We start from the raw sequence: 46,508 nt of genomic DNA, 5'->3' as shown, positions 1-46,508 counted from the left end.
AACGTTGCTCACGATCGCCTGAAATCGCTGCTCACGATCCTCTGAAATCGTTGCTCACGATGCGCTGAAATCCGTGCTCACGATGCCGCGAAACGCGCATGCCTCCTCGGCGGAGCCGTGCTGCAGTCGAACGCGATCCGATTGCAGAGCCTTGAACTGGCCCTTCTCAAGGAAGCCCTTCGGATGCTCGCTTTCGTCGACCATCATGCGGCGGAGGCCGTAGCCAACGGGAGCGCCGACGCGATATCCCAGGCACGCCAGCGAGCATCCGTCCCGCTGGGCGGCGGTGACATCGATTGCTGCCAAGATCGGCTGCACACCGCAGACGCTGCATGACTGGGTCAAGAAGGCCGAGGTCGATAGCGGGCAGCGGGCCGGCGTTCCGACCGACACGGCCGAGAAGCTGAAGGCGCTCGAACGGGAGAACCGCGAGCTTAGGCAAGCCAACGAGATCCTGCGCAAGGCAAGCGCCTATTTTGCGATGGCGGAGCTCGACCGCCGGTCCAAGCCATGATCGCCTTCATCGACGATCATCGTGGGGCGCATGGGGTCGAGCCGATCTGCAAGGTGTTGCCGATCGCCCCCTCGACCTACCACGCCCATGTGGCCAAGCGGCGCGATCCCGCCAAGCTGTCGGCGCGCGCTAGGCAGGACGCCGCGCTGAAGATCGAGGTTCGGCGCGTCTTCGATCAAAACTTCTCCGTGTACGGCGTGCGCAAGGTCTGGCGCCAGCTCAAGCGCGAAGGCTTCGATGTCGCCCGTTGCACGGTGTCGCGACTGATGCGGGACATGGGTTTGCAAGGGGTTATCCGCGGCAAACCGGTCAAGACCACGATCAGCGACAAGGCCGCGCCATGCCCGCTGGATCACGTCAATCGCCAGTTCAAGGCACCAAGGCCGAACGTTCTCTGGCTCTCCGACTTCACATATGTCGCGACCTGGACGGGCTTTGTCTACGTCGCCTTTGTGATCGACGCCTATGCCCGCAGGATCGTGGGCTGGCGAGCCTCGCGCACGGCGCACGCAGGCTTCGTGCTCGATGCGCTGGAGCAGGCACTGCATGATCGACGGCCGGCCGATCGTGGCGGGCTCGTGCACCACAGCGACAGAGGCCGCCCAATACGTCTCCATTAAGTACACCGAGCGCTTGGCTGAAGCTGGTGTCGAGCCTTCTGTCGGCAGCGTCGGAGATTCCTATGACAACGCTCTCGCCGAAACCATCAACGGCCTTTACAAGGCCGAAGTGATCCATCGGCGCGGACCATGGCGCAGCTTCGAAGCCGTCGAGTTCGCGACGCTGGAATGGGTGGACTGGTTCAACAACCGAAGGCTCCTCGAGCCCATCGGCAACATACCGCCGGCCGAAGCCGAGCAACGCTACTACGCCATGCTGGAACAACCCGCCATGGCGGCATAACTTAAACCAAATGGCCTCCGGCAAACCCGGGGCGGTTCACCTCAACCGCGGTGGGCATAACATCACGAGAGATTTCGCCCGGATGGTCAGATTGCCAAGCCCAGAAGACCTTCATGTCTCGATCAGCTTTCCAAAAATGCCCGGTACCACCTGACCTGGCTCTCACTAACCTGAAAGCGTCCGTCCATCATTTGAGCCTTATCGCGGTCAGCACCAACGATTACGCGGCCCAACTCCTGAATGCGGTCGAACAGGTCAAGGACTTCGTTTGAGCGCTCTAGAATGCCTTCGCTGGAGATCGGTTCACCCTTGTATGTGTACTGGTTAGCAAGTTCATCCAGCAACCTTTTGTAGTCTGTGAGGATCGGCCGCATGTAGATCATCGCGACATCCTCGACTTCGGGAGGAACGTCTTTATCGCCGAACAGGAGCTTGGCGAGCTGCAGAGCTGGCGCCCACGTCCAGCTTTCGCTCCCCTGCACCAGCCGTTCCTTCATCAGATCGACAAAGTCGAGCTTGCCATACTGAAACGGCGCATGGGGCCACCCGTCCTGGATATAGAAGTCGTACATGCCGTGAGGAAACAGTGCTCGGACGGTCTGGTCGCTGGTGATCTTATTGATCTCGACCGGACGGGCCGCTGATAACTTGTTGCTCAGGTAAGCAAACATGATCTCGGCAATCTGGCGCACCGAATAAACGCCTTGGGATGCTTCGCCCAGAAGGGCCGAGATCATAGGCAGTTCGGTCTTGGTGGCGAACTTCTCCAACCATTCCGTTGAGGCGCGCCGCAACCGCACATCAATGGGGTGGGGAGGCTGCGTGAGCTTTCGGGCGTTTTCGAGGGCTACCCTGTAGCGGTGTATCCAATACTTCGTCCGGCTTGGCGGCTCCAGGAACACATCGCCATAGGCAACCTCCAACTCCCGCGCCAGCCACTCCTCCTGCTGGCGTTTGAACACTCCCGTCCGGGCATCGTGCAACATCCCCCCGAGGTCCTTCAGGACCGGGTGGGTTCGCGCCCGGGTGCCGAAGATTTCCTCTAACTTTGCTTTCTCGGCATCGCCTTCAACAATGTACGGGGCCTGGTCTACCCAAAAGATGATGGGCGCAGGATCTCCAATCCGGAAAAGCCGTTGCCGGTAGGTGTCCGGAATCAGCCCGGTCAACTCGTACCCGTCGGCGTTATCGAAGTGCAAGAAGGCACTGATGTTGAAGTCAGCATCCATCTCGGGAAGATACATCGAGTTCCCGGCCCAAAAGATCGGCACGCCGATTGAGTCGACCGGCGACAGTCGAATTGCAGCGGAGACTGCCAGGGCGTCAGGCGTCAAAGGTTGATCCCTGCCCGCTTGTAGACCTGCTCCACGCACTCATAAATCAGTCCGCAGTGTTGGCTGACATTCAGTGGCAGCAACCGATAGGTTTCGATTACGTTTGTCAGTTCCTTCAGGGCCTCAGTGACACCAGGCGTCCGCTGGAATTCTTCTGGGACGACGACGCCCAGCAAGTTCTCTTTCTTCAGCGGGATATCCGCTTCCACCTGAAGTTCGATCACCGCGGCGCGATCGTCACAATCCTTAGTCGACCCCTCCTTGTACAGCTTAGAAACCGCGAGCACCCTGGAATGGCTCATGTTGAGAAGATGCTCCTCCTTGAGCTTCTTCTGATCGTTCGCGTCCCGATCGACGTACCGGCGCGGTGTTTCGAAATACAGGGAGATAAGCCGGCCGATCTGGTCTTGATCGGTGCCGACGTTGAAGTCCTCCAGTTTGAAGGTCGTCAGGTAATCCGGCATCCTTCCCCGCTCGAAGGCGCCCGTATCGAAGGGATGTATCCGCTTCAAGGGTGGCGGATTGCTGAAGCGCATCACGAACACGGTCGGCAGCTGCCACGGTTCCGGGTTCAGCGCATCCTTGCCCTTATAGGCAGCACGACCGACGAACAGATAGCAGAGCTTTTCGCCCTGGAAGACGTTGCACTTCACCGCGAGAAGCTTCTCTTCATTCAAGATCGGAATCAGGTTGCTCGAAGCGGTGCTGTGTATCCACGGCGGACTCTTCGGTACGGCCAGGTTGCTGTTCTTCAAAAACTCGCGGAGCTTCACCTCTGTGGGCTTGACCATCGGATATCCATGGGGTGCAGCAAATCACCGGGACGCCAATCTATCAAAACCGGTTGCGGCAGGTAGGTTCTCACAACCGTAATCCCCACTACTCAACCGAAATGTCTGACGATGCCATTGGTAAGAAAAAGAAGCGTACAGAGGGAGACCAAGACGCCAGCCAGGACCGCGAGCAGCATGAGGACAAACCCCCGCTCCCGGCCAAAGGCTCGAACAACGGTCTCGGACTGAGATAGGATTCCGCCCATCCCTACGGCGATCCTCGCCAGGTTCGGTTCTCGCTTTTGCGTGGCTTTAGCCATGCCCGTCTCCGAAAGTGAGCCTCCGGGATGCTTCCCGGCTCGTACCGTACGACCATCCCCGAGGCGTCAACCGCCAACAACGCACCACGACTATCCCCATCGGGTTTGCAGTTTGGAAAAACCTCTTTGACGCTTCATCCAACACCAATGGTTATTTCATCAAACCGCAACGCACCAGTAACGAAGCGGCTCGGGAAGCGCCATTTTCAATAGTTCTTCCAATGTGTTATCCGCTCCGCAGGAACAGGCCTGCGGAGACTATCAAAAGCGCCGTCCAAAATTTGGAGAAGTCGTCCAGAACTACGGATTCGCCGGGTACGGATGACCAGCCTGGGCGTCAAACGCCCGGCCTGTGAATCGGGGCCGAACTGAACCACTTGAACTAACGCCAGCAATTCCTTTTGGCGAACAAAGGAATCTGCGTCGGGATGGGGTCACGATCGGCGCCGATGCTGACCCCATTTCCACTGGCTTTTCTTAATTCCTTCACAGCGTTACTGCCGATATCTGCAACAGCCTGACCCCTGCGCCGATTCACATCCCCATAGTCCTATCGTAAGCGTAGCTCCCCTTTTTGATTGGTGCTTGACGCCTATTTTGAGCGCGTGACGCGGCGCCGCGGCTTCCAAATTTCGGACAAAGCGTTGACGGCGGCCTCGAGGGCCTTGCTGTCGATGACGTTGGGATCGAAGTGTTCGGGCCCCCAGAGGCGCATGTGTTCGTGCTCCGGATGGGTGGGGTCGCTGATGGCGTCGAGGTATTCGGCAGAGGCTGGCGCACCGCCGACGTCCTCCGGAGGACAACGACCGGCGGCCTCGAGCAGGAGGAGAAGTCCCTCTATCGTCGTGTTGTCGAACCATTTTTCGAGTTTGATCACATGGATCCAGCTGTCGCCGAAGTCATAGAGATAATGGATCGCCTTGGCGCCTGTCTCTGAACGATATCGGAGAGGCGAGCAGAAGCTGGCGCAGACGATGCCACAAGGGCTTCAATTCCTGGGCGGCATAGCCGACCCAGAAGGCGAGCGTCGAACGGTCGATGGCGATACCGTGCGTCGCCAGCATCTGCGCCTGGCGGTAAAGCGGCAAATGCCAATGATACTTGGCGTCGATCACTTGCGCGACGAGCCGCTCGGTGGGCAGTCCTCCCCTGATCAGTCGCTCGGGAGCAGCGTGCTGGAGGACGACGCCATGACAGGCGCGGCAGGCCAGTTTGGGTCGGCGGGTCACAATCACCCGGTATTGCACCGGAACGACGTCGAGCCTCTGACTCTCATCGCGACCAATCTCAAAGAGATCGCCTTTGCAAGACGGGCAACAGGTTTCAGCCGGCATCAGGGTTTCGACGATGCGCGGCAAATGCTCCGGAAGCTGACCACGGTTGGCTCTGCGCTCGGTATTTCTCTTCTCGCAGGCTCTGGGATTGGAGCGATCCTCGGCTGCTTCGAGAGCCGCGACGGTCTCTTCGATGTCCTCCAGAACAAGCTGTAGCTGATCAGCGTCCAGCTTTTCCGACGATCGACCGAACTGCGCATCTTTCGCAAGCTTGAGCAACCGTTCGAGCCTGGCGCAGCGATCCAGCAGAGCCGCGGCAAAGGCACGCAACTCGGCTGGATCGCTCGGCAGCTCATCAGGCAAATCACTCATTGGCCCGAGTCTGCCATGCTTCGCGCCTTGATGCAGCGAAGATTTTATTCCCTACGCAAGTGCTTTCGGTTGCGGGATTTGAGGTGCGTGCATGCGCGTCCAATCCATGCCGGCCAGAAGCGCAGACAACTGCGCGGCAATCATCCGCATCATGCCGGCCACGGTGGGAGGCCATTTGAAGCCGCTGCTATCGAGCCGCTTCCAGTACATCACCAGGCCGGTACCATCCCAGACGACAGTCTTCACGCGATCGGCGCGCTTCGCACGGAAGACCATCGCCACACCCTTCATCGGGTCTTGGCCAAGCGTCTCCTTCGCCAAGAGCGGCAAGCCATCCGCACCCTTTCTGAAGTCCACAGGTTGGGTCGCAACATAAATCGTGAGGCCCGTGGATGGCGTCAGCATGAACGTGTCCGTCGCAGAGCCGTGACCAGGTCACTTAGTACCGCAAGGCCAGGCGTCCCGCGTACCTCTATCCGTGCCCCCTGGAACTCGACCATAACAACAGCTGCTTCCGCCGATATAGAGGGCTCCGCAGCCGCCGGTAGCGTCGATTCCGACACCAAAGGCACAAACGATAAGTTATCAGCCGAAGCCGGCAGCACCAACTGGCCCAAACGCGCTCGACGCCGCCAGTCATTCACCTGCTGGGGCCGGCAGCCATGGCGGCGGGCGACATCTGTGACAATCGTGCCCGGCTCGAAGCTTTCCGCGGCAATCCGTGCCTTCAGATCGTCTGGCCAGCGCTTTCGACCTGCGCCAGCATACACTTCGATACGCGGGGATGGTCGTCTTATGTCGTCCGAATGGTCGTCCATTGTGAGCACCCTTGCAGAAGATGCCCCTTCTAGCGGCGCTCACAAGACTGCGCACAAACAATCTGAAGGGCCTCAGCACCACGCTCACGTCCTATCTCCGGCGTAAACGAGTACGTCTTGTAGTGGACGGACGGCGCGCTGGTCGCATTGTCCATCATGTTGGTTGGTTCATTGGCTTTCCTGGCAGTCTCTTGCCTCATGCAACCGACGGCGCCCGGATATGAACTTTAGGACAGTCGTCAGCCAAGCAGGATTGCAGCGCGCTGCTGGTCCTCGAAGCTCAGGACTCGGTGAGCAAACGCCTTGTTCTCCGCGATCGATCCATCGAGCAATTGCTTGAGCAGACCGAGGTTTGTCTTCTGCTGGTTGCTCAGGTTCTCGCGTATGCTGCAGAGCTGATCCCGGTCGGTCACTTGAACCAGAGCAAAGAACTTGCCCAACAACCCGGCAATGACATCAGACGCCTGCACGCCCGGCTCGTCATGGGATACGACAAAACGGAAATTTTCGAGTCGCCGATCGCCGTCCATGAACACTTCCGCGCCGAGATACTCCTCGATCACCTTTTCCACATCCAGGATGTGGTGCGAATTCTTGAACAAGCAGATCCGCCCAACATAGAAAGGACCGAAACTCTCGACCAGCACGTTGGCCTGCTCGTCCTCAAGGTACGGGAGCGCATCCAGCTTCTCGGCGATCTGAAGAACGCCCTTGAGCATCATGTATTCGAAATGACCGAGCAGCGGCTCGCGCTCTTCTAGACGCCCGCGAAGCTCGGAAATAAAGTCGTTTCGGCGTTGGCTTCCGACATCAGGATAGGAATATCGCCGAAACAGATCAACCGTGTCCGCCAGGTTGAAGCGCAGAATCGTATAAAGCGCGTCCTTGAGCTGACCATGAAATGGAAGGAGTTGATGCTTCTCATACTCCGTCAAAATTGAATCGATAATATCGATGGTGGACCAGTAGAGCGGGTCCATCACGGAGTAATGAACAGCGAAGCCCTTCTCGATGACCCATCGCAGGAAAGACTCCAGCTTCTGAGCGGCCAACAGCTGCAAGAAGTCGCCCTTGGCTATGTGTTCAAGCTTAATATCCTTCGTGGTTTTTTGGATGCGACAACGCTGTCGCAAGTCATCGATATTCAACTCGCGCGGCGGCCCGCGATAGGCGATGCCGGCGATCACGAAGTATTTTGGCTCCCTCACATTGAGTCCATCCGCACGGGTGTGCAGGCGGCGAATATTGTTCGTCTCGTCGTAATACATCGTGTAGGTCGCGTCGGCTCCAGTCAGTTCATTCAGTGCAATGTCGAACTTGCGGAGCTCATTCACTTCTATCATGTTCGTACTTGCTTGGAGGCAAAATCGGGATTTAGATTTTGTAATGCTGGCCGGTGTTTACCGTCGCGCGACTGGGTGACCGCACTTTCCTGCGCGACAGCTAGCTGCACGTTCGTGCGTGACCTTACTTCCGACGCAAAACATGGCGGTATGGCTGGGCTGCATCCACCGATGCGCACGTTGGTTCAAATAACCTTGTTCGCCCATTTCTCGAGGTCCGCGCACCGACGCATCAGTTCATCAAATGTCTCGGGCTCGTCGAGCAAGAGTCCGTCCGCGATCATGTGCTTGTAATCTCGTTCCAAGACGACTCGCGATTGTCCCTCTGGGACGAGCTTTAAGGCGCCACCGACGGCCGAGTTGTATTCGATGACCGCCCCGGCAGAATCCTTTTCTGAGAAGAACCACGACTTGTGCTCCGCAACGGTTACAGCAAGTTTTCGGTCCTTCATTGCCGATTCCGCAATCCCTGCATCGTCCAATCTCACAAGGTCATACCAGTGGCGAGCGAAGCGTTCGCCTTTCAGTTTCCCTTGAACGCAAAAGACATGGATCGCAGTCGCCTTCTCCCAGAAGGTTCGCTCCGCTTTCATGGTCTTGGGCTTAGCGGTCGGGAATTCGAGAGTTTCAAGGTACTGGGCAGCGTCGCAAACGACGTCATGAAGTTCGCTCGGCTCCCCTGTCGATCGTGCGCCGAATTCGAGCATCACGGCGGGGCTCACATAGCCGCTACCAGTCTCCAAGGGATCGTACGTGACGAAAATCTTGTCGTCCTTGGCTTCAGCCTTGGCGCTCAGCTTGTCATGTTGCAAGCGCTTATTGATTACGGGCAACGCCTTTTCCTTGACCCAGACTGGGAGGCGTTCTCGTGCCTTGTCGCTCCACTTTTTGCTTTGACTGCGGCTCTGAGGGACCGGATTGTCCTCACTTGCGCTCACCAGGTCCGGAGCTATCGCGCGGATGTCGTAGGTGAGATCGACGTCTTCCGAGAAACGGCGGATTGCGCCGTAAGCCTTCGAAAGGGACGTTCCGCCCTTGAAGACCAGATGGTCGCCCATTGGCGAGGAAAAAAGCGCATTCAGGCACCAAACGACCCAAACATCCTTCTCGAGAAGATGTGCAGGTAGTCCTGAGTTTGAAGCAGCAACGCCGAGCGCCTCTCGGCGATCGGCATTCGATAGATTTAGAAATTTATCCAACGCGCAGTTCGCTTACCGGCTTGGCAAGCCAAGTCGGCAATGAAGGTGCGGCAGACCTCAGTTCGTTCGCTTCAATCGGAGTCAGTTTTTGACTGACCGATTGCAAGGCTTGTCTTGCAGTCTCTGGACCGACCCAGGCAAGCGCGCGCACGACCTCACCTGCTCGACGGTTGGCCAGGATAAGCTGCCAACGCGGTGCATGCTTGAATTCCACAACTTGCTTGCCAAGATGGAGCTGGCGGGAAGGACCGGAGGTCAGAAAGACCTGCCGAACAGGTACCTGCGTCGTCAAACCGAGGTGGTTGGCCGCCGCAGCGCCGCTGGAAACGATAATTTCACCGCTGCGCGCCTTGGTCTCCTCAATGACTTTTTCGACCGACGGAGCTCTAGTCCCGAAGCGGCTTTCGACCGGACGTAGATATACCCCTCGCCTCGCGCGCAAGAGCTTTCCTCGCTCGGCAAGACGCGAAAGGGCCTGATCGACGGCAGCACGCTTTCCAAGTTGCAAAAGTGCCTTGGCAGCGATGGGCGCGCCTTCGGGCAGTTCTTTTGTGACTTCCAAAATCCGGGTGCTCAGGGTGGTCATGGCACTCACTCCACTGTCAGAAACATAGGAGAACTTCTGACACCCTACAAGTGTCGCCGTGAGAAAAGGTTTCCCTTGGAAAATCAATTACTTGTCAAAACATAGGGCCGATCCGGCCATTTCAAGAGTTCCACAATCAGGTTTTCAGGCCCAATCCCAGTCCTCACGAGCTGCACAAGCCGACGAGGTAAGCCGACCATTCCCACTCCTAATTCCCTCCGAGTAGACGAACACCTCCAGCTCGCGAGAAAACAAGCAAACTGATCGACGGGGCGGCGGCGAGATATTCGACGTCGCCCTTTCGCGAGCGCCCCCGCGAGAGATTGGGGCTCGCAGCCAAAGACGGCCTGGCACCATCCCTCCTGGCCATCCATCAAGCGCACAGTGGTAGCAGGCCTGTCCCGGCACCACACACTGTCGGGTCCGGCCGGTTGATCGCGATCTCAGCGCAGATGGCGGCGCTCCGCCGCGAAACCTCCGGGGTCCGCCTTTAAGGTCCGAGCTTGCACCGGCACTGCAGGTGGGCAGCCAAGTCGCACCGGGGCGTTAGCTGTCGGGCCCGGCAAGATCGGCTTGCTCCGCGGCCGTTGGCCCCGGCTTGCCGAGCCTCGCCGCGATGAATGCGTGGAAGGCGGCCATGGTGTACACCTCGTAGGGACGCCGCGTCGTCATGGTCAGCAGCCATCGGGCCAAGTTCCATCGGCACACTCTGCCAAGCGCCCGCGCGGGGCTACGGTAGAGAGACATTTAGCAAATTCCGGAAGATGGCTTTCATCGCTTTAACCTAAGCTTGCCGCCTTCCCTTCAGTTCGGCACCTTTCCCATGATGACAGTAGCAAGCAACCTGTCCTTTCTTCGGCATCATGATCGGGCTGGTCTCCGTTGCCTTTCCACTCCGCTTCCTGTACATCCGCGACCGCCGAATGGCGGCAATCGTGCTGACAGTCTCGGTGGTTACGTTCCTGCCGGTGACCGCCATCGATGGCGCAAAGGAACAGGCCTTGGCGCGTCAAGAGCACGCCATCGCCCCTACGTCGAAGTCGCCCGCCGAACTGGCTGAAGAGGTTTGCCAGGCGCCCGGCGCGATCCGGGATTGCGAGGCAGTCCTGACCAAGCAGATAGCCGAGGAAGGGGGACATCCGAAGAAGCCGGAGCCGGTGCCGGCCGCCGACTCGCGGAACGGCTCCTGCAACTCCGACTGGCGCCAGTGCTCCGATAACGCTGACCTTATGAACAATTTCAAGGACAGCAGCCGCAGTTCGTTGTCGTGCCAGTATGCGGCAAAGAAGCTCGCGAAGTACGGCGCCCCGTCGTTCCCCTTCTTTTCGTTCAGCAACTTCAACAGCGGCAACGACTTCGTGAGGACCGGACAGGCGACGTTGGTCGAGCCCGACGCGGAGTTCCAGAACGCATCCGGCACAATCGTGCACATCGTGGTTACCTGCAAATACGATCTGAATAGCCAGCGGGTAGTAGACGTGAGCCTCGATTGACCGCGCCTTGTTCAGGACAGGCGCTATCCAGGGCACCCCTTTTCGTCCAGCACGGCCCCGATGGGCCCCTTTCGCCGAGCAACCAGGGCCACAGCCGAAGACCGCGCGCGATATCGGCGCGCTCGCCAATTCCTATTGATTGTACGACCGGCCTCATCGCTCCCCTGGTCAGGGAGCACAATAGTTCAGGCAACAATAGGTCTATCAGCAACGTCGGTACATGCGACAAGACGCGGTGGCACAGTTAGGTTCGAGGGCTAGCATGTTCGCTTCTCTCCGCTTGACCGTCGGGACTCATCAAAATCCAGTGCGACTATTGGTCGGGCACGGCTGAATGAGGATCGTCGGCCCGCACGGACGTCTGCAGCTGCGCCGGGTCTACTTTCTTGCGTTGTGCCCATTCGACAAGATTGGTCGGACGATACCCGGGATCGGCGCGCCAGCGCCCAAACACGCTGCCGTCGATCGTCTCGTTTATGTTGATGTGCCTCCCGTCGTCGCGGACATCCGGCTCTTGGCCAATCGACCGGTAGAGCGGTCGCGTGAACCTGGCGTACATCCCGTAGCCGAAGAGCTTGTAGGAATCGGTGATCGGCGCCACCACCGAATTTCCCTCCAAGTCGACCTCTGATCGAAACGAAAGTCCCTGCGATTCTGCCTTTTTCATCATCCAGCGCAGTGGTGCCTGGGCGAGAAGGTCGGTCTCGTAGCCGCCACCTACGTTGGCGTGGGCGCCCACAAACCAGCGTTGCTCGACGCCGGAGAGCGGTCGCGGCTGCGCGATGATGGCCTTCGGATCTTTTGGATGGTGGACATCCCAGAGGGTGGGAACAAAGTCGTTCCGATGCTCATCGATAGCCAGCGCGTGATATCCGTTCAGGATGGGAAGACGCAGTCCGGTCTGAAGATAATCGAAAGACGAACGGCTGATGCCGGGGATATTCCCTGCCGCCAAGCCGACAGACCCGACGGTGTCCCAGACGCCAATCACCTTGATTTTCGTGGGTTGGGCATACTTGAGTAGCCATCTCTCCTGCTCGGTCAGCTTGGCGACGTCGCCAGCCGCTTCCTTATCCTTCAAAGTCCAAATACTTTCCTCGTCACCTTTCCTATAGCGCTCGAAGAGCTCGCTGACGCCTATGGGCGACCCAGCCTTGAGGATGCCGTCGATGGCGATCAATCCAGCCAAGGCTCTTGCGGTGTATGCGCCGCGGCTGAAGCCGAAAATGTAGATCTCGTCGCCGTCGTTGTAATTTTCTATGAGCCACTCGTAGGCGAGCCGGATGTTCTCATCGAGCCCTTGTCCGAACACCCCACCGAGAAAACCGTTCACTCCGACCGAGTAGTAGACGAGCTGCGGCTTTCCGTCTCTCCCTTTCGAGGCGCACAGGGCCCGCATCCGCCAGACATTCGTGTTGCTATCGACACTATTCCACGTCCCATCGAGAAAGACCGCCAGACGCTTCTGTTGCTGCTCAGCACCGGCGAAGTTCGGCTGGTTGCCGCTTTTCTCCGCAGGGTGGCCGATAATCACACCGATCGCGACGATTGCGACAATACCCAAGAGAAGGGCCACCCAGTGCGCGAGCCGTTCAAAAATTCGCCAAATCTTCATAAGCAGCTCCACGCTTGCTGATCAATTCTATGACCTTCTCCGCGACTCGATCGCGGGTCAGGGGATCTGATTGAACCCTGTAGGTACGAGCCCAGGTGGGTGGCACAGATCCTTCGCGCTCACTGAGGTCTCAGCGCGTTCGCGACCGCGCTGCCGATCAGAGCCGCGTTGTGCGCATCGACGGCCGCTTGCGATGGGCCGTTCACGATCCTCCCGACCACCTTCCCTCGCTTATCGGTGACCGCTTGGAAAGACGAGGCTCCGGGCGCCAGCGTCATAAGGAGCTCGTGCGTCCTGGTGCGGCTAGCATCGAGCAAGGGACTGGACGGCGTCGACAGCCGAACAAGACTCCATGTCGCGGCCATACTCGCATCCGTCGTGATGATGAACTTGTTGTCGTATTGCGACGAATCCGACTGTGTGCCGGCAACCCCAAGCGGCGGCCCCTCACCATTCGCGGTCGCGCGTGACGACCGATGGAAATCGATCACCTGGACCGCGTCAACGAGCCACTCCCGGATACCGAGGTTTGAGGCATCCACGAACGGCGAGCTGGTCGACCGAGGCCCGAGAGGGAAGCCTGGAGCGCAGCTGCTGCCTATCATCGGCTCAGCCAGATCATTTGCGGAGTAGTAGAAATTATACTTATGCGAGTGCAGATTTTCGGACGAAAGCTGTCCACCCAAACCGAAGGTGAAAGTCTGCGAATTGGCGAGCGGCATCTTGTACGACGCGCCTGGTGTCACCGAACTCTTCTCGTCTGCCTGCAGCGTAAGTTGAATGAGGACGCCCCAGGAGCCCGGCATGTAGGCGTCCTCCGCGGTGGAGACCTGCTTCCCGTTAACTAACCGTACGGGTACCGGAAGTCTGCGGATTTCGTCCCGGCCGAACTTCAGTTCGCAGTAGATGGCGTTCTTGACCTGGCGTTCCATATCCCGCGTAGCGTTGGGGTCTCCCGCCTGATCCCACACTTCTGGTAGCCGCGAATAGGAGAGTCCGCAGCCTGTCAGCGTACAGCCCAGCGCGACAAGAATAAACGATCGCTCCAACATGGTCGCCCCCACAATCGGAACTTTATTCGTTGCCTACGATCGGTTTGGCCCGCAAACGGCGCAGCAGTGCACTGGCCTTGGGTGAAGCGACCTCTATAGTCGGTCCCGATGGGCTGTCGGCGATGATGAGACCTCGAGCGCAGTAGTCGCTCGCCAATGTCAGGTCGTGAACGCATAGGCCCCCTGGGCATTTCGGCGCTCCTGGCTCACCGCAACGCCAGGCAAACGCCTCGCCTGAAACGAAGGTCACGAAGATTATGGACAAGCAAAACGCGCGCATGAAGTCCCCCCACCATCAGCCCGAAAACCGGCCGCCAACAAACAGTTGATATTATAAATTAAACGACCTTACATTGCGGTTGAATATTTCGCAAGATGGGCATCCACTGATGAGCAACAGCCAACGCGCATCGTCGCGTGGTTACTGCCCGTGCCAACGAATGCGGCGTTCTGATCCCGAAGCTTTCGCAGCTCGCCGCTAGATTGGCCGGCGGCTTGCCGCCTTTAAAGCGAGTACGGTATTTACAAAACGCACACCATAATTCCTTGCCGCTATTGCGCTGAGGACAAATTGCGCGAGGAGCGCGGCCGCAAATACGAGCGCAGTCTTATATGTCTGCATGGTCACTACGCCGATTCCGCCAAAGACCATCAGCAGCATGAACGCAATGCCGGCATAGTCGCGCGTCAGCAGGAACATGCGATGGACCTGCAGCACGCGCGGATCGTCCTCTACCGACTTGTAGAGCTTATACCAAAGAGCATTTTGCTCGCTCGACGTGGTGGGAAACGGCCCCACGTTAGTCTTGAGTGTCCCGATATCGATTCTCGCATCGCGATGAAGATAGTAAGAAAACGCCCGACATCCAGGCAGGGGATCGTGCCAACGCCAAAACACCAATCTGGCCTTGGTTTGGATATCAAGCAAACCGTTAATCACTCCGATGAGCACGGCCCCCAATCCAGCAGGTATAAGCGCCTGCCAATGCTTCAGCATCTCCTGATAATCGGCTGCAACAAGCTGATCAGTCTTAAGCGCAATCGCGAAAATAGCGATGTTGACGACCAGGATGGTGATTAAGGAAGTAGTGTTCTGATCCTTGAGAGATCTCTCTTTCGAGCCCTTCTTAGTCATTGTTCTTGCCTATCTGGGGGCTCGCACCGCGGCAAAGAGCGAGAGAACCGGCTCGCTATCCTTCGGCCAACACGAACGCCATTCGACAAAAAGATGGATCGCCGGGACACCCTGAGATGCGAACGCAAGTCTCAGTCTTCCTGTCTGTCGGGATATGGCAAGCATTCGGCGAGGCTGTAGTCATCGCGTTCCGGAGCGTCTTTGGCAGTTCGCTTGTCTGACCCTTCGGTTGAGATGACATGCGCCCCACGATGGTGCATAGCTCGAACAACGGATTTGCGCGGATGATTCTCATCGGCTTTAGCCGAGCTAATTACCGCGGTGAAGGTTGTCTTACCGCCCTGGGCCGCCTTCCTTTCACCCAAGAGTTGATCCAGCAGTTCGGTCGAAACGTTGTGGCGCCCGCCGTGGTGAGGAACCTGGAATCGATCAATGCCGGGCAACGTCAATCCGATCAAAGGTGCATAGTCGATGACTTCTTTGAGCCCAGTGCGTCCAGTATCGCCGGTAAGCAAGATTTTGCAACCATTGAGATAGGCATACTGAACCACGCTCATCTCGTTTTCGTTGCTCGTCTCGCCCGCGGGAAAATATTCGTCACCCCAAGCTGCCTTGACGAGCGCGGCGGCCTCCTTCGCCACACGAATAACCGCATCGCGCGCGATCTCGAGCAACCCTTTCTCCTCGGGGGTTTTGTCGGAGGAGACAACCAGATCCAGAAAGCGCGAACGGATCGGAGCCATCACGCGGAAAGCACCAATGGTGCTACCCTGAAATGGTTCATATATCGGGATGTTCTTTCGGAGGGCGATCTCTTCAAGAGCAACTAGATTGGAATAAGCCTCCCTCAAGGCTGTCTCCAGCCCTTGAGAGGTCGTGAAGCGTTTGAACCTAGGAAGAAGCTCTGCAGCAAAACGCCAGGGTCGCAACATCCAAAGCGCGCCGACCTCAAAATCCTCCAGGACGCGCTGCAGGCCTCCCGCATGATCGCCATCGTTGTGAGTCGCCACGACATGATCGATCCGCCTCGGCTTCCCGTAGTATTTGTTAAGAAAGTTGACGACCTTCTCGCCGGTTGATTGATAGCCTCCATCGACGACATGAATGAAGGTCTGATTATTCAACTCATAGCGAACGCAAATGGCGTCACCGCTGCTCTTTGCTTCGACATCTAAAAAATCGACCTCAAAATAGTCAGCCACGTTTCCGTCTCCAAGAGCTTGGCCTGAGGGTTTCCAGGCAATGATTCTGGTCACAGAGATACCGAAATGGACTCTTTCTAGTGGTGCCGAGAAACACGTCAGTCCTGAATCTCAGATGAGTGGCGTTGCATTGGGATACGGAAATCTCGCATCAGTCAGCTCCCCGTTTGGCCTCCCAACCTGAAAACGCCAATATCGAACGAGGAATTCGACCCCATACGGCGCCGCTCCCGCGGCGCCTCAGACGGCCCGCTGAAGCCGCGCGCAGAGCATTCTGCATACCGCGGAGGATCTCCGGGGGCTCTTATCTATCTTGAGACGCCGTTTCTCGTCGCAACTTGTCCGAAAACGCGCTTTCTTTGCGCGAATCGCCGTCACCCGCCCCGCAAAGAAGCTCGCCACCGCAAGTAGCGGGCAGTCGATTCCGGATATAATTCAGTTGCAGTACCTCCTGACACTCGTTCTCGCAACACGCGGAGCACAACGTCTGCCCATCGGGATTTCCAGGAATCCCCAGAACGGATCAGAAGCGGGGTCCATGGCTTCCTGACGGAGCTGCCAGGACTCACCCACACCAATTCTCAAGACGATCCGGACCGGTCGTTGAGACCCGCGCCTCTCATCTTCGACCTACCGAGAAGGCTGAGCCAGCGGGCGTATGGATAGCGACTGAGAATGAGGCATCACTACCGATGTCGCCCCGGTGCAGATATTCTTTTCGCGCTTTAGACGCACAGAATCATCAATCGAGCCTCGGCCAGGACTCGCGGGCCGGGAGCGCCACAACTATCAAACCCATCCACAAAGTTGTCGTCTATATCAACGCTGGTCGGCGCCCTGCTCAGGAATGAGCGCCGCGCCCCCGAGCGAGATTGGACCATCGGGCTTAGTGAATTGGTCTTCGCTGGCCGTAAGCCCGGATGGGCAGACGGGTGAGAAGGAGCCGATGGCATAGAACGGCTAAATTCTGCAAAATGTACGAGGCGGAAAGCCACCAGGCTCACGCGGCGCTTTCTGCAAAGCCGCCTTCGATATAGCCTACGGCTCCTACCTGTATGAGGCGCAAGACCTGGTGGTAAGTGGAGGAGCTTGCTTCATAGACGGTCTCTACGACTGAAGCGGGTGCAGCCTGGGGGAATGTCGCAAACGTCTCGTTGAGGACGCGCCCATCCATTTGGCTAGGGGCGACAATTCCCAGAAGATGCAGAATGGTCGGCGCGATGTCGCAGATCCCCGACGGAACTTCTGAAAGGCTGCCCGAGCGGAAGGCAGGTCCGGCGAGAATGCCGACCGCCGCCATCTCTTTAGGATGCAAGCCGCCGTGTACTCCCAGTCCGATCAGCGCGTCGTTGCTCCAGGTTCGGCCGATGAGGCCGAATGGATCGACTTCACTATCGGCACGATAGGAGAACAGGATGTCGCTGGAACGGGCATGATCTGCCATCACAAGTTGGCGCGCAAAACTGCCCGGCGCGATGCCGTCGACGTCATTTCGTCCAGCGGTGAAGATCGGTCCGCACCACGGCGCTTTGGTCATTGCTGCGACGGCCCGCCGGATCTTCAGCTCCGAGGGGTCTGCCAGATAAATGGCTCCGACCTGGCCGGGAACGAGTATTGCATCTACGTCTTGTCCGGGCGCCGAGCCGCAACGGAATCCGGCATCTCTGAGCACTTGGTGAACGTCAGCCTGCGCATGGACGCTCACGTGCCCATGATCGGAGACGGCAATGATGTGAACGTCCCGCCCCCGCCCTTCAGCCTCCCACCAGTCCAGAACGCGACCGAATTGCTGGTCGGCCCAGGCGAGCGCTTCCAAGGTCCGTACCCCTGCCGTGCCGCAGTAATGAGACGAGCTGTCCGGTTCGCCAAAGGAGAGAATGGTGACGTCAGGCCGAAGCTGTGGCCAGACGATGTCGAGCAAAGCCGCCGTCAGATAGCTCTGGGCTGCGAGGTCGGGCGTTCCTGCAGGCGGGGGCGCCGGGGGAGGACCGATTCGAGCATTCAGCGCCTCGAGAAGAGATCGGGAAGTCGCGAGCCGCGCGAAGTGCCCCGAGATTGTGGGATGGCCGAGCGTGCGCGCCTTGTGGTTGAACAAGCGGGTCGTCCCGGCAGAATTCGACGCGAGCACCGCGAGCGTCTTGCCGTGGGCGGCAAGAACCTCGCCGAGCGATGGCACGCCCATGAGACGCCCGCCGCTCAACGTATCCAGGGTTTCGACCAGCTGGTCATCGGCCGTGTCGACGTAGCGGGACGGCACCGCTGCGCGGTCGAGGTATTGGTTCCCGACCATGCCATGGCGCCCGGGTGATGCGCCGGTAACAAGACTAGGCATCGCCGCCCGCGTTTCGCTCGGATAGACGGTGACATTCCGGCCGAGGGTCACGCCCTGGCGCTGCAGCCTGTGAAGATGAGGAGTCGCTGTAGCATTTATAAGATCGGGACGGAGCCCATCGAAACTGACAAGGATGACGCGGCGGGTAGCAGGGGAAGTTACAGAGGCCTTCACGATAATGTCTTGTCCATGCGGTCGCGCAGCCAGTCCCCCACCAGCGAGATGGACAGTGTGGTGAGCGAGATGATCAGCGAAGAGGGGACGAGTATCCAGGGCGCGCGGGTCAGATAGTCACGACCATAGCCGACCATATTGCCGAGGGAGGTGAGCGGGGGCTGCACGCCCAGACCAAGGAAGCTCAGACCACTCTCGAGCAGAATAATATCCGGAAAGGCAAGAGTCATGGTGACGATCAAGGTTGAGGCGATGTTCGGTAGGATGTGGCGCAGGTAAAGGCGGCAAGGTCCTGCGCCCAACTGGCGTACGGCGACCACATAGCCTTGCGTGTTCGCGCTCATCGCGAGCGCGCGCGTGACGCGCGCGTAGCGCTCCCAGCCATGAAGGCCAAGGAGGGCCACGAAGAGCAGCAGAGAGTTACCCACGAATGCAAGTACCGCGAGCGCTAGAACGAGAAACGGCATGCTGGCCTGGAAATCGACACATGCGAGGATGACCTGTTCGACCCAGCCGCGGAAATGGGCGGCGAGAAAGCCGAGCGTGGTACCCAGGCATGCGCCTATCAACGTGGCTCCAAAAGCAATGAAAAGGCTCATCCGGATCGATATCAGTAAGCGCGCCAGCAGATCCCTGCCAAGCTCGTCGGTGCCGAACAGATGCGATACGTGCCCCCCGAAGCCAATAGGCGCGGCGAGACGATGCCGAAGATCAAGTGCGGCATAATCATAGGGAGCGAGACGATCTGCCAGGATCGCGATGCCGAGCATGAGCGCGAGCCAAGCGATGGCGCCTTGCACAGCAACATTGCGCCAACGAAGTACTCTCTTCTTCTTAACGTGAGCAAACGACATCTGTCCGGCAGACATTTCCGCCATCTACGCTCCTCCAGCAGAGCGCGTATCGCGCAGACGCGGATCGAACATACCGTAAAGGAGATCGACTGCGAGGTTCGTCGCGATCATGGCGGCTGCCACCAGCAGCAAGATGCATTGGACCACAGCCAAATCGCGACTTACGACGGAGACGACGAGCAGACTGCCGATTCCCGGCCAGGAAAAGACGCTTTCGACGAGCACCGTCCCCGCGATTAAGTTGCCTACCATCAAACCCACGATGGTCAACACTGGTATGGCGGCATTGGGCAGGGCATGACCCGTCACGACTCTGCGCCATGGCACACCCTTGGCACTCGCCGTGCGGATATAGGCTTGCCCGAGCACCTCGAGCATGGCGCTGCGGGTGAAACGAGCCAGAACGGCCGCGCCGCCAAGGCCAAGCGTGACCACCGGAAGGACCATATGGCGCACGCTGCCGGCGCCCCCTGAAGGAAACCAGGGAAGCTCGACCGCAAAGGCGAGCACGAGTACGAGGCCGAGCACGAATGAAGGCACGGTGAAGCCCGCTACCGTCACCATCATCACCAGACGGTCGGTGAAACTGTCGCGCTTGAGGGCTGCATAGATGCCGGCCGGAATGCCTAGGAGAAGATTGAGGGCGAGTGCCGGAGCAGTGAGCATCAGCGTGACCGGGATGCGTTCGGCAACAACCGTGGCGGCAGTACGCCCGTCCCGCATGGATTGGCCGAGATCTCCGTGGACGACTGCAAGAAGATATTTTAGGTATTGGACCCAGAGTGGTGCATCGAGCCCCCAAGCCTTGCGAAACGCCTCGACTGCGTCGGCCGACGTTTCCGGCGACAGCATCGCGCGAGCGGGATCGCCAGAGGCTCGCAGAACCACGAAGGCGAATGTGACGACCATCGCTATGGTGAGCACGGCGCGAGCCACCCGAGTCATGATGAAGCGGGTCATCAGGCGACGCTCCCAAGTTGAAGACCATCCCTGTTGATCAGATGGCAAGCGACCCTGCGTCCTGGGCCTACGGATGTGAGCTCTGGCACAATCCGTGCGCAGGCCGGAAGAGCCGCCGGACAACGTGGATGGAAGGCGCAGCCGGCGGGCCGCGCCGATGGATTGGGCGGATCACCTTGCAGGATCGTGCGCTCGTTACGCCGTCCAGGCTTGGGTACGGCAGAAACCAGCGCTTTTGAATACGGATGCAAGGGGGCGCGCAGAACTGCATCGGGCGAGCCTTCTTCGACGATCGAGCCGAGATACATCACGGCGATGCGATCACTGATCTGCCGAACGACGCGCAGGTCATGGCTGATGAAGATCATCGCCATGCGCCGCCGCTCCTGCAGGTCACGCAGAAGATTGACGACTTGAGCCTGGATCGAGACGTCGAGCGCGGACACCGGCTCGTCGCACACGATGAGGTCCGGATCGGTCGCGAGTGCTCGTGCCAACACCGCACGCTGGCGTTGGCCACCTGAGAGTTCATGAGGATAGCGCGCCCCGTGATCGGTTCTGAGGCCAACGTCAGCGAGGAGCCTATTGATCAGGTCCGCTCTTTCGGACTTGCTGCCGATCCGATGAATTTCGAGCGGTTCTGCGATTTGCGCCCCGATCGTCAACCGGCGATCGAGCGCCCCCAGCGGGTCCTGAAATACCATTTGGATTCGCATCCTGAGATGCCGCCAACGGATATCGCCCATCGGCGGCAACTCTTGTCCGCCGAAGCTGACGGTGCCCGCATCCGGTCGTTCCAGGCCAATGAGAAGCCGGCCCGCGGTGGATTTTCCGCAGCCCGATTCGCCAACAAGTCCGAGCGTCTCGCCGCTGGCCAGAGACAGCGACAGTCCATTGACGGCGTGGACCGTCGAGTGGCCCCGAAACAGGCCCTGGCGCAAGGAATATCGTCGGACAAGCCCATCGGCTTGGAGAAGCGGTGCGACCGTCATCGTCATGCGGCGACGGTCTCGTCCTGGCACCGCTGGCCGGTGACATGCAGGCAGGCAATTCTGTGGTCGGCATTATCCTCCACAGAAGTCAATTCGACAGTGCATTCACCACACCGGTCCGTGCGCAGGTCGCAGCGTGGCGCGAAGGGACATCCTGGCGGAAGGTCCGCCGGGCTCGGAACGACACCGGGAATGGCGGCGAGGCGCTGCCGAGGCCCGTCTAGATTCGGGAGGGCCCCAACAAGCCCGCGTGTATATGGATGAGTGGGATGGTCGAACAGACGCACGGCGGGTGCTTCTTCAATGATGTGCCCGGCGTAAAGCACCAGCACGCGCTCGCAGATCTCGGCGACAACGCCCAGATCATGTGAGATCAGGACCAGCGCCATGCCTCGTTCGCGCTGAATCTCTTGCAGAAGCTCAAGGATCTGCGCCTGAATAGTGACGTCCAAGGCGGTGGTGGGTTCATCGGCGATGAGGATGTCGGGCTGTCCCGCAAGCGCCATGGCAATCATGACCCGCTGATTCTGCCCACCGGAAAACTCGTGCGGATAGCCGCCAAGCCGTCGCGCCGCATCGGGAATGCCGACCTGATCCAGCAGACGACGCGCTTCGTTCAGCGCGCTGCGCCTGTCCATCGCACGATGGAGCTGCAGAGCTTCGCCGATCTGATCGCCCACGGTACGCACGGGATTGAGCGCGCTGGTCGGATCCTGAAAGATCATTGCAATTCGGCGACCACGCACCTGTTCCAGATGACGGGCGGGAGCATGGAGAAGGTCTTCGCCAGCAAAGCGTACGCTGCCTGCCGTCCGGGCGCGCGACCCCAACAGACCAAGCGCCGCAAGCCAAGTCACCGACTTTCCGCAACCACTTTCGCCGACCATGCCGAGCGTTTCGCCACGGCGGAGGCCAAGATTTATTCCACGCAGCACCGGCACCTGGTCGAAGGCGACCTGCAGCCCTGTGATCTCAAGAAGTGGTGTCATCTGATCTCCCTGTCTTGCCAGCGTCGACGCGGCTGCTCCTCGCGGGCGGCGTCGTAGGGATTGCGGGAGCCGGGCAGCCCACGTGGTGGAGCTGCGCGCAAGCGAAGGAACGCGTCATTCATCCTGAATCAGGTCCGGATCAAGGCGCTGTTGAATGGGCCGAAATTGAGATCGAGCGTCAGCCCCGGCAACCAGGGTATGTCGCGCCGCTTGCCATAGAACTGGCCGGACACATGCAAAATCACACAGGGCGGATCGACCTCATTGATGATCTCGAGCATGCGGCGCACGATTGGACGGCGCTGCTCGGGCTCAGCGGTCTCCTGGAGCTGCGCGCCCAAGGCGAAATATTCCTCGTTCCTCCAGACCCCGACCGACTTCGGCAGGGCGCCGCTGGGGCCGTATTCACGCCAGGGATGGCCGAGATGATCCAGAAACAACGCCGTGTTGGAGGTGTCGAAGATCGCCCGCACCGGCTGGCGCTGAACTTGGGCAAAGTTTTCCATCATCTCGATTTTGACGTTCAGGCCGACTGCACGCCACATCTCGATCATGGTTTGCGCGCCAGAGATCTGATTGGGGTAGTAGTTGTTGAGGAGCCGATAAATGATCGGCTCTCCTTTGTAGCCCGCCGCAGCGACCAGCTCCTTGGCCTTATCGGGATCATAAAGCAGCGCGGGGAAATCCTCGATGTAGCCGTGGCCATAGCTCGCGAGTTGATAGCCATTCGGAATCGGCAGACGGTTTGCCCACAGGCTCTCGATCAAGAGCTTGCGATCGAGCGCAAGGCTCATCGCACGGCGGATCCGCACATCTTTCAGCACTGGATCGTTCTGGTCGAGCACGAGCGAGCGGATATTCTGTACTGGCCCGCCCGAGATCTGGAGATCGGCGCGCTTCTCGATACGCTCGAATTGATCGGGTGGGATGTCAGTGATGATGTCGAGCTCGTTGGCAAGAAGGCCGTTCACGCGCGCGGAAAGCTCGGGAATAATGCGATATTCGACGCCCTCAAATGGTGGCCGTCCGCCCCAATATGCATCGTGCGCAGTCAACGTGACATGGATGTCGAGCTTGTGATTGAGGAGCTTGTACGGGCCGCTCCCTACAGGAGCTGCCGTCCAGCGCTCCCACGAGCCCGCGGCGATGAACGCGCGCTTGCTGACGATCTCCGCTCCCCAGGAGGCCAGACGCTGCTCAAGCAGCGCGTCGTTCCCTTTGGCGTGGACAATGACCGTATAGGGATCGACGATATCCACTCTGTCGAGCCGGTCCAGCGACTGCAGCGCATCGGACATTCCGCTGCGGCCCGGTCCCAACAGGTGGTCGGGCCCCAGGCTAAAGGCGACATCTTCGGCAGTCAGCGGGCTTCCATCATGGAACGCCACGCCTTTGCGCAGGAACAGCCGCAGCGACTGCGCATCGACTCGCTCCCAACGTTCGGCCAATGCCGGCCGCAGCGCCATCCCATTGGTGTGGTCAAAGGCAATGAGGCTATCGAACAGCTGTGGCATGATCCGCCGAATGGCGGTGTCGGTTGCGATGACTGGGTCAAACGTGCGGGGAAAGCCGGACATGCCAACTCTTAATCGCCGCCGGGCTGGTTTCTTGCCGTCGCTCTCAGCCCAGACGGCGCTCGCGGTCGGCAACAAACCTGCTGCGACCGCACCAGTCAAAGCCTCTCGCCGTGTCAGATGGCTGCGGGTCATCACCGTCTCCCGGAATTCGCTTCAATCAGTACGGAACGCATAGCCTTGACCTTGCGGCGATCAGCAGATCCTCGCAGCGGTCGAAAGCTAGCATCGCTGATCTCGTGCTTGCCAAACGTGTCCGACGTTAGAGCCGCGAAATGCTACGCTGCGATGACATTCATCGACTAAGTCGATGTTCACGTGAGCAGATGAGATGACATGAGGCTTCCGGGCAGAGAACGGTGCCTCCTCGGAACTGGGTCGCTCCCGGTTGGGCTGAGGACGCTGCCCAACTAAAACGTCATCAGCGCTCTCACTGTTAGCGCAACCAACATGGTCTCGAGTGATCAAGTGTCGCGCGGAAACGATGTCCCCCCTAGCTTCTTGACCAGCTCTGAGGTGCAACGAGACACGACGCCATCATCGAGATGGTTGATCATTAGATCGCAAGAATGCGATCACACCATTGGTCGGCCCGCTTAAGAGCAATTAGAAACCGGCAAGATTTCCGCTTTTCACTTAGGTGCTGACTCTTGTCTCTCGTTTAAGACCGACTCAGATGTCGTCCGCCCCCCAAAAAGCTAAGATCATGACCGCTGGCGCGGCCCAATTGCGCGATCAGAGTGCCTGAGGTGACCGCGCCCAGTGATGGCGAGCCGTATCCGCGAAAGAAGGATTTTCCGATGTCCTCCGTCAAACGCCTTCGTACTCGCCTGGACGAGACCGGTCTCATCCATGTCATGGCCGCCCATAGCCCTCTTTCGGCTCTGCTGGCCGAAGAGGCCGGGTTCGATGCTTTATGGGCATCGGGCTTCGAACTCTCCGCGCTTTACGGTCTGCCCGATATGAGCCTGATCTCGATGACCCAGCATCTCGACATGCTGCGCTCGATCGCTGGACGCACGACGCTGCCGATCATCGCTGACATTGACACCGGTTATGGCAATGCAATCAACGTGATCCACGCCGTTCACGAATACGAGCGAGCTGGCGCCAGCGCTGTGGTAATCGAAGACAAAACCTTTCCGAAAGTGACAAGCCTTATGGCTGGCGGACGCCAGGAACTGCTCCGCATCGAGGAGTTCCAGGGCAAGATCGAGGCCGCTGTTGCGACAAGACGAGACCCCAATTTTCTCGTGATCGCCCGCACCGAAGCCCTGATTGCGGGTCTCGGCGAAACGGAAGCTCTGCACCGAGCAAAAGCTTACGAAGAGGCCGGCGCCGAAATGGTGCTGATCCATTCGAAAAAGAAGGATGCATCAGAGATCGAAAGCTTTTCGCACGCCTGGGGCGGATCGGTGCCGCTAGCAATCGTGCCGAACGCCTACCCGGATCTCGACGCCGAGCGGGTCAAAGCACTCGGGAATATCCGCGTAATGATCTACGGCAATTACGGTATCCGCGCTGCTGCAACTGCGATGAGAAAAACCTTCCGCCGAATCATTGCCGATGGCGGCGTCCAGAACGTCCACAAGGATATTCTGCCGGTCGAAGAGATTTTCGACCTCCAGAACGTGGATAGCGTCAAGGCGGCCGAAGCTCGCTTCCTTCGCTAGATCTCTTGTCCAAGACGGCGTCATTGCGTCTGAGCTCTGCTCGGTCGCAGTTTTTGCTGTTCGACAATTGCTGTAAACGCCACTCTCCTCCAGAAGAATGACTGCGCAAAGAACGATCACGCCAGCCGATTTAACGGCACGATTTCGTCGCGCCTTTGGAAACCAATGTGCGCACCTAGAAGTGAGCTCGTTCGCACGGATTGCACCGCGTCCGAGCGAAATCGCTTTCGCGCGCGACCTGCAGTTGGTATCTAGTAACCCGGCTACGATCATCGAATAATGTGATGGACGATTGATTTCTGGCAATGCCCTCCTGCGAGAACTGACGGGCATGCCCGAAATTCCGGAGCACAAAATGGCTACCGAAACGGATGAAGTGCCACTCAATGCGATCCGGGTATTCGTCACAATTGCGCGCGAGGGAAGCGTAACCCGCGCGGCTAGCGCCTTGAGAATGACCCAGAGTTCGGTCAGCCGCTACCTCGCCGTGCTGCAGGAGTATCTGGGCAGTGACCTCATGCAGCGTCGCGGCCGGCGTAGCGAATTGACGGAATTCGGGCGGCTTTTTGCGAACACGGTTGCAGAACCGCTAGATACCGTTTGCTTCACCGCCAAGAGAATGCGCCGACGGAATCGTCGGGACACCAATCGGATTGTAGTCCGCACGTCACTCTCGACTTTCGCTTACGCCTTTCTGATTCCAAATCTCCAAGCTTTTTCTAATGAAATGGGCGGCGTAGTTGTGGATGTGATTAGCTCACTTTCGCAACCGACGTCGTCCGACGATTACGACATTTTGATCACACGGGATCTTTCCGTCATCGAGCCGGCAGATGATTGGGAAATCTACAACGAGCAACTCGTATGTGTGGGCTCACCAAATCACGTCGATGGCAAGAGCCTCCCGGTTGTTCGCACAGTACCCATCCTGAACATCACATCCCGGCCTGACATAATGCCGACATGGCTTCGGGCCATGAACCTGACCCCAAAAGATATAAAATCGGGAGCGCGATATGATCACAATTACCTGGCCCTGCCGGCGGTGATGACGGGCAAATGTCTTCTCGTCGCGCCCGAAATCATTGTAAGTGACCTGGTACGTGGTGGAGCTCTCAATGTGATTCCACGATCGCGCACTCCCAGCGGCATGCAGTATCGCGCCTATGCTGTCGACCGAGGCGATAATCCCGAAATGTCTCGCGCTTTTTGCCGGTGGCTCGTTCGTCTTTGTAAGAAGACCGCCCTTGCGGAGACGGCATAAGATTGTCGTAGCAGCATTCCAGCTTGCTGAAGATCTCACCTAGCACCCGCTTTTCTTGAACGTGAGAGCAAAGCCCACAACGACGACGCTCGGCCCTTCGTCTGGACCAAGAAAAAGGGTCCTTCAACGCCGTTTGAAAGCCGCCGTATGCTCAGCTCTGATTTAGATACTATTTGCAGAAGGCCCCCGGCGGGCATGCCGGAGGCCTCCTTGGAGGTTAACTTCGTTTTTTGAGCCCTCTTTTCTCCTTCCGCTGGTTTAGACAGAGCCTCACCAGTTCCGCTGAGCTCGCAAGAGCAGGGTCAGCGTGCTCTGATCTTTCAATTCGTAGAGAGCCGCCGGCTTGGCGACCGCAGACTGCACAGGCAGTGTCACTGTACTTCCGCTCGCGTACTTTTGGTCGAGCATGGTGTAGGCGAGATCTGCCGTGAAGGTCAGGTTCTTGACCGGTGTCCAGCGCGTGACGACGCCGACAACCCCATAGTTGAAATCAGGATTACAGCCAGCATTGCCGCTCGACAGCGCAAGGTTGGCTACGAATGCACCGCAGATGTAGCCCTTCGCTGCGCTGTTATACCGAACGGCGCCCCAGCCGCCGTAGATGGCACTATTCCAATGAGGATCCCAGTTGTGTGTGTAACCAGCATGGAAGCCGTACGTCCTGGTTAGCTCCTGGCCCGCACCGGCAACGAACACGGAGTCAGACAAGCCCGCCAGGCCGACGCTTTGATAAGCACCTGCCAGCCCCGCGCCGCCGTACATCGCGTAGGTGGTTGGCATCAAATCGTTGAAGTTGTAGCGGGTCGCGCCGTTGGTATAAGCGCCTGACACGTTGATCGTGTCACCGGCTCCAGTCGGGATGTTCTTGATTGACAAGGCCAAAGCAGCAGCCCAGCCCCACTTGTCGTTCGGATGCCCGGTCGCTTCGTCGCCACCGTAGTACCCAGCATGGTTGTCGTGCGCCGCGAACGACGCCTGGAAGAGACCCCAGCCCTGGTCAATACGAACCATCGCGATGAGGTCTGGAGACGATGAACCGCCGATGTTGTTAGTACCGTACGCACCGGTCGCGAGGGCAGCCGCCGTTGCTCCACTTACATTCCAGATATTGGTCGTGCCGTAGGCGACCTGATCCTGGGCTGAGAAAGCGGCCGTGATGCCTTGTCCAAAGTCAGCGGTATAGGTGAACTGGTTCACGCCGGTGACCCATCCGCCGCCGCCCGGAAGATCATCGAACTCGTTGCCTGGATAGTTGGTCCAGGGCGCCGAGAACTGTGAGACGGCCTTACCCATCGTAAAGCCTGCGAACTGGATAAAGGCGGAGTAGACGCCGAGCGAACCACCAGCGACCTGTGAAGCGGTCGACGTTGTGTAAGCGGTCGCCCCATTGACGGCGCTCGTGCCGGCGCCAGTATAGCCGCCCGACGTCCAGGTGAACACGCCCGAGAAATAGGTGCGAAGGAGGCCGTACTCAGTCGCGGTGCGCGTGTCGATGCTCAGTCCTTCACGAGCGCGCCAAGTGTAGCTGTTGCCTAAACGGTTGCGTGCTCCCGCTACGCCATTGGCGGCCGGGTCAAAATCGCTGTTGCTATTCGCGACAAAGTCAGTGCGCAGATATCCGCCAAGCTTGATGCAAGTGTCCGAGCCAGGGATGTAGTAGAAGCCGGCGCCGTACAGTGAGCAGACCTTCACGTACTCCACTGCTCTGGCTTTAATTGGCAGGTCAGCAGCTTGTGCCCCACTCGACGCGAGAGACGCCGCCGCAAGAGTCAAAACAACATTCTTGCTTGTTCGAAGTAAGCGAAAGTTCGTTTCTGAGAGTGTCATTGTCCCTATCCACTGGAGGTCAGCATTTGTGCGGCCGACGCAGTATCGTTGGGACGCAATCGTTTGGTGACGGAGATCAAGTAATCCGATGGCAGGTTCGGATTTCACGATGGATCACATGAGAACTGGAGTCATCCAATCGACTTCTCGGCCGCAAGATACGTAGGGCTAAGCGCGTGTTGCCGCGCAGGTCCAGGCGAGCGGTCGGATGCCACCCAGCGACAAAGCGCTGAGCTGTCGTACTGGCCGATGAGCTTCGCACCCTGGGAGCTCGATCCACTTCCAGCCTTCGGCGGCGATCGTTTTCGCCTCTGCCTTTCGCTTCTCAGCGACCAGACCGTCGAGCAGAGCGACGTCCTCGAGCCAGCCGCCGTCGTCGGACTGGAACGGGTTGCGCAGCACCACGCCACCGGCTGCCTCGTAGGCATCTAGGCCAACAAACATGGCGCGACGGTCGGAGGCGCGCACCGACTTCTCCGTCAGCATGCGGCGGATCTGATAAGGCTCTTTCTACCAAGAGCCGGAGATGGTCTGCTAGACCTGCTCCTGGCGGCCGTGATCCGCGGTGACGGCGAAGGCCATCAACTGCTCGAGCGACATGCCCTCGTCGGCATAGACCTCGAGCAGCGCGGGCGAAACCGAGGCGAGTCGCAGGCGTTGGTTCACCACGTTGGGCGAGCACGTAGCTCACGCTGTCTCGCGGAAATCGCCGAACTGCGATGAGTGCGGCGCAATTGCCGGCTGAGGCTTTCTGCCATTGCGGCTTCGTCTGTGGCGACGTACCAGTCTATGACATCGCGGATAATCTGGCGGGCAAGGTCACCGCTTGTTGGGGCAGAGGTTGAACCGTCGAGAAGGAGACATAACACGGCATCGGCGCGCACTCCGACTCCGCCGCAATCGCGGTTATCGCGCGTCCTCTTTCCTTGCTCACTGCGCCTATTGATCTCCATTCCCCTCTTGCTCGCCAGCATCGCTCTGGCTTATGGCGACAAAGCGCTCTCGTACAATATCGACCTATCGACCCGGCCTTCAGGTCCCTTGATATTGCCGTCGAGAAAATGATCAAAATCCTCATGACCTAAGAGCGCTTTGAACTTCTCTGCAATGTAGCAGCGAACATCATCGTCTGCGTTTTGGATTTCAGCCACGAGTTCCTCTCGCCCGTCAACGACGAGAAGGATGTCCTCGATGTCACGGCTGCCTAGGAGATCGTCGTTGCCGCGGCCGAGATATGCTTCCAACTTTGTCGCCACGAACAGTTCCGGCGTGAGGCGCTTGATGTTCAATGTCTCGTTCAGGTGACACGTGACCGCCGTCTCGATGCCTTTGGCGTACCAGCGATTGCTAAAGCCGAGAATGCTTTCATCATCCGGCATGAAATCGACTTTGAGGTCGCCGAGCCGCATGCGGCAAATGACCTCGTCTTCCGGAGATTCCACGAACCCCTTCTGACGCAACTGGTCTTGCAGTTGAGCCCATTGCGCATGTCCGACGAGATCAACGATCAGATCCACGTCGTCGGTTGCCCGAACGCCTTCGAGAACGATCTCGTCCGTAATGAAAAGGGCTGTTGTGCAACCGCCAACAAACACCAGCCGCTCGCGCAGTTCATCTCCCAAAGACGGCGCGACCGTTTGCACATATGAAGCAATTGGCCTTTAACGGTGGTCGTTTTCTGAGAAGCCTTTCCGATAAACGCTCGGCCGCGAGCCCAGCCTCCCTTTGATTTCCAAGCCTGACACCATCGATAAGGGCCAGATACTCGTACAGGCGATCGTCTTTTTGAGTGGCCTGGGGTACGCTTTTAAACAGCGGGTCTACCGCCTGCCCCATGTCCTTGCCTTTGGCGTACGGCCAGACGTAAATGTACTCTCCTGCGCTGATCAGAAGATTTTTAAGCGGGGCGGCCGCAAAGGCGGTGGGGATGCCCCGGGTCATCGCACCCGGTTTAGCCGGGAAAACGAACTTCAATCCGTGCACCACGAAATTATAGAGATTGCGGCGGTTGGGCTTTGCCTGGCCGGTTTCCCGATCTTTGACCGCAAGTCCCGACGAAATGCTCCGGTTAATCGACGCATTGACCTCTGTCTTGCTGATACCAAGGGCTGATTCCAGGCTGCGTACTGAGTACGGGTCATCGTTATGCGCAGCCTCCCCAAGATGCGCGTCGCCCTCATTTTTGGCCTGCTCAAGGCTCACGAGCTTCAGCAATATAAGAGGTCTTGACTTTTCACACAGATTCGCCCTCGTCCGCTGTCCTAGGACCAAGGACAGGACCCACAAAGGGAGTCTTCGGATCGAGATTAGAACGTACTGCTTTGTGGCGCGCACTAACGCCGGAGGTTCATCCCACTTCCTAGTCGTATTTTCGATTTCTCGCTACTTCAAATTGTTGCTACTTCAAGTCTGCCCTTGCTTCTCAGCCGAATTCGCACGCCCAACCGGCCCGCCAGCGCTTCTAACGAATCCATAACCGCTCCCTTGAGCGAGATGGTGGCGCCCGTGTGGATTTCCAGCAATACATCTAGCGCGGTTTGCGTGCCGTGCGCGGCGATCATAGAGACGGCTCCGGATGCCCCGTTGTAGGAACATCGGGCGACCACTCTCTCGAGAAATGGAAGCGGCAGAAGATGCTGTCTTTCACGCAACGTCGTCAGTGCATGCCCAACGTGTGCTGCCGTGTCCGAATCTAGAAGATCGATATCGTTCGAACCAAGCACCTGCTTCAATCTCCGCTCGATCGCCGACAAGGCGTCCTCGGATCCAAATCGCGCGAATCCCTCGGCCAAGTTTAGCCCGTCGATCGGTTCATAGTCTTCCATGGCCGTCCACTCCTCCAGCAGCGGTAGGAAGAGGTCAGCGCCGGGGTGCAGCGGCGCAGCATCGATCACTCCTCCCTCGAACATGTCCATTTGAAAAAGGCCTGTCATTCCAAGCACGATGCTGCTGGTCAATCCCGCCCTATCCGATGGAGAGAAAGTGCGTTCCTTGAGGCGTCGTATCAAGGTCTCGACCAGCGATCGGGACCGATGATGACCGAAGATAGCAATCGTCGCGCGGAGATCCTTGATCGGGAGCCGGTCCGCTGCCGCGACCAAGCCGCACATCGAATCCGCGTCGCCATATCGTGCTGCAAAGATCGATAGTCGCCGGCGTAATTCGCCAGGGATGCCGTCTTCTTGAGCGAGAGTTCGACAGATTTCGGCCTTTCGTGCCGGGAGAAGTCTACGCGGCAGATAGCCTAAAAGCTCAAGTTTCTCCTTCATCTCCAGGTCGGACCGCATCAAGGCGTCCCTTAGAGACGAGCCGGGATCCTTCAGTTTCATGATGACTTCGACGGCGACGGAGCGTGTGTGATATCCCGGCATTCCCAGTGCGGTCTGGACGAGCGGCATCGCTCGAGGGTCCACCGGTGTGGAACGAAGGCCGAAGGCTTCCAGACGCATGTAGATCGGCAAGCGCTCGTCAAGCGCGACAGCCAGCAGACACTCATCGGACAGCTGTGTCGGATCTAAATGTCCGATGAGCGAAGATATAGCCTCTAGGTCCTTTTCGGACGCACCGTCGCGACGGGCACGAGTGACATACATCTCGAGAGCTTCATTACCGAGTGCGCTCACTGCAGGCTGCATCTCGCCAAGATTAAGCAGATTATCGATATCTCCTGTAAGAAAATCCGCGAGAATCGAACGGGTCAGATCTGGGGCTTTGATCTGTGCGACGATGGTCCCGGCCCCATGGTGCAGGAGCCAACGGTTGGACAACAACGCGCGCAATTCATGAATCATTGGATCACAGAAGGCGGCAGCAATCAGGGCTCCGACCCGACCACGCAGCCGCCAAGCGGCTGAAGGCCATAGTCGACACAATCGCCGCGTGAGTTCAGTTTTCAGCGACGGCGCGACGCTCATACCATTCGCGACACAGCGGGCCATGAGGCGCATCCCGGTACCGAACGCGTCGTCTTCCTGTGCCAGGAAGTTTGTGACCAGCGGGATCGGATGCGGATGCCGTTCGAGTACGAACTGAAGCGTCTGTGCCCACGGCCTCTTCGATGCCGAAGATAGACGGCCGGAGATTCCTTCCATGCGAAAATCCAGTATGTAACACGCAGCGAGGTATTCCTGGACCACAGGGAATGGAAACACGAAACGAGCGGGTCCACTCGGGCGGAGCACGCCGCATGTGATCAGCCTGTCTAGCGCGGGCTGCACGGGCTGACCTGCTCCGAGAGCGTTTCGAACCGAAGCTTCCAAACGCCGCGCGTCGACGCCGATCTCTTCGCGCTCTAAAGAATCGTAAGCGATTAACTCTGCGATAGGCCGCAGCGCGGCCGGATCGACCCCCGCACTAATCGTTCCCTTGAACTGCTCCGGACGGAACAGCAGACCAAGATAAACCTCGAGCAACTCGGTCCGCTTCGACGGAAGTTCGCTCACTTCAAGTCCCGAACAGAGCAGGATGGCGAGGAAAAGCGGGATGCGGGTCAGCCGCTCCAGATCGGGACGAGCCGTGAATGCTTGCTGCAATCGTTCTCTAAAACCAGCCTCGTTCGGGCGGTAGAAGGAAATATACCTGCCAATATCGTTGGTATCCAGCGCGTCCAATTCAACAAGCATTGCGTCCGTCGGCGCCGCTAGCGCCGCGGCATCGCGAACAGTCAGAAGCCACGGCACGGCCGGATAGCGTAGCGAGAAAGTCTTGACACGCTCGAGCATGACGGCGCGACGGTCGATCGAGACTTCATCTAGCCCGTCGAAGAAGAGCACCAATAGCCCCGTTTCCGCGGCCCTAGTCCAATCAACGGAGACTTCGAACTCCGCATTGAGTTGGTCCTGAAGAAAACGGCCGATGCCGCCTTCTTGCTTTGACAGTTCATGAACGGAGATGATCGCGGGAAGCAGTCCGCGCCCTGCCGCCGATTTGGCCAACGACAGGCACAAAGTGCTTTTGCCGAATCCTGGGCCTGATACGACCACGACGCGGTCGAACCCGGCCGACGGAAAATTCGACAAGTCCACGGAGTCCGGCCGGAGGCCAAACCAGGGATTCGGCACCTCGTCATCGAAGTCTGCGCGGTGCGAACGATCGTACCGATGAGCGCGGGGCCAAATAAACGTCTCGTCGATCGGCTTGACGACGCCGGTACCGGGAACCTCGATCACTGCCTTGCCCGTCAAGACGCCGCGGTAGCTATCGGCTCCCCATCCGTGGGGTTCGCCGATCACCACTCCCTCGCTCGTTAGTCGTTCCATGAGCCTCGCAGGCTCGAAGGTTCCCCGCACGATTGAAGCCCCGCCGACCATGTCGCGGAGTAGAGCGAGCAGCGACGAGGGATCCCGGTTTGAATCCGGCATCCATAACGGTGCATGATCACGCTCTATCGAGGCGTGAGAATAGACTTCCACATCGACGCGCGAAAGCAACGCGCGAATGTCGTCGGCGGTGACGGCGTAATCCGCGAGTGCGGTTTCGATCTTGGAGAACAGCGAGCGTTGCCCTTCGTTGAGCCGCTTCGTAATGTATTCTTCGTGGTCTACGGCGTCGGTTGTTCGGCGGCAGCATTCTTCCAGGTCCGCGGCTATTTTTGACGGCTCTCCAAAAGCCAAAAGCAGGCGATCCTCAAGTGCCGTTGTAGGCCGAGCCAATTGCTCGCAAAACTGCTGCCATACGCGGCCCCAGGCGTCGGATGAAACGTCCAACGAACGCTTCGCCTGGATGTAGCGTCGCGATCCGTCACCAAGTAGCACCACAATGTCGTCGACGGCTTCAGGTGCTTCCACGCGCACATGGAGGACTCGATCCCGTCTTGCACGGGACCGAAGGTCCACCATCCGGCCGAGATATAAGGCCGCTATCGTGTTCTGGAAGAAAATTCCGGCCTGGTTCGCCGGTCCGCCTGCTTCCGTCATTCAGAAATGCTCCCTCCAACGTTGGCAATTGCTGCGGCGTCTCGCAATCGCTGGCTGCCATATTCCTTCGCGCAGTACGTCAGTGGAAAAGAAGGAAAATTAGCTAAACACGCTCCGCTCGCTCGTACCCGACACTGATCATCGCCAAGGCGCCTCCACTTCTCAGGACTATATCGGATCTAGAGGACCGGCCATCAATTCCTGCAAAGACGGCCGTTTCACCTCCTCCTTGGGCACACAAATGGACAGTTCGCGCTGCCACCGCCCAAGGCCTCTCACTTCGAGGTCAAGCCGAATAGGCAGCCAGCTTTCAAACGGAGCATCGGCGAGCAGTTCGATTCCGTAAATTCGCTCGACACACATGAACGGCGTGTGTTGGCGATTATCGAGAGGATCGATATAGGGAATTGCGGCCTGGCGGATGACTTCTAATTTCAGGATTTGCTCGAACCAGGGCGAACCCGCGAGCAGACGAAATATTCGGCGAAGCGCGTGAAAAAGTCCTTATGAAAGGGGCTTTCCCCTCTTTGACTCGAGCGGCATCTCTTAGCACGCGCCCATCTAAGTTGCACCAGACGCGAATGTCTGTTGTCGCAGAACCGCGTGCTCGACCATCTCCCATCCAACGGGGTAGCGTCCCCAGGGCTCGGCCCCGGGTCCGCTAACCGTGCACGTGCATCCGCTGCTCAGCGGCGCCTCCATGACGAGGCTGGAAAAACAGACTAAGGATTCAGGTGGTGATTTGCCAAGACGATCTCTGCGAACAGCTTGCGTCGACACCGCAGCAGCCGGTTGGACTGGCCTCTCTATCCACGAGAAACGTAAGGTTTGGGCGGCGCCTCATCGCCTCACGCCCGCTGCTTGTCTCGGCGGCGAGAATTGATCTGCGCCATCAGGATCGGCCCAAGCGAAAATTCGCCGACCTCAGCTTTTCGCGTCAGACCGCGCAGATAGCCGCCGGCGGAATTGATCGCCGTCCCGCGCTGCAGGATACACGCGACGACGATGGCCGCGGGCACCTCGCCCATAACCTTTTGCGCCTCCTCCCAGGCGCTCGGACTGATCCCCAGCATCGATCGCACAACGGCCGCGGTAGCGAGGAAATCGCGCCAGTTCGAAACCCCACCCTTCGCATAATCGACGATGTCGGGACACGCACTCAGGACCATTCCCAACGGATAGGCCCCCTCCCCGACTCGCGACGGTTGAGGTTTAGGCTCAGCTCCCGCCGCCCTGCCTTCTCGGAAGACAGGTTCAAGATCAATTGGGGTATCTGGATTTGAAGTCTGTATGTGGCGCTCAGGGTGGGACTCATTGGCGCTCGGATTCTTGGATTTGATGTGTTCTTCCAGAAGATTGAGCACGTCGTCGGCAAGCTGAGACAACTCGTCGGCGATCGGCTCGAGCTGCTGGCGGGTGGCCGTGCGCGGAATCTGGTCGACGATCGCGCGGAAGGCGGCGTGCACAACCTGCCAATCGGCAGGCCCCTGCCCTCCCCTTCGCGTCGGAACGGCTTCCTCGATGCCAGTTGCAATCATCTTCGCAATGTCGCGCCGGCACAGCGTGATGCGCTCTCGTACGAGCTTGAGTGCGCGGGCCTCGGCTTCGATATCGGCTGCCAGGCTCTCGAACTCCTCCGAGCGCACGACCAGCGGCGACAGATCGAAGCCGAAGGCGAGCTCGATGTCGCCGGCATTGTCCTTCCGCGCATACCGCTTGCCATTGGGACTGTCGCGCCGAACGATCAGGCCCGCGTCGACCAGCACGGAGAGGTGACGTCGCAGCGTTGACGCCGGCATGCCGTGCGCCCGCCGACTGAGTTGATGATTGGACGGGAAGACAATCAGATCGCCTGCCCCCGTCAGTGCGGTCTCGGGATGGAACGTTAAGAGCGCGTTCAAGACCGAGAGCGAGCGTTCCGACACGCCAAGGCGCGGCCGTGCCGTGCAGATGGCGTGGAAGATCTTCCACTTATGGACGATCTTTTCGGGCGGACGTTCGGTTGCGACCATCTGGCTTGCCACATGGGCAAGCGTCAGCGATCGCCGCCCAAAGGGCGTCGTTGGGGAGTGTGACTGCATGTCTTTGCCTCATGCGGGCAAAGAAAATCCGCTCACCAAAACGGTGCCGTCGCTAAAGACGCTTGACTGCGATTCGTGAAAGTGATTCTCTGTCAGTCGCCAAACGTGACGAGAGAAGGCTTTCGGACGGAGACGTTCCGGGGGCCTTTTTTCTTTTCCGCTATGCTCCTACGGTGAGAGGACGGAAACGCGGGTACGCATCGCGCTGCCCGACCGTGTGAGGTCCAGGCAGCGCCATATCCAAAGCGGCAAGACGCCCGATGTCACTCATCGGTGCCTCCATCGAGAAATGCCCGGTAGAGTTCCGGCAGCCGCGAAATCACAAAGTCTCCAAACGCAGGGGCGGCCTTTTCATCTACAGCTAGCGTGATGCGATCTGCGCGACGTTCAATCTTTACGATCTTTTTGCCTCCGTCGTCCGCCCAGATTGTCGGCCGTGCAACTTTGGGCTTGCGGGGTGCGAGCGCGGCGAAAGCTATCGCGAACCGTTCATCGGAAGTAGCGCGCACAAACCGATCGCTCGCAACGCTGTCGGCCAATACCTTTTGGTCGTGGCGACCTTCAAGCCGCTCTGCCAACTCCATCCAGCGCCGGCGGCCGGTTTTTGGCGCTGGCCCGATTGCATCGAGTAGGCTGCGGGGAAGGGCTCGCGCGACCGTGATGAGGCGAGAGAGCTCCGTCTTGTCGACGCTGAGCGCCGCCATGATGATCTCGCGCTTGAATCCACGATCCTCGAGCGCGGCGGCGTAAGTTGCCCGCTCAATAAAGGACAGATCCTCCCGCTCACCATTCTCCTTGCCTTGTGCCACCACCAGGTCTTCGTCGCTAAGATCGCGGACCACGGCCCGCGCAGGGCGGCCAAGTTCGGCGAGCGCACGAACGCGACGATGGCCATAGGCAATCTGAAACCGGCCCGGGCTGGAAGGATGCGGGCGAAGGAGGATGGGAACCAACTGCCCATTGGCGCGGATCGATTCAACGAGGGCAGAGTGCTTCTCGTCCACGCTCGTCATACGATCGGGAACGATCGAGGCGTCGATCAAATCTGGGGCGATCTCGACGACGGTTTGACCGGTGGTGAGTTGCTCGGTCAAGGCCTTGGCGGCATCGCGCTCCGCGGACAGCATCTCGAGTGAACGGCTCATGGCGCCGACCGCTCCGCGCGACCCAAGTGTTGGCTGGGTTGGTCTGCGATTGTCGCTGGGCTCACCTGACGAGGGTTCGTTGACCGCGGTCAACTTGTCATCAATGAGGTCCGCAAGCAGGTTTTTTCGACCCATTAGGCCCTCCCCCACGCAGCCTGGATGAGGCTTTGGATTTCACCATTGACGCTGTCCAGCGATTCCATGGCGCGGTCGTAGGTAGCCCGTGTGAACTGATCGCGGCTGACCTCATAGAGCGTTTGCTTCGTGATGCCGGCATCCGAGATCGCCGTACTTTTCAGCATCATGTTCGTGACCATGCGGTCGCCAAACAGCGAGCGCATAAAGCCGACCATTTGGGCCTGCGGTCCATCACCGGGCTCATAACGCGTGACGAGATAGCGCATCCAATCGTAATTCATGTTGCCGCCTGCTTTGGCCACGACGGCAAGGAGGTCGGATGTCATGATTAGAAACTGGCACATCGACATGACATCGAGCATTTGCGGATGCACAGGGATCAGAATTGCCGTTGCTGCGCAGAGCGCAGAAAGCGTGAGAAATCCGAGTTGAGGCGGACAATCGATCACGACAATATCGTAGCGGTCCTGGACCGTGGCGAGGGCACGGGCAACGCGGGCGAAGAACAGCGGGTCACCCGACTGGCGCGCAGCTAGCGCTTTCGGGGTTTCATGTTCGAATTCCATCAGTTCGATGTTGCCGGGAACGATGTCGAGCCCCGAAAAGTAAGTCTGCCGAATGATCTCATTCAGTTCGCGACGCGCGTCGTCGTAGCGGATGGCGCCGTACAGAGTTCCGTTTTCCTCGACATCAAACTCGGGCTGATAGCCATGCAGCGCGGAGAGCGAGGCCTGCGGATCCAGATCGATCGCGAGCACTCGATAGCCCTGCAGTGTGAGATGTTGGGCGAGATGCGCGGCGGTCGTGGTCTTACCCGACCCTCCCTTGAAATTAACGACGCCAATGACTTGCAACTGTTCGCCCGCGACGCGATACGGTCGGTATCGGCGCGCACCCTTGCCGGATTCATCGAGATAAGCACGAAGACTTTGAATATCGTCGAATGTGTACGACCTTCGACCCGATGGGCTGGTGTCCGGCTGAGGGCCCCTGCCCTCCAGCGACAATTGGCGGAGGTAGCCGTCATTAATGCCGACGAGCTTAGCGACTTCGCCAGATGTAAAGCGGCGCAGATGCTTGCGTGCTTTTGGCGGGAACAGCTTCGTTCGGTGGGCGTGCAGCTTCGCCGACAGTTCCCGCGCGTCTGCCGCGATCGTGTCGTGGATCGCCTGCGGCGCGCCAGGCGTGATTGACGCCATCGCTTGTTGGTCGTTCAGGGCCACGGCTTTCTCGCGTAGTTACGAATTTCGGGTACACGGCATGCGCAAAGCGTGGCTATTACGCCCGATTCTGGCCGGTCTCGCAACAGTTAAAGGGTAAACCAATCCTTAACGGTCCGACTCGGCCCACGGGTGGTCTAAAGTTGACCGCGGTCAACTCTCGGCACGTAACTGCGCGGCTGCTGCGGTTCCGAAGGCGCCGCTCTTCAACAGAAGTTGACCGCGGTCAACTTTCTCCCGACGCAGTTCCCACAATCGACTCGCGCTCGAACTCTATCACCGCCCCATTCGGCTTAAAATTCAGCGTTGAGCCCTGGCGCGCTCCGCTCAGCCGCAACGCAACATCCGCTGCGCGGCGCCCGCGCCGAGACCGTGCAGACGCGAAGGATGGCAGGTCGGAAGGATGGCAGGTCGAGAGTCCCGCGACCCGTCACGAGCAAGTCGTCCAGCGCAGCGAGCGCTGCAGCGAGGGAAAGTGCCCTCTTTCCGCTAAAGCCGGCGCGCTCCCAGCCGCCGTTCCACCCTCGAAGCCGCATGATCGTCGGCTGCGAACATGTCCCGCTCGCACAGCACGACCGCGACGTCAGCCCGCATAGCGTGACGATCAAGGGCTTTGGCGGACGGTCGGCTCCCAAGCGGCACAACACCCCGGAAGCAGTGGACCTCGCGCGGCAGGCGTTCGAGCATAGGCACGGGGTTGAGGACCTGTTATCCCTCGCGGGTGTCCTATGCGGATCATCCGCCGTGCCATCCCGGGTTGCTGGGTCCCACGCTCCACGCGACTGGCGGGACTAAGAAAGCAGCAGGGATGGCGGCGCGACCGGCAAGAGGTAGACCGGAGCCGGTCGGGCGATCAGTGTCGCCGATGCCGGTCTCGGCCAATCCAGTTCGGAAGGAACGACATCTCTTCATCTTCGCGGAACGGGCCACAATGCGGATATGCGACGGTGCAGCCCATTTCCCGCTCGCAGCCGAGGGCGAATGCGGATGTAGTCGGCGGAGGCTTCCAGTTTACGCTGTTCCTTGGTGCCTTCCGCCACCATCCAGGTCGCACCACGCCGAGGGTTTGTCCGAGCAGGTCTCGGACCGGTTGTCTTGAAACCACGCAGGCGCGGGCGAGGGCATCGACGTTGTGGTCGTCCGGGACGGATCGAGGTCAGCTAGGTCGGCAACAATGGAAACAAAGCGCGCCTCGTGTCCAGAGACGGAAAGGGCAGGGTAGGGGGAGCGGAAAGGATGGCGGAATAGGGGAGGCGTTTATCGGCCGTTAACCATAAAGTTCCAGTCAGCACCACAAAGAGCCGCACGTCGACCTGAGGCCGCCCGTCACTGGAAAGCCAGCGACCTTGGCGGTCCTACTAACAGCGACCTGCTCCCGTATTCCGTGTATCGAATGACCGGAGGTGGCGTCTAGAGGAGCATGCCATCGCCTTGCACATCGAGAATCCGCAGACCGAAGCGATGGCGCGGAAAGTGACGGTGTTGGGAAAAGGTCCGCCTCACCCGAACAGTGCACCGGCACGCGCTCATGAGCTCGATAGCCGAGGTCGTTTTTCCTCGACCGCGGCGTCCAGTTCTGCCCGGATATGCTCCAAAGAGGGCAACTCCGCGGCGGTGCCCACCAAAAGGATTCCGCGACGGCCCGTATGAGGAGATTCATCGGCGCATCGCCCTTCATCGCGCTCATCAGCGACTGAGACGAGGCACGCGAGCTATCGGCTCGCCTGCAGGAAATCGGAACGCGTCTGACGTCGCCGCAGGCCGTGGGGAGGGCGGTTGCCGTGGCGCCAGCACAAATCTTTCGGTCAGCGCCACCGCGGAGGCGCTCGAAGATTAGGTAGCCTGATCCTCATTGCCGCAGTCCCGGTGCAGCCTGAGACCGCACGGCTCGCTCGACGCCTTTCTCGCTTTGGTTAAGGGCGGTCCGGCGGGCGTCAATTTCCGGACCTGTTTTTACCTACGCTTCACCTTGCATTCCGCGCAGCCTGATTTTCGAGGGCGCCTGCTTTGCCGGGGAGGGCACAGTCACCGGAGCGGCTGGTCCGGAACAGGGCAGGGTTGGCACGAGTGGCGATTTGTGGTTGATCTGAAGCTTGGCGCTGGTGATTTGCAGCGCTGCGAGTGCTGATCGCACTGCGACCGCACCCTATCGATAAGGCGTGCTTATCGATAGCGAGAGGGGAGCGGGAACAGGCCTCGCTATGACGGAACATAAAGGTGTGTTAGGTTCCGTTTCGCCGTTTCCTCTTAAGGTTATCAAGGCCTTGTCTTCCGGCTACAAAATCGCCGATCCGCTGCCTTGGGCTCAGCTCGCGGGGCCGCTTGCCGCGGCCGAGGATGCCGCCGCCCGCCTCGACGAGCGACTGGCCAAAAGCCCAATCCGTGACGGTGCGATCAGCCGAATGCACTTCGCCGAGGCTTGCGCCACTCTGTGGCTTGACGGCGAACTTGTCCACCTCGATGACCTCGTGCTCCACGACGCCGGCATGGACGTCCGCGCCCCCACCCACGAGCTGACCCGGGCTCACGCCGTGCTGCGCGCCCGTCGGCGCATTGCCGACGCGAAGCCCAATTGGGCGCTGTCGGTTTCCGGACTGGCTGACCTTCGGGGCCGGCGCGAGCGAGAGGAGGTCGAGGAACGTCTCGGGCTCAACGAGGACGCAGAGCGGGACGCGGTGGGTTTCGACGGACCGCTTGGCGTCATGAACACCGATCTCCATCTGGCCGCAGCCTTCGCCGCGGTCGACGCCGCCAACGCCAAGGCGGAGCGCAGACTCGCCGACGAGCTTCGGTCGTGGCCAGAGCGGGACTCGCTCGTCTACGATCCGGACTGGGACGAGGACGGCCGCCTCGACGACTGGCGCGCCGTCGTCGATGAGACCCGCAAGCTGCCACCGACTCTGGCGGCTGCAATCGCCGCGGATGCCTGGGACGCGATTGAACCGCTCGAGCACACGCCTTGGCTAGGGTGCCTGCTCGCAGCTAGCGTGTTGCGCGACCGCGGCAAGACACGCTGCTATCTGTTGTGCCTGCATGGAGGGCTGAAAAGCATCTCGCGTGAGCGTCGGCGGGCACGCGACGTCGCAGCGCGGCTGGTTGTGCAGCTCGAGGCGATGACGGCCGCCGCCGAGGCCGGCCTAAAGGACCACGACCGCTGGCTGATGACCAGAAACCTCCTCGCCCGAAAACTCGCCGGCCGGCGCGCCACTTCGAAACTGCCGGCGCTCCTCGACTACGTGCTGACCCGGCCGATCGTCTCGGCCGGCATGATCGCGGCGGAGCTTGGGATCACGGCCCGTGCGGCCCAAAACCTCGTCGCCGAACTCGACCTTCGCGAGACGACTGGCCGGGGACGCTATCGCGCGTGGGGCATCCTGTAGAGCGCGAGCCGCAAGCAACGTGAATTCCGTGCAAAGAGCGTAATGGGCGAGCATTCGTGCGCCGCAGAACATCAGTGAGGCAGCACGGAAAACGGGATCCCACAACGCGTCGATGGATCGCCGCTGCCGCAGGTATTGAAAGAGCTGACGCGGAAACACACGCCGCTCGAGAAGCACTAGCGCGACATGCGGGACACCGAGTTTACGGTTGAGCAGGCAAGCTATAGATGCTTCGGACCGCGGCGGCACATGCCGACTTCGTGGTGCTTCTTCGAGATCATGAAGGGCCTGCCGGTCACGATCGGGCTTCCGGGTACCCTTCATAAATTCCTGGCGAACACCGATGCGAGGTCGAGGGAGTGGCCGCACCACAATGGTGAGACAGTGGGAAACACAGCGAATCCCCTTATGACACGGGCGTGCAAGGGTCCTTCACCACTCACGTTGACCGGATGTCCAATCGTTTCCATGAGCGGCGTTTACCAGTGCACGCGGTCACTGCGTGGAACCACCTGTGTTCGCTTGCGTGCGCTGCACGCGCAACGCCGATTAACGCCCCAGCAACCTAACCTAAATTAGATACTCACGAGAAGACTCGAATCGCACGGATGTACTGCGGTTCGATTTTTCTGGCGTAAGCGTAGCGTGCGCGTAGCGACTTGTGTGTTTGCGTACCCGTCCGAAGGGCGCGCGGTTCGCGTCCTTCGGCACTGGTCTCTGCATCTTCGCATTGATGCCTGGAGAGACCGCCTACTAGCACACCGCCTCTCCGCTGGCGCCTCAGCCGTTCACGCGCCGCCGCTCGAATCCCCAATCGGTCGCAGGCCCGCGACGCTGCGCGCTCGCTGACGATTCAGCCGCTCGAACCGCTGAAGCAGGCGGAAGCACGCCAGAAACTTTGGAAGGCGATGCTGGTGACCAGATCTGGCCCGAGGTCGGCAAGTCGACGCAGGCACGCCTAGTGGGTGCGTCCGTCCTGGGTGGCCGAGATGAAGAAGATGACACGAGCGCCGTCCACACCTTCTACCGGCCTTGCGCCTGGGGCGACGCCAGCGAGGAACCAAACTGGGCATCCCGCGCAGACCGCCGCACTCCCCCCGAACTCGCCGAGGAAGCGAAGACCTTGGCCGAGATGGCGTGAGCGAACGGCGGTAACCTTTCTTACGTCTCCCCGCTTGCGGGAGACGTAAGATCGCTCTTGCGATGCGGGCGAGGTGGTACAGGTCTTTCGACAGTCGAATACGTGGAGAGATGCCCCTCACCCCAGTCCTCTCGGCGCGAGCAAATCTCGTTGCGGCCCCGTAGGAACGGGGAGAGGGAGAAGACCTCCTCAGGCCTCGATATCCAGCGCACAGTCGAAATTCGGCGCCGAATGCGTCAGCGCGCCGGCTGAGGCGTAGTCGACGCCGGTCGCCGCGATGGCTGCGATCGAGTCCAGGGTGACACCGCCGGATGCCTCCAGCTTGAGGCGTCCCTCGTTGAGCCTGACGGCTTCGCGCAGCGTCGCAATGTCCATGTTGTCGAGCAGCACGGCGTCGGCAAGGCCGGTGTCGAGCACCTCGCGCAACTGCGGAAGCGTGTCGACCTCGATCTCGATCTTGACGAGATGGCCGGCATGGGCGCGGGCGCGCTCCAGCACGGGGCGGATGCCGCCGGCGACCGCGATGTGGTTGTCCTTGATCAGGATCGCGTCGTCGAGGCCGAAGCGGTGATTGAAGCCGCCGCCGCAGCGTACCGCGTATTTCTCCAAGGCGCGCAGTCCAGGGGTGGTTTTTCGCGTGCAGCAGACCCGCATCCTGGTGCCTTCGGTGCGCGCAACGTAGTCTGCGGTGAGTGTTGCAACGCCCGACAGGCGGCCGACGAAATTCAGCGCGGTCCGCTCCGCCGTAAGGATGGCACGTGCCGGCCCCGAGATCGTCAGCACCTGCTGTCCGCGGGCGACGCGCGCGGCGTCACGAACATGTGCGCGTATCTCGATGTCGGGCGAAAGCTTTTGCAAGGTGGCGAGCGCCAGCGGCAAGCCGGCGATCACGCCGGACTGCCGTGCGACCAGGATTGCTTGCGCCTTCGTTGCTTCGGGGATCGTCGCAAGCGAGGTGATGTCGCCGGCACGGCCGAGATCCTCATCGAGCGCGCGTAGCACGGCCTCGTCGAGCGCGAGCGGGGAGAGAAAGGCGTCGGGATAGAGCAGAGAGGTCGGGGTGATCATGGCAGACTCCGTCAGGCGATCATGGGTTCCGCGGTGCGCGGTGTCAGGCGTTCGCTCAGGCTGTCCGCGACCTCGCGCACTGCTGCGAGCGTCGTCATCGTGCGTTGCGCGAGGGCCGGTACGTCCGCGGCATGGTCGGAGCGGAAATGCGCGCCGCGGCTCTCGCGCCGGTTCCAGGCCGACGCCGCCACGAGCAGGGCTGCCGTTGCCATGTTGCGGACCGCGATGCTCGTGGCCTCGCGTTCGAGCGCGGCGAAGCTGCGAACCGCGTCCGCAAGCCCGTCACCATTGCGGATCACGCCGACATGCGTGCTCATCAGCATCCGCAGCCGCTTCACGGCCGCAGCATCTGACGTGGCGCCGCGCGGCGGCACCAGCGCATCGGGAAGCCGGGCGGGCGAGGGGATGGCGCGGCCGGCGATGTCGTCGGCGATGCGCGCGGCGTAGACCACGGCCTCCAGCAGCGAATTCGACGCAAGCCGGTTTGCGCCATGCGCGCCGGTGGACGACACTTCGCCGCCGGCCCAGAGCCCGTCGATCGAGCTGCGGCCGCGATCGTCCACCGCGATGCCGCCCATGTGATAGTGCGCCGCCGGTGCGATCGGGATGGCCTGCGTGGCGGGGTCGATCCCAGCGGCGATGCAGCTTGCATGGACGGTCGGGAATCTGTCGGCAAAACGTGCGCCCAGCGCCTGCCGCGCATCGAGGAAGGCGCCGCGTCCGGCCGAGATCTCCGCGAACACGCCGCGGGCCACGATGTCGCGCGGTGCGAGCTCGGCGAGCGGATGGCGCGCCGCCATGAAACGCTCGCCACGGCCGTTGATCAGTGTCGCGCCTTCGCCGCGCAAGGCTTCCGTGGCGAGCGGCGCGGGATCGCGGCCGACCATGATGGCGGTCGGATGAAATTGCACGAACTCGGGATCTGCAATCACCGCGCCGGCGCGTGCGGCGATCGCAAGGCCGGATCCGCCGGCCTCGCGCGGATTGGTGGTGACGGCATAGAGATGGCCGATGCCGCCCGTCGCGAGCACCACCATCCGCGCGGCGAGCAGGATCGGCCGTGCTGCCGCGTCGCCAGCTTCGCGCAATCGTAGGCCGGCGACCGCGCCGTCCTCGGTCAACAGCGCTTCGGCGACGAAACCTTCGATCAGCCGGATCGACGGCGTGCGCCGCACGGCTTCGCTCAGCGCCGCGATGATGGCGGCGCCGGCGCCATCACCGCGCACATGCACGATGCGGCGCGCCGAATGTGCGGCTTCGCGCCCGACTGCGAGCCTGCCTTCGAGATCGCGGTCGAACGGCACGCCATAGGCGAGAAGATCGTGAATCCGCGGTGCGGCCTCGCGCGCGATCCCCAGTGCGACAGCTTCGTCGACGATGCCGCCGCCAGCGGCAACCGTGTCCGCGGCGTGCGCTTCCGGCGTATCGCCTTCTGCCATTGCTGCGGCGATCCCGCCTTGCGCCCATGCGGACGACGCGCCCTGTCCGAGCGGCGCGGCCGAGATCAATGTCACCGGCCGCGGCGCGAGCTTGAGCGCGCAGAACAATCCGGCAAGGCCGCCGCCGACGATGACGACGTCGTCGGAGCGGGGGAGGGTGTTGATGTTGTTTGTCATGGCTCTATCTCAGTTCTTCAAATTGATCATCCGCTCGACCGAGCGCCTTGCGCGGTCCGCGAGCGCGGGATCGATCGTCACTTCTTCGCGAAGCGTCAGCAGGCTCTCCAGAATGTTGGCGAGCGTGATGCGCTTCATGTGCGGGCAGATGTTGCAGGGGCGCAGCATCTCCACATCGGGCAGCTCGGCGCGGACATTGTCGGCCATCGAGCATTCCGTGATCATCACCAGC

35 protein-coding genes, 3 pseudogenes and 1 other annotated feature are annotated in these 46,508 nt (G+C 59.9%); of the genes and pseudogenes, 5 read left to right on the top strand and 33 right to left on the bottom strand.

All coding sequences use genetic code 11. The features are described from left to right. Positions 1-54: 54 nt before the first annotated feature. Positions 55-207, bottom strand: coding sequence for a hypothetical protein (locus IVB50_RS03495; protein ID WP_247294364.1), 153 nt, complete (start codon positions 205-207; stop codon positions 55-57). A 52-nt stretch (positions 208-259) separates the two neighbouring features. On the opposite strand from IVB50_RS03495, the pseudogene IVB50_RS03490 reads away from it, so the two are divergent. Beyond that, positions 260-1,417, top strand: a pseudogene (locus tag IVB50_RS03490) (IS3 family transposase); the annotation flags it as partial. Next, positions 469-585 (top strand) — a sequence feature (AL1L pseudoknot). (Overlaps the previous pseudogene by 117 nt.) 122 nt (positions 1,418-1,539) lie before the next feature. Here the strand turns inward: IVB50_RS03490 and IVB50_RS03485 are convergent. From IVB50_RS03485 to IVB50_RS03435, 11 genes and pseudogenes are all read right to left on the bottom strand, one after another. Beyond that, complete coding sequence (locus IVB50_RS03485) at positions 1,540-2,751, bottom strand: hypothetical protein (RefSeq protein WP_247294362.1); 1,212 nt, start codon at positions 2,749-2,751, stop codon at positions 1,540-1,542. Next, positions 2,748-3,542 (bottom strand): hypothetical protein, encoded by a 795-nt coding sequence (locus IVB50_RS03480; protein ID WP_247294360.1) that lies wholly within the window; start codon positions 3,540-3,542, stop codon positions 2,748-2,750. Before IVB50_RS03480 ends, IVB50_RS03485 begins: the two co-directional genes overlap by 4 nt. A 92-nt stretch (positions 3,543-3,634) precedes the next feature. Further along, positions 3,635-3,844 (bottom strand): hypothetical protein, encoded by a 210-nt coding sequence (locus IVB50_RS03475; RefSeq protein ID WP_247294358.1) that lies wholly within the window; start codon positions 3,842-3,844, stop codon positions 3,635-3,637. A gap of 592 nt (positions 3,845-4,436) precedes the next feature. Continuing rightward, the gene (locus IVB50_RS03470; RefSeq protein ID WP_247294356.1) at positions 4,437-4,721 is read right to left on the bottom strand and encodes a plasmid pRiA4b ORF-3 family protein; all 285 of its coding nucleotides are present in this window, start codon (positions 4,719-4,721) and stop codon (positions 4,437-4,439) included. Positions 4,722-4,791: 70 nt separating this feature from the next. Further along, positions 4,792-5,490 (bottom strand): annotated as a pseudogene (locus IVB50_RS03465) (transposase); the annotation flags it as partial. Positions 5,491-5,541: 51 nt separating this feature from the next. Further along, the gene (gene tnpB / locus IVB50_RS03460; protein WP_247294354.1) at positions 5,542-5,895 is read right to left on the bottom strand and encodes an IS66 family insertion sequence element accessory protein TnpB; all 354 of its coding nucleotides are present in this window, start codon (positions 5,893-5,895) and stop codon (positions 5,542-5,544) included. Continuing rightward, positions 5,889-6,287 (bottom strand): transposase, encoded by a 399-nt coding sequence (locus IVB50_RS42365; RefSeq protein ID WP_346283352.1) that lies wholly within the window; start codon positions 6,285-6,287, stop codon positions 5,889-5,891. The genes tnpB and IVB50_RS42365 overlap by 7 nt, the downstream gene beginning before the upstream one ends. 260 nt (positions 6,288-6,547) lie before the next feature. Further along, on the bottom strand, positions 6,548-7,651 hold the full coding sequence (locus IVB50_RS03450) for a DUF3800 domain-containing protein (RefSeq protein WP_247294352.1): 1,104 nt from the start codon (positions 7,649-7,651) through the stop codon (positions 6,548-6,550). A 185-nt stretch (positions 7,652-7,836) separates the two neighbouring features. Further along, positions 7,837-8,850, bottom strand: coding sequence for a nucleotidyl transferase AbiEii/AbiGii toxin family protein (locus IVB50_RS03445; protein ID WP_247294350.1), 1,014 nt, complete (start codon positions 8,848-8,850; stop codon positions 7,837-7,839). Further along, a complete protein-coding gene (locus IVB50_RS03440) occupies positions 8,843-9,436 on the bottom strand; it encodes a DUF6088 family protein (RefSeq protein ID WP_247294348.1) in 594 nt (197 codons plus the stop codon). Before IVB50_RS03440 ends, IVB50_RS03445 begins: the two co-directional genes overlap by 8 nt. A 546-nt stretch (positions 9,437-9,982) precedes the next feature. Further along, the gene (locus IVB50_RS03435; protein ID WP_247294346.1) at positions 9,983-10,129 is read right to left on the bottom strand and encodes a hypothetical protein; all 147 of its coding nucleotides are present in this window, start codon (positions 10,127-10,129) and stop codon (positions 9,983-9,985) included. A 230-nt stretch (positions 10,130-10,359) separates the two neighbouring features. On the opposite strand from IVB50_RS03435, the gene IVB50_RS03430 reads away from it, so the two are divergent. Further along, complete coding sequence (locus IVB50_RS03430) at positions 10,360-10,929, top strand: hypothetical protein (RefSeq protein ID WP_247294335.1); 570 nt, start codon at positions 10,360-10,362, stop codon at positions 10,927-10,929. A 313-nt stretch (positions 10,930-11,242) separates the two neighbouring features. Here the strand turns inward: IVB50_RS03430 and IVB50_RS03425 are convergent, their stop codons facing one another. The 10 genes from IVB50_RS03425 to IVB50_RS03380 form a co-directional block, all read right to left on the bottom strand. Next, positions 11,243-12,544, bottom strand: coding sequence for a DUF2235 domain-containing protein (locus IVB50_RS03425; protein WP_247294325.1), 1,302 nt, complete (start codon positions 12,542-12,544; stop codon positions 11,243-11,245). A 119-nt stretch (positions 12,545-12,663) separates the two neighbouring features. Next, positions 12,664-13,596: a hypothetical protein gene (locus IVB50_RS03420; RefSeq protein WP_247294322.1), complete on the bottom strand. Its 933-nt coding sequence runs from the start codon at positions 13,594-13,596 to the stop codon at positions 12,664-12,666. 478 nt (positions 13,597-14,074) lie between these two features. Further along, complete coding sequence (locus IVB50_RS03415) at positions 14,075-14,731, bottom strand: hypothetical protein (protein WP_247294315.1); 657 nt, start codon at positions 14,729-14,731, stop codon at positions 14,075-14,077. Between the two features lie 131 nt (positions 14,732-14,862). Then, a complete protein-coding gene (locus IVB50_RS03410; protein ID WP_247294313.1) occupies positions 14,863-15,933 on the bottom strand; it encodes an MBL fold metallo-hydrolase in 1,071 nt (356 codons plus the stop codon). Between the two features lie 1,000 nt (positions 15,934-16,933). Beyond that, a complete protein-coding gene (locus IVB50_RS03405; protein WP_247294311.1) occupies positions 16,934-18,439 on the bottom strand; it encodes a nucleotide pyrophosphatase/phosphodiesterase family protein in 1,506 nt (501 codons plus the stop codon). Further along, entirely contained in the window at positions 18,436-19,293 is an 858-nt protein-coding gene (locus IVB50_RS03400; protein ID WP_247294368.1) for an ABC transporter permease, read from the bottom strand. Before IVB50_RS03400 ends, IVB50_RS03405 begins: the two co-directional genes overlap by 4 nt. A gap of 24 nt (positions 19,294-19,317) precedes the next feature. Further along, on the bottom strand, positions 19,318-20,253 hold the full coding sequence (locus IVB50_RS03395; RefSeq protein ID WP_247294308.1) for an ABC transporter permease: 936 nt from the start codon (positions 20,251-20,253) through the stop codon (positions 19,318-19,320). Continuing rightward, positions 20,253-21,251: an oligopeptide/dipeptide ABC transporter ATP-binding protein gene (locus IVB50_RS03390; RefSeq protein ID WP_276577023.1), complete on the bottom strand. Its 999-nt coding sequence runs from the start codon at positions 21,249-21,251 to the stop codon at positions 20,253-20,255. Before IVB50_RS03390 ends, IVB50_RS03395 begins: the two co-directional genes overlap by 1 nt. Beyond that, positions 21,248-22,234, bottom strand: a complete 987-nt coding sequence (locus tag IVB50_RS03385) for an ABC transporter ATP-binding protein (RefSeq protein ID WP_051113058.1) — start codon at positions 22,232-22,234, stop codon at positions 21,248-21,250. Before IVB50_RS03385 ends, IVB50_RS03390 begins: the two co-directional genes overlap by 4 nt. Positions 22,235-22,362: 128 nt before the next feature. Next, on the bottom strand, positions 22,363-23,943 hold the full coding sequence (locus tag IVB50_RS03380; RefSeq protein WP_247294300.1) for an ABC transporter substrate-binding protein: 1,581 nt from the start codon (positions 23,941-23,943) through the stop codon (positions 22,363-22,365). Positions 23,944-24,557: 614 nt separating this feature from the next. On the opposite strand from IVB50_RS03380, the gene IVB50_RS03375 reads away from it, so the two are divergent. Both IVB50_RS03375 and IVB50_RS03370 read left to right on the top strand, forming a co-directional pair. Continuing rightward, the gene (locus IVB50_RS03375) at positions 24,558-25,481 is read left to right on the top strand and encodes an isocitrate lyase/phosphoenolpyruvate mutase family protein (RefSeq protein ID WP_247294298.1); all 924 of its coding nucleotides are present in this window, start codon (positions 24,558-24,560) and stop codon (positions 25,479-25,481) included. Positions 25,482-25,836: 355 nt separating this feature from the next. Continuing rightward, positions 25,837-26,745 carry a LysR family transcriptional regulator gene (locus IVB50_RS03370; RefSeq protein ID WP_247282215.1) on the top strand — a complete coding sequence of 303 codons (909 nt, stop codon included), beginning with the start codon at positions 25,837-25,839 and terminating at the stop codon, positions 26,743-26,745. A gap of 270 nt (positions 26,746-27,015) precedes the next feature. Here IVB50_RS03370 and IVB50_RS03365 read toward each other — a convergent pair whose 3' ends face one another. The 8 genes and pseudogenes from IVB50_RS03365 to repA all read right to left on the bottom strand — a co-directional run bounded on the left by IVB50_RS03365 (position 27,016) and on the right by repA (position 39,050). After that, complete coding sequence (locus IVB50_RS03365; RefSeq protein ID WP_247294289.1) at positions 27,016-28,572, bottom strand: porin; 1,557 nt, start codon at positions 28,570-28,572, stop codon at positions 27,016-27,018. Positions 28,573-28,839: 267 nt separating this feature from the next. Beyond that, positions 28,840-29,241 (bottom strand): annotated as a pseudogene (locus IVB50_RS03360) (DNA-binding protein); the annotation flags it as partial. A 314-nt stretch (positions 29,242-29,555) separates the two neighbouring features. Further along, the gene (locus IVB50_RS03355; protein ID WP_247294287.1) at positions 29,556-30,194 is read right to left on the bottom strand and encodes a hypothetical protein; all 639 of its coding nucleotides are present in this window, start codon (positions 30,192-30,194) and stop codon (positions 29,556-29,558) included. Continuing rightward, positions 30,184-30,786, bottom strand: a complete 603-nt coding sequence (locus tag IVB50_RS03350) for a hypothetical protein (protein WP_247294279.1) — start codon at positions 30,784-30,786, stop codon at positions 30,184-30,186. The genes IVB50_RS03355 and IVB50_RS03350 overlap by 11 nt, the downstream gene beginning before the upstream one ends. 173 nt (positions 30,787-30,959) lie before the next feature. Beyond that, entirely contained in the window at positions 30,960-34,487 is a 3,528-nt protein-coding gene (locus tag IVB50_RS03345) for a hypothetical protein (protein ID WP_247294277.1), read from the bottom strand. 848 nt (positions 34,488-35,335) lie between these two features. Further along, the gene (gene repC / locus IVB50_RS03340) at positions 35,336-36,568 is read right to left on the bottom strand and encodes a plasmid replication protein RepC (RefSeq protein ID WP_247294275.1); all 1,233 of its coding nucleotides are present in this window, start codon (positions 36,566-36,568) and stop codon (positions 35,336-35,338) included. Positions 36,569-36,831: 263 nt separating this feature from the next. Further along, complete coding sequence (gene repB / locus IVB50_RS03335; RefSeq protein ID WP_247294265.1) at positions 36,832-37,848, bottom strand: plasmid partitioning protein RepB; 1,017 nt, start codon at positions 37,846-37,848, stop codon at positions 36,832-36,834. Further along, complete coding sequence (gene repA / locus IVB50_RS03330) at positions 37,848-39,050, bottom strand: plasmid partitioning protein RepA (RefSeq protein WP_026233724.1); 1,203 nt, start codon at positions 39,048-39,050, stop codon at positions 37,848-37,850. Before repA ends, repB begins: the two co-directional genes overlap by 1 nt. 2,222 nt (positions 39,051-41,272) lie before the next feature. Here repA and IVB50_RS03325 point away from each other — a divergent pair. Then, positions 41,273-42,451, top strand: a complete 1,179-nt coding sequence (locus IVB50_RS03325; RefSeq protein ID WP_247294263.1) for an RHE_PE00001 family protein — start codon at positions 41,273-41,275, stop codon at positions 42,449-42,451. 1,330 nt (positions 42,452-43,781) lie between these two features. Here the strand turns inward: IVB50_RS03325 and nadC are convergent. The 3 genes from nadC to nadA all read right to left on the bottom strand — a co-directional run. Beyond that, positions 43,782-44,660 (bottom strand): carboxylating nicotinate-nucleotide diphosphorylase, encoded by an 879-nt coding sequence (gene nadC, locus IVB50_RS03320; protein ID WP_247294261.1) that lies wholly within the window; start codon positions 44,658-44,660, stop codon positions 43,782-43,784. 11 nt (positions 44,661-44,671) lie between these two features. Then, a complete protein-coding gene (locus tag IVB50_RS03315) occupies positions 44,672-46,276 on the bottom strand; it encodes an L-aspartate oxidase (RefSeq protein ID WP_247294259.1) in 1,605 nt (534 codons plus the stop codon). A 9-nt stretch (positions 46,277-46,285) separates the two neighbouring features. Beyond that, a partial coding sequence (gene nadA / locus IVB50_RS03310; protein ID WP_247294247.1) for a quinolinate synthase NadA occupies positions 46,286-46,508 on the bottom strand: 223 nt, incomplete at its 5' end.

The organism is Bradyrhizobium sp. 87, from assembly GCF_023073015.1.
Taxonomy (GTDB): domain Bacteria; phylum Pseudomonadota; class Alphaproteobacteria; order Rhizobiales; family Xanthobacteraceae; genus Bradyrhizobium; species Bradyrhizobium canariense_D.
The sequence above is the reverse complement of the archived record's forward strand: the minus strand, read 5'-3'. Positions and strand labels throughout refer to the sequence as shown.

What these genes read in the sequence shown, in the direction of transcription:
- IVB50_RS03325 (WP_247294263.1), top strand. Translation starts at nt 41,273, where the DNA reads ATGACGGAACATAAAGGTGTGTTAGGTTCCGTTTCGCCGTTTCCTCTT.
- repB (WP_247294265.1), bottom strand. Translation starts at nt 37,848, where the DNA reads ATGGGTCGAAAAAACCTGCTTGCGGACCTCATTGATGACAAGTTGACC.
- IVB50_RS03415 (WP_247294315.1), bottom strand. Translation starts at nt 14,731, where the DNA reads ATGACTAAGAAGGGCTCGAAAGAGAGATCTCTCAAGGATCAGAACACT.
- IVB50_RS03475 (WP_247294358.1), bottom strand. Translation starts at nt 3,844, where the DNA reads ATGGCTAAAGCCACGCAAAAGCGAGAACCGAACCTGGCGAGGATCGCC.
- IVB50_RS03450 (WP_247294352.1), bottom strand. Translation starts at nt 7,651, where the DNA reads ATGATAGAAGTGAATGAGCTCCGCAAGTTCGACATTGCACTGAATGAA.
- repC (WP_247294275.1), bottom strand. Translation starts at nt 36,568, where the DNA reads ATGCAGTCACACTCCCCAACGACGCCCTTTGGGCGGCGATCGCTGACG.
- IVB50_RS03370 (WP_247282215.1), top strand. Translation starts at nt 25,837, where the DNA reads ATGGCTACCGAAACGGATGAAGTGCCACTCAATGCGATCCGGGTATTC.
- IVB50_RS03480 (WP_247294360.1), bottom strand. Translation starts at nt 3,542, where the DNA reads ATGGTCAAGCCCACAGAGGTGAAGCTCCGCGAGTTTTTGAAGAACAGC.
- IVB50_RS03345 (WP_247294277.1), bottom strand. Translation starts at nt 34,487, where the DNA reads ATGACGGAAGCAGGCGGACCGGCGAACCAGGCCGGAATTTTCTTCCAG.
- IVB50_RS03425 (WP_247294325.1), bottom strand. Translation starts at nt 12,544, where the DNA reads ATGAAGATTTGGCGAATTTTTGAACGGCTCGCGCACTGGGTGGCCCTT.
- IVB50_RS03440 (WP_247294348.1), bottom strand. Translation starts at nt 9,436, where the DNA reads ATGACCACCCTGAGCACCCGGATTTTGGAAGTCACAAAAGAACTGCCC.
- IVB50_RS03430 (WP_247294335.1), top strand. Translation starts at nt 10,360, where the DNA reads ATGGCGGCAATCGTGCTGACAGTCTCGGTGGTTACGTTCCTGCCGGTG.
- IVB50_RS03385 (WP_051113058.1), bottom strand. Translation starts at nt 22,234, where the DNA reads ATGACACCACTTCTTGAGATCACAGGGCTGCAGGTCGCCTTCGACCAG.
- IVB50_RS03400 (WP_247294368.1), bottom strand. Translation starts at nt 19,293, where the DNA reads ATGTCGTTTGCTCACGTTAAGAAGAAGAGAGTACTTCGTTGGCGCAAT.
- repA (WP_026233724.1), bottom strand. Translation starts at nt 39,050, where the DNA reads ATGGCGTCAATCACGCCTGGCGCGCCGCAGGCGATCCACGACACGATC.
- IVB50_RS03315 (WP_247294259.1), bottom strand. Translation starts at nt 46,276, where the DNA reads ATGACAAACAACATCAACACCCTCCCCCGCTCCGACGACGTCGTCATC.
- IVB50_RS03380 (WP_247294300.1), bottom strand. Translation starts at nt 23,943, where the DNA reads ATGACCCGCAGCCATCTGACACGGCGAGAGGCTTTGACTGGTGCGGTC.
- IVB50_RS03495 (WP_247294364.1), bottom strand. Translation starts at nt 207, where the DNA reads ATGATGGTCGACGAAAGCGAGCATCCGAAGGGCTTCCTTGAGAAGGGC.
- nadC (WP_247294261.1), bottom strand. Translation starts at nt 44,660, where the DNA reads ATGATCACCCCGACCTCTCTGCTCTATCCCGACGCCTTTCTCTCCCCG.
- IVB50_RS03395 (WP_247294308.1), bottom strand. Translation starts at nt 20,253, where the DNA reads ATGACCCGCTTCATCATGACTCGGGTGGCTCGCGCCGTGCTCACCATA.
- IVB50_RS03420 (WP_247294322.1), bottom strand. Translation starts at nt 13,596, where the DNA reads ATGTTGGAGCGATCGTTTATTCTTGTCGCGCTGGGCTGTACGCTGACA.
- IVB50_RS03390 (WP_276577023.1), bottom strand. Translation starts at nt 21,251, where the DNA reads ATGACGATGACGGTCGCACCGCTTCTCCAAGCCGATGGGCTTGTCCGA.
- tnpB (WP_247294354.1), bottom strand. Translation starts at nt 5,895, where the DNA reads ATGCTGACGCCATCCACGGGCCTCACGATTTATGTTGCGACCCAACCT.
- IVB50_RS03365 (WP_247294289.1), bottom strand. Translation starts at nt 28,572, where the DNA reads ATGACACTCTCAGAAACGAACTTTCGCTTACTTCGAACAAGCAAGAAT.